The following is a 57,671-nucleotide window of genomic DNA, read 5'->3' on the forward strand; positions in this document are numbered from 1 at the left end:
TCAGGGGAAAGTACAATTTCCCTCGCCATGCTCGGCCACGCAAACGGAACGGCTGGGCGCAATAATGAGGCGAAGAGAATTCTTGAAAAACTGATGGATCGGTCAAAGAAACAATACGTGCCGTCATACTGGATCGCAATGATACACGTGGGCCTCGGAGACAAAAACAACGCATTCATGTGGCTTGAGAGGGCCTTCCAGGAGCGATCGAGTTGGCTTGTCTGGGCAAGAGTCGAACCCAGATTCGACACTTTACGAGCAGACCGTCGGTTGAGGACGATGCTCTTGAGAATGAGGCTGATACATGCTAAGGAAGACGTATTGGGAATTCGAGGATGGCTCAAAGGCCCCGGAAACTAGCCACAATCCAAGCGCTCGAGAACTTCACCCGACCTCCTCGATGAATTTCCAGGAGAGACCAGAGCTGATCTTCCGAGGGAGACGGCCGCTGCGATTATTCCTTCGAGGTCGAGCTCTTAGTATGGACATTTCTTGGTCGTTTTCTTGCAGGATCCCACCTGCGCATCACGGAAGCCAATGAGATCAGTCCAACTGCCCCAAGGCCAGCGAGGACAATATACAGAATCTTGTCCGAATTCGCTGAGGTGCTAGGAACGTGACTGGTCCCAGCGCCTTGATTGTGCGGAACGTAATTGAACACATCGTCGCCAGATGACGAACTCTTTCCGACTGAGTTGGTTACAAGAATATCGCAAAACTTCGATGAAGTCAATCCTGGATCCGACACGATCAGCGTGATCTGAGTGTCATTGACAACTGTAAATCTCGGCTGAATAATGTTGCACAGGCCTACGGCAGTGGCACCTACGAAACCGCTTCCTGAGATCTTTACGAGGGTTCCGTTGCCACCCACTGCGGGGCTTACGCTTGAAACACTTGGTAGAAACGAAAACTGATCGGCGACCGCCAAGCTATTCCCTGCACTGTTTGACAATATGATATGGCAAGTCTGGTTATTCGGAGGATCGAGCAGTTGCGGGGCAATAGTCGATATCGCAGTGTCGTTGATGATCTTGAATGGAGGCTGGGACATGCCACAGAAGCTCACAGTGGTTACGCCCAGGAAAGAAGCACCCCTAATAGTTACGGCCGACCCCACTGGTCCTTCGGCGGGAGAGATGGAGATCGAGGTGGGAAGTGCTGATTGCACAGCGTCAGCAATGAATCCCCAGCTGACTCCATTTGTCTGAGCAATAGAAACGATTGAGCTCATCTGAGTTTTTGTGACGAGTTCATACTCAGAAGCATCGGCAAAGATTCCAAGGAAAGAGCAGGGATTCACATTTAGACAGATTCCGCTAAACCCCGGCCCAGGGCTGAACATTCCACTACCCCCATATGCGAATCCGAAAATGAGGTCCTGAGGATCATTCGTGCTTATGATTGCTGACATGGAATTCGACCTTCCAGTCGCAATTGTCGGTGTTACGGCATTCGAATCGAAAGGAGAGTATGGGTCATAACCTGCTATAGCGAACTCTTGAGTTGCCACCGTAATCCCCGAGACAGTTTCTGTGATGTAGATTGATGGATTCGAGATAGTTCGAGTTGTAGTGGAATACCACTCTTCCATCCTCCCGCCTAAATCGTTCAATACTGATGCTCGCCTGAACCAATGGTCTAGGCCTTGAGTGCTAAGGACGCTCGTTATCATTCCGGTGTTGTTCAATAGTATTTGTAGAATGACTAGGTCCCCTGCCGGACAAACTCCTCCAGCGTGGTTTCCGCAGAGACCATTCGGGGGGGAGCAAGTGCTCGATTGTATGTTAACCGCATTACTACTCGAGGTCGAGCAAGCTGAACCTGTCCCGTCTAGTATAAGACCTCCACCTGCCCTAGCCAGCGGGATCCGTGGAGCGAGTTGCACTAGCATCATTATCAAGAAGAATAGAACAAAAAGATAGTGTCGCTGATAGTTTCGCATGTTCCTAACCTCTTGAACCCGAATGAGAATGAGGGGTCTGAAGAGGGTCACATGATAGTCGTTGATTGAAAACCATCAACCGGTCCTCACCTGAAGAATACGCCCATAGCCGACGCACTGGTGTCGGTTGAATTGATGCCGAGAAAGCCCCAATTATCATCAAAAGTTTTCAGAGCTGAAAAATGGTTGAAGTTCAGTGTCGACTTAAAGGCGGGCTGGGTTATTGAAGAGTTACGAGAGGCCCAAACTGTGTAGATGTTTGGCCGACCGCTATTGAAAGGATCTATTTCATCGAATGTAACGAACAGGGCGGCTCTCTTGCTCTTGAAGAGAGTACTATCTAATATTTGAGGAACTAGATGTTGAAGATAGTGGTTGCCGAGTGAGACATCCCCGCTAGAGCAGTCATGCAAATCATCGACGGTATTCGGGGTTAGAAAGGTATAGTTCGCAACATTTGTCATTGAGTTCAGATCATTTAGGAGAAGATCGTCGGTCTCAACGATCCCCGGGTCTGTTTTGCTTCCGCACGGTTGGGACTGGGAGAGAATAGTCTTGTTGGCTGGAACTATTCTCGAGCATCTGCTAGCATTATTGAGTATGTCCTGATAGTAGACGAAAGGATTGTGAATTGACGCATAGTGTCCAGAGCTTGAGGAGGACGCAATGAAGCACTTCCCTATCGGAGAGCAATTGCTACCGCAACTCGTTGGGTAGTCTTCCATGTACGCTTTCCACGTCAGATGCTTTCTTTCAATCCGGTCAACGATGTTAGCATCACCATACGGGCCGCAACCGTTTTGTCCGGGCGCAAAATTACATGTCACACTTCCATCCCCGGATGTTATGGCGATGTAATCGCCTAGACTTCCGGACACGCCTCCGGCATCGTAGTTGTCAGCGAGCCCATATGTGTCCGCGAGATAATTGAAGAAGGTACAGTTGCCAAGGCATGAACTACCGTAGGTAGTGTCTATGGCATGATTCTCAAGCATTATCACTACTACGTAGTCGAACCACATGCCGGCAAAGCCAGGTCTTGTGATCGCCACTGAATTTCTTACACTCAAGCTAGAGGCGGCTAGGGTACTCGATACCAAGATTACCGCGACAAGTATGGTTGATAGAAGTAGCGCGCGCATGCAAATTCGCCATTGTCTAAGTAGGTGAAATTACATTCGTGACACGGGGGTATCCGATTCCCATTCTGAGCCGTGCCCTTGCCCGTACGGAATGCATAGCCAATTTACCCCCGACCTAGAGAAAAAGATAGGTTTCGCCCGGATTGCACGGGCTCATCAGGAGGTTAGTCAGTTAGCTGATTGTTATGGTAAAGCTGTAGGCGTTGGCAGGAACGTTTGCACTCACTGTAAGCGTTTGGGATGAACTTGCAACACCGGAGTTCGGTATGGTCAAGGGTCCCCCTGTTATCGTTATGCTTCCTGGAGCGGGAGACGGGGTCACCGTGCCCTGAACGATCGTTACTGCTACTGGAGAATTGTTGGTGTTTTCAATGCAGAAAAGCGCTCCTTGGGTTCCTGGAGAAGAAATGCTGCCGGAGAAAGCTGTTGCCGTTGAGTTCGTTGTCCCATCAGTATAGTGGCTAGACCCGAAAGCTGGGCATGTTCCGGCGGAAGGAATTATGTCTTGGAATATGTTCTTCGCTCCGGTCGTCACCGTAATATTGTTGCTGATTGTAAGTTGGGTTGCTGCGTACGCAACGTAAGCCACTAAGACGACTGCCATGAGCAATATCGTTCCCCTCAGGATCCTGAATTTACTTGGTGAGAATGCGATCTTCATTTTTGTACTAAACACCTCCGTTTTCGTTGCAAGGCGTTTCCGCGCCATGACGTATAAGGAGTATTGGGTGCTGCTTATCCAAAATCATTCCTTTTATCGCCAACGATTTCCGGAGCTTACCGCCAAGATTGGCGCTGATCCTCAGGAAGTCCGACAATCTTGGTGAGCAGATCTAATATCGACCGTAGTAACTTGGCACGCCTCATTGGCGTCCGGGCGACCTGCGGAAAATGTGATGGAATCTGGCTGGTATTCGCGAATGTTTAGATATGTTGCTTGGAGCTGTCACTAGGTCTCTGAATGCCCGAACTCGACGAAGTAGACGCCAGGATACTGGGGATCCTTGTTGAGGATGGGCGCCGGTCTTTTCGTGAAATCGCGCGTCGGGCCGGAATTACGACCCCAACAGTTCAGACCAGAATCAAGCGTATGACGGATGAGGGTCTAATTCTAGGAGTGTCACCCATTTTCAACCCCTCGAAACTTCAGCATGGCCTAGTCTTCCAACTGTATCTACAGGTCAATCCGGCAGAGATCGAGGAGATTGCGCGCAAGCTTGGAAAACGTTCAGAAGTGCGTGGAATATACCTCACAACGGGAGAGAACAACCTCGCTCTCCGAATCGTCGCTAGCAGTCTGGATGATTTGCAACAGTTCACGGAGACCCTTGACCGGGATTTCGGGGTTAAGCAGAACTCGAGCCAGATGATCTTGAGGATTTTCAAAGACGATCAAGCGGTCGTTGTAAGACCTGGCATGGGGATCCATCTCAAATGCGAAACCTGCAACGGACCAATTCCAGCAAAACCCTTCGTTCTAAGAGTCGCGGGTCATGAGAGATTCTTCTGCTGTCCGATGTGCCTAGAGAAGTTTCGAGAGAAGTATGAACCCAAACTGAAGGGACTGCAGCTTACTGTCGAAGCTCCGGCTCGTATCTAACGCTCTTATGAACTGAAGCTCCTAGCTTTACATTTGTAAAGCCCAGCAGTTTAGAGCTGCTTCACGCCCAGGAGAAATATGGCGAAAGATCCCGTTTGCTATCAGCAATGCACTCCACACGCTCTATGGAACATAAGTTGAACCCCTCCGGGTCTTTCGGCCTTGGGGGAACGAAACGTGAGACAAGTCTACCCTGTGGATAGGTGGATTTCGCTGTACGAGGGGGGTTGCTCCCTTCCGAGGATAGCGCAGCAATACCACATCGGTGCTTCGACAGTCAGACGTTCTTTGGTCCGACGCATTTCTCTCAGAGATAGAGTCTCAGCAGCGATCGCCGCTTCGACTAAGTATACAAAGAGGCCATTCTCGGGTGATCAACGCGAGGGCGCCTTCCTAGCGGGCCTGATAGAAGATTTTCATGTCCGGAAAGTTGGAAGGCTAGTTGAACTCGGCTCGTCAACAACACATCCAGCAATGATGCAACTATTCAATAGTGTTTTCAGCGCTTATGGACACCCAACCTCTTCGCCAAGCTATGAAAAACGTAACGGGTACTACAGATATTACCTCAGCGTCTATTTGCACGACAGCTTCGAACGCGTCCTGACAAAATCAATCAAAATGCCGAGTTGGATTCCTCATTCGGATGATGATCCGATTTTCGAATCTTACCTATCTGGACTCATCGCTGCTGAGGGATGTGTAAGACTGTATGATAATCACGGCCACGCGGACGCGGTCTTGCATATTACTCTCAACAAGCGCCAGCTTCTAGAGGAATTATCGCATGTTATTGGTGGAAGCCTTTACGAAGTTACACGAGCATATCGGCTGGTTGTCTACGGAAAAGCCGCTCTCGACTTGTTGCGCCAACTAGACTTGAGGCATGATGAGAAAGTTAGGAAATTGAGGCTTATGATAGCTCATGCGGGCGAAAGATGGACAATTGTTGAGCCACTTTGGAATGAACTGGTCAATTCAATCAAGATAGGAGTGAAGGGACCCACAGCATCTGCCAGGTTGGATTATGTTGCAAAACACGGGGCGCGCCATCCAAACGAATACGTGGGAAACGAGAGGTCGTAGCTTTGCCGAAGGATCCAACCTGTGGCATGTATGTGGAAGAGGGAGGAAATGCCCTCAAAACCGCCCGTTACGGGACAACGTACTACTTTTGCAGCGAAACCTGCCTAGTGGAGTTTCAAGCTCCAGAGAAGGCCATTGCCCGCCTAAAGCGGCTCGTGGCCCTAGGGGCATTCCTCACGGTTCCTATCGCCGCCCTAACCTACCTCCCGATAATTTCCGACAGAGCTACCAACAACCTCGTCATGTTCTTCCTTTCTCTTCCAGTTCAGTTCGTTGTCGGATTCCGTTTCTATCGCGGAAGCTACGACGCGCTAAGATCGAGAATCGGCAACATGGACCTGTTGATCGGCCTGGGAACTTCAGCAGCCTGGATATACAGCATAATCGTAACTTTCATCCCTGGATTCTTTCCGGGTAGCGCGACTTACTTCGAGACCTCAGCTATCATTATCACACTGATCCAGACAGGGAACTTACTTGAGTACATTACAAAGGGTAAGGCTTCGGAGGCGGTTCACAAACTGTTGAATCTGCAACCTACACTGGCCCACGTAATAAGAGATGGAGTCGAGACCCGCATACCCATCGAAAAGGTCGAGGTCAGTGATGTTCTCGTTGTACGTCCAGGCGAAAGAGTCCCAGTTGACGGTAGGGTGGTTGACGGAAGCTCGGTCGTTGACGAGTCGATGATTACGGGGGAGAGTCTGCCAAATGAGAAGCGAATCGGTGACGAAGTAATAGGAGCAACGATCAACAAATCCGGTCTACTGAAAATTCAGGTGACAAAGGTCGGACAAGATACTGTTCTGTCCCAGATAGCCAAGCTGGTCGAAGAGGCACAGGTTGGAAAGGCCCCGCTCCAGGGATTGGCAGACAGGGTTTCAGCATTCTTCGTTCCCGTGGTCATACTAATCGCGGTGTCATCTTTCATGTTCTGGTATTTTCTAGCGAGAATAGGACTCGCGTTCTCACTTCTCGCGTTCGTCTCTGTAGTTATCATCGCCTGCCCCTGCGCGCTAGGAATTGCAACCCCCGCGGCTTTGCTCGTGGGGACAGGAAAGGGGGCGGAGAACGGAATCCTGATCAAGGGAGGAGACCAGCTGGAGATGGCTCACAAAGCGAACACGGTCATCTTCGACAAGACTGGAACCCTGACCAAGGGTAAGCCTGCCGTGACAGATGTTGTTCCGATCGGAAAACTTTCGGAGGCGCAGATCCTCCGCTACGCCGGGTCCGTGGAAAAGGGTAGCGAACATCCCCTAGCCCAAGCAGTTGTCGATGCCGCCCAGAAGATGAGTGTCGCCCTGTCCGATCCTTCAGATTTTGAGGCCTTGGCTGGACTCGGGGTCAGGGCTAGTGTGCAAGGACGAGAAGTATTGCTGGGCAACACTGATCTGATGAACAAGTTTTCCGTTCCGGTAGATGGCTATGCCGGGAAGCTGACAACTCTCCAGCTTCAAGGAAAAACAGCCACTATCCTTGCCGTGGACCGGGATCCTGTTGCGATCATCGGCCTTGCTGACACGGTTAAGGAAACGGCTGCCATAGCCGTCAAGGCGTTGAAATCGATGGGGCTGGAAGTAGTGATGCTCACGGGCGACAATGAACGAACCGCGAAAGCCATCGCCCATGACCTTGGAATTGACAATGTCATCTCCAGTGTCCGCCCAGACCAAAAGGAGGCGCGCGTCCGGAACTTCCAGGCAGAGGGCAAGAAGGTCGTAATGGTTGGAGACGGGATAAACGATGCCCCAGCGCTGGCCGCAGCGGACGTTGGGATAGCAATCGGTAGCGGGACCGACGTGGCAAAAGAGACTGGTGGAATAATCCTCATCAAAGACGACCTGACAGATGTTCCTAAAGCCCTACTCTTGAGCAAGGCAACTGTGAGCAAGATAAAACAAAACCTTCTCTGGGCCTTCGTCTACAACGTCGCCCTCATCCCAATTGCCGCCGGGATTCTGGTCCCGTTCCTAGGACCAGGAATCTACCAGGTCCTACCACTCCTAGCAGGAGGGGCAATGGCAATCAGCTCAGTAACAGTTGTCTCCAACTCGCTCCTGCTTCGAAGATTCAACCCAAAAAATCTAGGGATGGGAGCCAGCGCAAAAAGACCTAGCATAGCAGAGCTCCCGGTAGTTTCGCACTAGAGTCTCCCATAACTAACTGTCAAGAGTCGCACTGTATCAAAGACAATCTGGTAGGCCCGAGGACTTGAGGCATGTCAAAGTGGGAAGTCAGGCTGTTCGTGAATGGATTTCGCTCTACACAAACGGATCATCGACCACCAAGATAGCCAAACAGTATGGCGTGCATAGCTCCACGGTTAGCCGTAACCTAGGATGCTATATCACGCTGAGAGATCGATTGGCAGCCTTAGTAACTGCGTCAACAAAGTATCCTAAAACTCCTTTCACCGGCGACGAGGGCGAAGGAGCCTTTCTAGCCGGGCTAGTTGAGGATCTTAATGTGAGGATAGCCGGGAGACTCATTGAACTCAATTCCACGACAACACATCCAGCTATGGGGCAACTATTTCGCAAGATCTTCACGCGTTTTGGACATCCTACGTTGAGGCCGGGTTACAACCCTCGTGGGTACTATCAATACCACCTCGCCGTGTCTCTGCATCGGAGCTTCGAGCCGTTCCTAAGAAAGTTGGAAAACATGCCCGTGTGGGTGCCTCAATCAAGTGATGACCCGATATTCCAAGCATATCTGGCGGGCCTCATTGCTGCGGAAGGATGCATCAGATTGTATTGCGGGAATCGTCGCGCACATGCAGTCTTGCATATAACCCTAAACAAGCCTTCACTATTAGTTCAGTTGTCAAGGATTGTCGGAGGGAATCTGTACGAAGTTCAACGCGCTTGGCGACTTGTCATCTATGGAAAGGCGGCTGTAGAATTATTGCGTCGCCTCGATATTCGACATCAAGAAAAGGTGGATAAGGCGAAATTGGTGATGGATCATGCTGGTGAAAAATGGCCGACAGTGGAGCCCCTGTGGTTAGGGCTGGTCAATAGTATCAAGGTTCAAGTGAACAAATACAAGGCCCAAGCAAGATTCGAGTACATAGAGAAACATGGCAGTCCTCACCCGGCGGAAACTAGAATAGCAGAGGTCGCCTTATGACAAAAGATCCAGTCTGTGGAATGATGGTGGACGAGAGAAAGACCAAGTTTCAATCAATCTATGAAGGGAGGAACTACTACTTCTGTTCTAGTGCTTGCAAGACAACTTTCGACAGATCTCCACAAAAATACGCGGGCAAGTAGCCCGGATTCCATGAGCGGATGGGCTGTATGTCCAGAACAGAATTCGCCGACACCGGTCGAGGCTTCAAGTCTTTATTGTCAGCTTCTTACTTCGTATTGAAATGCTCTCCATGAAACATAAGCCAACAGGAAAGCGAACGGAAAACCCGAAAGCATGAGGATTGTCGTTCTCAGTGTCGGAGCTGAGGGGGGCAACAATCCAAAGATGTCAGGTAAAGTTGTCCCGAAGCTGATGATGCTAATTATTATTCCAAGAATGTAACCGCCCGGTCTTTTGGTAGAAATAAGGATGAAGGAGCTTACTCCAATAGCCATGGCGTAGAAGTACCATACCGGCCCAAGAAATAACGTGGAGAACTGGCTCAAAGCGTACTGTCTGTCTTCACCTATCCCTGGAAGCAACAGAATCGCCTGGACAAGAATCACGAGCAGACTTACCATGGCGTAAATCCGATACTTTGGATTAATTGGACTCCCATTCAAGCGGTGGTTACCCATACTCGGTCTCAACCGTCCTAACCAACGAATCCATCTCTCCGCCCCAACACGGTCTTTCGACCCAAACGTTCCCAGACTGGACACGAAGAATAAGACGCCCACCAGAAAGAACAATACACCTGTTACGACTTGGGCGAAAAGGCTCAGGGACATGACCGTCACAAACGCTACCGTTGGGAAACACGAGAGACAGGCGTTTCCCGTAAAACGAAGACCTGGAAAAATCAGCCACAATCCAAAAGCCCCCGACAAAGGTGCAAGAAGCAGAAGAAGAGTAGCTATCTTGTACTGTCTTGGCGTTCCAGAAGCGGGCGAGGGTAAAACCAAACTTTCTTCCCTAGAAATAGGGCTACCCGATTATTTACGAACATAGGCCATAGAACTTCCATTAAGTCTTGGTAGGCTTTCTCTGGCGAGTACAGTATAGCTCAGGTATAGCTTACAAATAACCAAATCAAATACTATTACTGGAACCGCCTCGATTGTCTCAAGTTGCATAGAATGAGAAGACTGCAAGACCGATTAGCTGGGTACAGATTCGGTCTGGTCTACGCCCGTATGCTTCTTGTCCGCTTCGAATTGATTGCATTGTCAAGAAAAAAAGATTGCTGGCGACCATGACTAAGCTCCGGAGTAGAAAGCCGCTATGGCGGCGATAACAAAAACCGCCAACGAAATTGCCAGCCCGGCTTGGACGCGATTCTTATAGGGCCCGCGGATGACGCGGCAGGGTGCGGCTAGCCCACGTCTCGCTCCTCGGGACGATTATTGGAGCAGGTTTCTGGGGCCTCTCGGGAACTGCTGCTCAAGCTCTGTTCCAAACCTACCAATTTCCTGTGATAGCGCTTGTTACAATCCGAACGCTCGTATCAGGGATGGTCCTCTTCATCATCGTGCGCCCCAGTACGCCTAGACGGCCTCTCGGCCCGCTTCTCGGTCTCTCGGTTTTCGGTTTCGCGGGTTCTCAGTTGGCCTATCTTGGCGCGATCCAGTTCTCGAACGCGGCTACCGCAACCCTGCTGCAATTTCTGTTCTTGCCGATTGTCGCTGGCTATGAAGCGGTGAAAGGGGCATTGCGCTGGTCGGTTCAATGGACTGTTTCGCTGCTATTGGCTATGGTCGGGACCCTGTTCTTGGTTGGAGGAGTGCCTGGTTGGAACTTTCGGATATTGGTAACTACTAACGGGGTGTTGTTCGGGTTGTTGGCGGCTGTCTCGGGAGCATACTACACATTGGCCTCGCGTCCTCTTGTCCAGGCTCACGGGTCTTGGTGGGTTACGACCTGGGGATTTGCGATTGGCGGATTGGTGACAGTGCCTTTTGGTGTGGAGTCAATTCTGAACTATCAAATGCCGTCGACTGCGTATGGTTTCGGAGGATTGGTCGGGCTTGTTGCTTTCGTTACTATCTTCGGGACAATTCTGGCTTACGGTCTCTATTTGGCCGGTTTGCGTCGGCTCTCGGCCACCGAGATCGGTTTAGCCTCCTCCTCTGAACCCATCGTGGCAGCTCTTGCAGCGTTCGTTTTCCTCGGCGTAATCTTGACTGGTACACAGTATCTAGGTGGGGCGTTGATCATTCTGGCAGTGGTCCTTCATGCTTCTCGAAAGGTTGACGAAGTCACTATTTCCTAATCCAGGTTGAGGAGAACTAGACCGGGGAATGCGAGCTTGGGTCCTCGCGGTTATAGGACCAAGAGATTTAGCGAGGCTAAGGGCTCTTTGATCTAGAAATCTTCGGCAGGGCAATCTGGACAATGCGTTCGGGAAGACACACCGGCTTTGTAACAGGAAAGATCCCACCCGAAACATTGTTGCGCGCAGTCTACACTAATCTGGGAAGAAGGGACAAGCGAGTTCTCGTGGGTCCGGGAATCGGTCGTGACTCGGCCGCGGTCAAGCAAGATGGCACCATCCTTGTCTTTACTGCTGATCCAATTACTGGGACGCCGAGTCATATTGGACAACATTCAGTCGAAATTAATGCAAACGACATTGCGACGACTGGAGCGAGGCCAAAATGGTACCTTTGCACAATCTTGCTTCCGGTTGGTACTAGAGAAGATTCTCTGAGAGAGATCGCAAGAGAGATCCACGAAACGGCGAAGAGACTTGGGATCACCGTTGTCGGAGGACACACCGAGGCAACTCCAGGACTCGACCGACCGATAATTTCAGGTTTCATGGTTGGCGAGACACATGGTAGAGTTCTGAGTTCAGAAGGCGGGAGACCGGGAGACAGGATACTCCTAACTAAGACAGCTGGACTCGAGGGTACTGCGATTCTGGCGCGAGACAGAGCTACCCTCTTGAAGAAGAAGGGAGTTCCAGAGAGGCTGTTGAAACTGGCCAGAAGCTATCAGGACCAGATTAGCGTCGTTGATGAGGCGCTTCTGACGGCCAAGCTGAGTGGCGTCCACGCTTTGCATGATCCCACTGAAGGCGGGGTCTTGAATGGTCTGTGGGAGCTGGCCGAAGCTTCCAATCTTGGTGTGGAGGTTTGGGGGGAGAGAATTCCTGTAGCCCCTGCAACGCAGGTCATTTGCCTCACGCTGGGGCTTGACCCGTTGAAACTGATGAGTTCTGGAACACTCCTGTTGGCAGTCGAACGATCGAAGCGCGGGACCGTTCAGAAGGCTCTGCTGAACACCTCGAGCAGGCTCACCGAAGTTGGAAAACTGACCTCTCGAAATAAGGGAAGGGTCCTGGTGAAACAAGGAAAGAGACAGGCTTTGAGAGCCGTTTCCCAAGATGAGCTCTACAAGCTATCATGATTGCCGGGAGTTTGCCTTGAATGGCTCTTGAAGAAAGAAGATGAAGAGCATCATTGCAACAGCCAACCCGCCAATAAAGAACCATCCCGTGGGAAAGCCGTAGGCTGCTGCGAAGAGACTGAACCCTATTGTCACACCGAAGCTTCCTAGAATCTGGACAGAGTTGATTATGCTGATCCCGAGAGGAGCGTATTCATGACCCACTTCTGGATATTGGCTGACGCTAGCGTACATTGTCGAGAAGACCATGGCGTCTAGGAAGCCAACTGCTGGAATGAGGAACCATAATCCGTTTGCTGGAGAGGCTCCGAACAGGGCTATTCCGATTGAGGTGAGGAGTCCGGGGACTAGGATGAAGATCTTTCGCTGCCGAAACCGGTCGGAGAGATACCCGCCTACAGGTCCTCCGAATATGCTCGCGAACATGATCAACGAGGCAAGCAACCCTGCTATGTCTGCCCGAAACGGTAATGTCGTATGGAGGTAGTATTCTAGGAATTGTGACGCGGTGAAGATGCCGCCCCATAGTCCAAGGACTCCGAACCCGATAATCCAGACATCGCGGCTCTCGAAGGCACGCCGCATCGGTTTACGTTCTTTCTTCACGCTGGTATCTCGTGGTATGACGACCTGGCCGATTCCGACCGAGACTAAGCCGAGCACTCCACCGAATATCAAACCTAGGTGCCAGTTGAGCAGGTCGATAACCATAACCCAAACGAATAGTCCTAAGCCCCCTCCTATGTTGAAGCAGCTGTTGTAGAGGCCTAGGACTAGTCCCTCTTCTTCCGGCTTAAACAGAGGCGTCAAGATGCCGATCGCCGGGGCGAAGAAAAGTGCAGCACCAACGCCTAGGAGGAACCTTGAAACAAGCAGAACCGGAAAGTTAGGTGATAGTCCCTCTCCTACTCCCGACAGCGAGAGAACGAGCATTCCAAGTTGGGAGGTGTTTTTGGGACCCCATCGTGCAGAGGCGATCCCTGCAGGAACTTGAAAGACTCCGGCGCCGATGAGGAAAGAGGCTGTTAAAATTCCAAGGTCGACGGGGCCAAGGTGGAGATCATTACTGATGAGAATGAGTGCGGGTGCTATATTGAACCAGTTGATGGTGTAGATGACTCGAGATGTTAGGACTGACGATAGGACGAGCCATCTTCTCTCCAAGGGAATCGTTGGTCCGTTTCGAACGCTTTGTTCGGGATTATTTGAGGGTCCGGGTACATTGTTGCATGGATATCGAAGGGTCCTCTCTCATTCTCGCCCGGCTACCGCCGAGTCTCAAGATCCACTTCATCTAGTCCCAAAGGACATGTCCGTTGGGCCAGAGCTTTCATCCACGACATCCGAAGATGACTTTGGTATCGGGTCAACATTCTTGCCCGGCTTCTAGGGGAGTAGAAAGAGGACGCGGGGGTTATGTTGTTCGTTATTACTTATGGATTTCGGAAAAGGGTACTGTTTCAGCCAGGCCATTCAACCGTCAACCGCGGGCTGCAAATTTCCGACGGCATATATTCAGATCTCCACTTTCGTTGAATGTCCTTCCGAGCTGTCTTATTGGGTCAGAAATTTTGCACTGGAAGCCGCATGATAAACTCTTAACTCGCCAAACTCGCCAAGCCATCCCTCGACCAGTACACGGGGTAGCCGACTTAGCAAAGTCACGATACGAACAGAGTCGACCGTAGAGTCCTACTCGGGATCGGGATTAAGTAGAGGTTCCAGAGGCGGCGGTCAAGCTCCGGTTAGGGAGTCGGCATGGGGAGTGACCTAGCGGCGTTTGCTTCTTCACGGATTCTGTCGATTAGCTTCTGTTTACCGGGGTCCGCAGATTCAGTAAATTGGCGTGCGAGGAAGGCTAGTATGAGCTTCTGTTGCTCTCTGAGTTGCATTATTTCGAGGCCCTTCTTGTTCAACTTGTCTTCCAGGTCAGCGACCCTTGTCGGGCTCGTCGCCAGGTCGCCTGCTTGGTTCCAAAGATTCAGATATGGTAACGCTCTCGACCACTTCTCCTGTATGTTCTTCATCAGCCCGTACTTTTCGGCGTCTCTCAGCTTCTCATAGTCGAGCGGGTCGATCTGGTGCCCGGAAAAGAAGGCCACGAGAGTACGATCTACCCCGGCCATGTTTGGAATCATTGTCTTAACCGTGTCTCGCATCTCGTGTAAGTTCTTGCCGGATCGGTACTTCCTGAACTGGTCTAGGTATTGTGAGGCCGGTTCAATGTTGCCGCAGACGCATTCGTATCGCTTTTCTCCCCCTGCCTTAGCACTCAGATACCTTCGCATCTTTCGCATCCGTAGCCCGCACTTGTTGCAGATCGGTCGAGGACGCTCAACCACCCCGGCCCGAGTCCCAGCCGTGATCCACGCATGTTTCAGATTGTCCTTGTTAAAGGGCTGTTTTTGTCGGTTGAGAAATATAGCCTCGTATATCGGGTACCCGCTAGAATCGGTTCCGACCAGCTTGGGGGTTCCACGCTCCTTCAGATACCCTTTCAAGAACCGGATGGCGTCGCCATCCCGGTGCCACATGGTAAAGTAGGGGTGCTCGTTCTTCTTGCGGTATTCGAAGCGGAACGTGATCCATTCCCGCCCGTCTTTCAATTGGGGCTCCAGGACGCGCCATCGGTGATTGATTATCGTAAATCTCTCTTGGTCCATGATTCCCTGAAATATGAGACTGAAGATAGCCTTCTCCCGGAGGTTACAAGCATCTACTACTCGTCGAATTTCGTCCATCGAGAGGTTAGCCTCCACAGGGGGAGTGTCCGCCTTGATCTCCGAAATGTCAGAGTTGGGCAACTGAACCTTGTGATACTGCATCAGCCCATGAAGCACGTTGTAAAACTTCAGCTTGTAGTTCTTGGTTCCTTGAATCTCCTGGTTGCAAAAATCCAACAGAAGGTTTTCCAGTTCCGCCCGTTTGTGGTCTGTCGACATTGACCCCTGCTTCCATAATACATACTCAACCTCGCCCATGGCGTTGTCCGAGGACCACCCGGGCTGATTCACCAACCACTTGAAAACGCGAAATAACGCTCTGGGGGCCGCGTAATTGGCATCCCCACTGAGATGCTGAACATAGAGAGCTACGCGTGGGTTCTTCTTCACCCATGTCATAACAGCAAACTTAGCCGCAGCTACGCCTGAAGACTCGGAGTAGTAGGCAGACCTCACGCGTCTGCCCCCGCCGATGGAGCGCCAAATCTCAGATTTACCAATTTCATCTACAAATCTACCTCAGCGATCTGGAAGAATACCCGTCGTCTGGACTAAAGGGTAGAGAGGAAGAGCAAAGTCATCGGACCCAAGACTGATCGAAGAAACGCGAACGGATAAAGCCTTATGCACAAAGAAAGGCTGGCGAGTAAAGCCCGAGTTAACCCAGAATTAGCGTTAGGTTCCGCATGAAGGGCAGATAACAGGGACAGGATTCTTCAGAATGAAGATTCTCAGTTGCAGGGTTCTAGGCGGTGGCTTTGTTGCTGAACCACCGAGTAGGTCATTGTCATAGCTAATCTGAATTTGAGACGAACGACGAATGAGAATTCATCGTACAGCACTGTCTAAAGTGGTAGACTCATTAGTCATGTCCTCTTCTCTTAGGGCCAAAATGATTAAGCCAAAATACTAGGCCGTTCATAGCTACCCAATCCCTGAGAACTTGTCGACTCTAGTGCCAAAGACACCTCTAGAACACTTACTTGAGTCAGCAGGTGAAAAAGCGCGCAAGTATGAATGGATGCGTGCCGCCGAACTGTACACCCAAGTCTTAGACAGATTACCAGACAGCTACGGCCTGTTTGAGAAGGGAAAAATTGTCGAGCAAATCGCAAACTCGTATTCACGGGCCGCAAATCAGGCGCCTGAACGTGACGAGTTCGTACGTAGGATGAAGCTTGCTGAGTCATATTATCGAGAAGCAGGCAGAATCCTCGAGGCGGCCGGAGATATTGCGTTGTCTAAACTGTCCATGGGTCGAGGCATGTTTGCCACATTCTACCTGAAGGAGAGTGCTAGAGAACGAAGAGAGGTCGTGGAAGGCAGCGCCAAATTCTGTGAGCAAGCCTGTCAATTACTGGAATCGCCAGCGAACATTCACGTGCTAGCGGAAGCTCACATGGACATGATCAATTATCTCAGCGAAGACTTAGGGTTGTCAACAAGTCTCCAGTCGACCAAGGAAATGTTCGCGAGAGCGGTTCAGGTCGGCGACAGCATAGTTGTCCAGCTTGACAACCTATTGAAAAACGAGCAGCTCCTAGAGGCTTTGCAATCATTTGTGACAATCCTCACCAACACGGCAACGGAGCCCGACCAGTACGAAGCACTAGCAGAGAAAAGGCAACGGCTCGTCCAGCTAGCTGGAGACATAGCCACAAAAATTGGCACTGTTGGAGCACTGGCCAGGAAGAGCGCGTTGGAGTTGTCGCTAGCAGAGTCTGAGAACAACGTGGGGAAAATGTTGGAGCTGTCCCAGTCTGCAACTGAATATGCCAGAGGCACCAGTGATTCAAGCTTCATCGGCGACCTATTGGCGAGGTCGGCACAGGCCGCGCATTTCCAAGGAGGGCTATTGGAAGACACTGGACAAGCGAGGAGTTTCTATGAGAAGACTTTGGCCTATGCTAAGGAGGCGATCAAATGGCTGAAGATTCCACTGTGGGGAATGTCCCTCGACTACGTGCACCACCTGTACGCGGAAACGTACACTTACCTAGCCTTGGACATTGAGACCAACAGGGCCGAGAAGATTAGGCTTCTTCAACAAGCCGTCGAAATCGCCAAGACTGGACAAGCATACAGTCAATACACAGAAACCTCGTCGTCAGACCACGCGCTAAGTAAAGCGCTCTATTTTCAGTCCTTACTGATTGACGACGACCAGGTAAAGCAGGGGCTTCTGCTTGAAGCACTATCTGTGAGAGCAGAATTGGTGAAGGCTCAGGACCGTGTAGCGCCAAACTCATGGTATGGCGGCGTAATCAAGAACTACCTTGCATTAATCCAGGCCGAACTTGCGAAGACTCAATCCAGCTCGGAAGCTAGGACCAAATTGTTACGAGAGGCGACCGTTACTATGCGCGACTGCATAGGCATCTGTGGCAAATGGGTAAGTAAAATGGAAAGTCCATCTACCTACAGAACGGTTGCCACTTACAATGAATTGTTCGGAGACACACTCCTCGACCTCTACGCATTGACGAGCGAGAAATCGCTCGTCGAAGAGGCCCTAAAGGCATATTCTGATGCTAGATCACAATTGGAGAAAGCAAAAGTCATAGGCCCGATCGGTGTTGTTAGTTGGAAGATTGCAAGAGCCCATGCGAACATTGGAGACCATAAGCATGCGTCGACAGCATTTGAAAATGCTGCCGAAAATTATCAACAAACACTAGCAAAAATTCCTGGTTCCGCCTCTCTACTGAACGGACTATGTTCCTACATGCGGGCAATGTCATTTGTAGAACTAGCCCGTCTATACCATGCTGATGAAAACTATTCTATGGCCATGGACAGGTATGCGGCAGCAGCCGAACTCCTCGTTTCGGCTCATGATTGGAGCTTCCTGTCCCCCCATTATTCTGCATGTAACACAATGGAAAAGGCAGAAATGCTCAGCAGGCAAGACAATCAAGAATCAGCAATTGACACATTTAAAACTGCTCTAAAGACGCTGAAACAAGCAGAAATCGTTATCGCACAGAGGATCAACGAGAAGCCCAGTGAACGACTCGAACTCAAGAATCTTCTCGTCATCAACCAAGCCCAAGACAAATACTGCGAGGCCCGGATACAACTTGAAGAAGCAAAAGTCCTAGACCAGAACGGCAATGAAGCCGAGAGCGCTACTCGTTATGATTCAGCCGCTGAAACATTCAGAAAACTCACAGTAGACACCGCACAGAAAGATATGCATACAGAGTTTGAAGTTCTCGCCCTATTCTGTGACGCTTGGGCAAAGATGAATCGTGCCGAATTGGAAGCGTCCAGCGATCACTACCTGGAAGCCGCAGAACATTTCAGGTCCGCCGCTGGAAAACTAAGCAAGGGAAAAAATAGGATTCTGGCATTGGCGAACGTTTCTATCTGTGAAGCGCTTCGCACTGGCATCCAGTTTCAGTTTAGCCATGATTCCAATCTCTACTCCGAATTGAAAAGACATCTTGAAGTTGCAGCGTCCAACTATGAAAAAATTGGATCTGAGAGAATGGCATCTTGGACAAGGGCTACTCAGAGACTCTATGACGCAGCAGTATGTTCCTCCGATGCAGAATCCGAGAGGGACTCTAAGAAGAAGAAGGAGTATTACCATCTGGCAGAAAAAAACTTGGAAATGGCTGCGAGACTTTACGGTGATGCTGGATACAAACAGAAACAGGAAGAGGCGTTGAAGCAGATGAAGAGGGCCTATGACCAGAAAGAGTTGTTGCTCACACCTGGGCAGACGCTTGCTGAAACCACTTCACTCTTACAAGTGCCCGTTGCAAATATTACAATGGCCCGTGACCAGACGCTAGGTCTGGAAAGGTTACAGTCAGCACATGTCGTTGGAAGGATGATCATTGGGAATCATCAAGTGGCCGCCGGTTCCCAGGTTGACTGCGAACTGGAAATGACTAATTGTGGAAAAACCGTGGCCACACTGTTGCAGGTTGAAAACCTAGAAGGACTCACCGTTGACAAGGAAAAGAGTCATCACATGGTCCGGAACGGGTTTGTGGATCTGAAAAAGAAGAGGGTTGCCTCATTCGAGAGCTTCAAAATGACAATTCCACTGAAAATGTTGCATAAGGGTACTGTCAAGTTGTCTCCTAGGATCTCGTACACTGACGATATGGGACACGCAATGAACTATGAATTTGAGCCAGAGGTTCTCACGGTCAGCGAGCTTGGGATATCTGGCTGGCTGAAGGGTCCCAAATGAAACCAATTATTCAGTAGAAGAAGATAAGACAAATTCTGTTCTGATTCATTCTGCTGCCGTTATACATAAGGGAGATTCAATTGCCGAAAGCTTGCGACAAAAGCCTTACTCCCAGGACGGACGATTAGAGTCTGCTAGAGGCTTGGCCGGGATCAAAGTAACACCTCTTGCCTTCGAGAGCTTGGGGGTCCGTTCAATGTGCACTCTAGTCGAGACCAAAGACGTGACGGTCTTGTTGGACGCTGGAGTTGCGTTGGGACCCAGGTTCAGGTTGATGCCTCATCCGAGAGAATTCCGGGCACGGGATGAGGCCCGAAAAAGGATCGAGGACGCGGCAGACAAAGCAACAGTCGTGACGATTTCCCACTACCACCATGATCACCACACGCCGAATTTCGTGGATCCGGTGTGGCTTGGAAGTAGTCTAGAATCCTTCGAGCGAATCTACAAGGGAAAAATCATACTCGCGAAAGATAGTCGTAGAAAGATCAACACAGCGCAGAGAAGGCGTGGATGGATGTTTCGGCAAGCTACGGAAAAGTTGGCGGAAAAATTCGAGGCAGCGGATGAAAAGAGCTTCGAGTTCGGCAGAACCAAGCTTAGGTTTCCAGCCCCAGTCCCCCATGGAGAGGGCGAATCCGAGCTAGGCTGGATCCTGCCTTGCATCGTAGAGAAGGCGAAAGAGAAGGTGTTTTTCGCGCCCGATGTTCAAGGACCCGTCGTGGAGGAAACTGTTGATCTGATTCTCGGAGAGAGACCTAGCTTGCTGGTAATGGGAGGACCGCCAACCTATCTGCAAGGATATCGTATTAGTGACGAGTTCTTTCGCACGGCCACCCGTAACATGGAGAAGATTCTCAGCAGTATTCCAAAGGTGGTAATAGACCACCATCTACTACGAGATGAAGGATGGAACAAATTCCTCGAACCAGTGAGAAAATCCGCTGAGAAGGCCGGCCACCAGCTTCTAACTGCGTCCGAGCTGGTCCACCAGACGCCTGAACCTCTAGAGTGTAAGCGTCAAAGCCTCTACGAAGATGAAAAGCCTAGCAAAGAATTCTTGGAGTGGGCTAAGCTTCCAGACGAGAAGCGGAGTGACAAGCCTCCTCCTCTAGCATCATAGATGACGCGATTCGATTCCTACGAAGAAAAGTCGACGATTCTAGCTGCGTCTACCATAGTTACTCACTACGATCTGCCTCGTTTCTATGCCCGGAGCAATCTTGTGATCTGTCTCTTTGCCTGTTCCAAGGCCTCGTTGACCTTGTCAAGCTCAACCACAACTTCCTCTTGGATAGTTAGCTCCCTGATCTTCTTCGCTTCCTTGAGGGCTTCGCTTATGTCATCAGAAATCTGCTTCAGTCTAGGCGGAAGCGTCTTCCTACGCTCTTTCACAGTAACCTAGCCCGGACATCTCCGCTAATATTCTCTCTGGCTGTCATAATATCAATAGAGGATCTTGCAGGGCCAATCTCAGGGCCAACGGACACAAGTCGGAATTCAGACACCGATCTCCCCATCGAACAAAGTTCTGGTCACACCGTGGACACCGCCCTCAAGCAGAGGCCAGGTTCTGTTCGCACTGTGCCCACGCAGCCCCCAGTTAGTGGGGTCGTATTGAAGGAGCAGAAAAGAAGCCGAGTCAAGGGACCTCTATCGCGAATCTCTCTTTCTGTACCTAGTTTTCTTCTGTAACTTTTCTTTTCGCTAACTATTGTCTAAGCATTCTTTTTCTAGCCACCGCCCGGGGGGGGTCGATTCTCGCGCGTCCCGCCCTTCGTGAAACCGTGCTAGAACCAGCCCGGTTTGCGTGTTCGCTAGCTTTAAACCGAGAGGAGTCTAGGCGGCGGCCGTCCTTTCTTATGAGTAGAGAGCCCTACATTCCAGGTGCGACTACCATTGGCATGGTTTGCAAAGATGGAGTTCTACTGGCATCTGAACGTCGGTACGCATATGGAAGCTTCGTAATGAGCAAATCCGCGAAGAAGTTGTTCCGCATTACGGACAAGATAGGCGTCGCGTGCGCGGGCATCGTTGGTGATATGCAGGTCCTGACCAGGGAAGCTCGGGCCTGGATGAGCATCTACCAGTACGAGAGGGGTAGACAGGCGACGGTGAAGAACACGGCCAAGCTTATCTCCAATCTTCTCTCCAGCCGTCGCATGTTTCCCTACCTTGCAGAGACGATCATCGCTGGCTTCAGCGATGGAAAACCCGAACTCTACGTGTTAGACCCCATAGGATCTCTTCTCCCCGACAAGTTCTCGGTAGTGGGAACGGGCGCTCAAATCGCAATAGGAGTTCTCGAACTAGATTACAATGAGGAACTGTCCGTTGACGAGGGAGAGGCTCTGCTCCTTAGAGCTGTAAAATCGGCGATAGCCAGAGACATATCCAGCGGGGACGGTGTGGACTTGATGGTCATAACTGAACAAGGAATCAGAGAAGGATCCCCGCGATTCTCCTGAGAGCGACCCGCGGCACTCTACCGCTTCATTAACAGTTTGTTCTGGGTCGTCTTACTCAGGGTTGCCATTCAGATTGGTCTCTAGCCGATTCTGGATCTTCCTGTCAGCTCGACTTGTCTCTTACCCTTCGTAAGCCTTGAGACCCGCAGAATCCCCGCCAGCTCAAGTTTCATCAGTTCCCGGTTGAGCTCTCTAAAACTGACGTCTCCGAGATCTGACTTGAGCTGCTTTAGCAAATCAATGTCTGTCATTGAACCCTTCCTTTCCAGAATTTCCACTATGGATAGGGACATGGGCCTAGGACTCCATATCTTGCTCAACGCCAGTGTCACTAGGAAAGATTCTGTCCGAAGCCGTCTACGTTACGGCGAGCGCGGCTCTTTCCTTCTTGGACCTCTTGCGGAAGCCCTGGTACCAGTTCTCCATGTCCGGAGTCACTGAAGGCTTGACGCGGTAAAACGCATCACGAAAGTCCTCTATGGTCACGCTCTTGGTTTCGAAGTCCCGCCTTAATGCGATAAGACCTGCCTCTCTGCAAACAGCCTCTAGATCTGCCCCCGAGTAGCCTGCGGCTTGACTGGCGATCTGGTCCAGGTCAACATCCTGGGCCAATGGCATGTTTCGAGCATGGATCTTGAGGGTCTGCAGGCGGGTGGCGCGGTCTGGTGTTGGGACGTAGATGAGCCTGTCGAACCTGCCAGGTCGTAGAATCGCGGGATCGATCATGTCCGGCCGGTTGCTTGCGCCTATAACGACCACATTCACAAGGGACTCGATGCCATCCATCTCAGTGAGCAACTGACTTATCACGCGTTCTGAGGCGTCGCCGTCGCCAGAGCCCGTTCCTCTCCTTGAGGCAACCGAGTCCAGTTCGTCGAAGAAGATAATGGAAGGGGCCGCGGTACGGCCTCTCCTGAAGACCTCGCGTATGGCCTTCTCTGATTCCCCGACCCACTTGCTGAAGACCTCAGGACCTTTGATGGAGATGAAGTTAGCTTCACTCTCAGTAGCAACAGCTCTTGCCAGCATGGTCTTACCGCACCCAGGCGGCCCGAAGAGCAAAATGCCCTTTGGAGGCCTGATCCCAACTCTCGTGAAGACCTCGGGCTTCTTGATGGGCCATTCGACGGCTTCCTGAAGCTCCTGCTTGACATCCGTCAGTCCGCCGACGTCGGCCCAGTTGACCGTGGGCACTTCGATGTAGACCTCCCGCATGGCAGTGGCCGTTATTTCCCGGTAGGCGTCCATGAAGTCCCCCAAGTTCACTTCCATCTTCTCAAGCATCGCACTCGGGATTCTCTCCTCCGCCAGGTTGATCCCTGGAAGGTAGCGTCGCAGTGCCTTCATCGCGGCCTCTCTGCAGAGTGCTGATATGTCCGCGCCAGTGTAGCCGTGACAAATGTCCGACAACCGGTGAAGGTTCACGTCCGAGGTCAGTGGCATCGCTCGCGTGTGAATCTGCAGAACTTCGTGCCTGCCCAACTTGTCCGGGATTCCGATCTCTATTTCCCGGTCGAAGCGTCCAGGGCGTCGAAGCGCAGGGTCGATGGCGTTGGGCCTGTTGGTAGCGCCTATCACGATGACGTTTCCCCTGGCGCCCATGCCGTCCATTAGGGAGAGCAGTTGCGCCACAACTCTACGCTCCACTTCGCCTGTCACTTCTTCTCTCTTGGGGGCGATGGCGTCCAGCTCGTCGATGAAGATGATGCTGGGAGCCGTTTCTTGAGCTTTCTGAAAAATCTCCCTCAACCGGGCTTCCGAGTCTCCGTAGAACTTGGAGATGATTTCCGGTCCGGAGATGACGTAGAAGTTGGCGTCTGATTCGCTGGCAACGGCCTTCGCCACTAGTGTTTTGCCGCAGCCCGGCGGTCCGTATATGAAGACCCCTCTAGGGGGCTCGATGCCCAGCCGTTGGAAAAGCTCTGGGTGTCGAAGTGGAAGTTCCACCATTTCTCTGATTCTTTGAATCTCAACGTGGAGCCCGCCTATGTCCTCATAGGTGACGATGGGTAAGCCTTTCTTGTCAGGGACAGGCTCGCTCATCACTTGTACGAGGGTAGAGTCTGTGATCTTGACCGGACCGCGGGGCCGGGTTCGTGTCGTTATGAGCGGTACCGCACTTCCGAATATGTTGAGGAGGGTCATGTCTCCTTCGACGAAGGGCATGTCCATGAATCGACGCTTGACAAAGCCAAGGAACTCGTCGTCCACGCTCAGGCGGACGTCTGAGGGTGCAAAGACAATTGTCTGGGAGTCTTTTACCTCCGCCTTCTTGATACTGACAAACTCGTTTATTGCTACCCCTGCGTTCTTCCGAAGAACCCCATCAATCAGGATGATCTCCTGATCCTGGTCCTCGGCATAAGCGGGCCAGGCAATGGCGACCGTGGTCCGTTTTCCGCGAACATCTATGAAGTCGCCGGCCGTTATAGCGAGTTTCTGCATGGTCTCATTATCGATGCGGGCTTTACCATGCCCCACGTCTCGCTGCTTAGCATCAGCTACCTTCAACTGTACTTCTTTGACCATCATTATTGATTCAACTCGCTAATTGTGATGCGAAGCCAGGGTTCAGGAGAAGGCTGTCGATTAATGTTCCAGATGCTCCCCACCTTATGGTTCATCCGTCCTATTTCATCCCAGCGTTCAGGAAGCGGCTTGCTGATCAGCGGAGCGGATCCTCCGTAACTCCGACTTCCTCTAGAATCGACATTGACCATTTCCAGTACGGAGGCATCTTAAGCAACGTTGGGAGAGTTCGATTGGGTGAAAGAAGTAGATGCCGGCGAAGAAGAAGAGTAAGAAGAAATCCTCAAAGTAAAGCGGCATGTAGCCAGAGATTTCGAGCAGGACCGGGTAGAGAGGCCGGGCGGGAATACGGGTCTTTGGGAATAAATCTGGCCAAGGTATCTGAAAACCGGAGGGGGATTCAAACTTGCCAACGATGATTAATATGGATGCGTGGGCAAGGGGATCGGACGAGACGGCGCGTTTGGAATGGCTCACTAGGCGAGGGGTCGAAAAAGGCCCATTTCCCCTCTATCTTACTTGTGAAGCAAACGAAATCTTTGACATGATATCGGCATACTTGTCGAGGGTTCCAGACTGACTTTGCAGCATACTTCCGAATAATAGTCCCACATAGCCAGTTACTCAAGATGGCACCCTCAATTCTGTGGTCCTCGCTATTGAGAGCAACGGGCTCAGTTGCTTCGATGAGATCCTCCTGCCAGAGAATCGTTTCTTCTTAGTAGCACACCATTTACAGTCACATGTACAACGTTCATTGTGACCCGCAATTGTAATGGCAACACGACTCGTGCCTCGACCAACCTTTATCCCAATACTCATGTCATGCTCAAAGGGACACTTCGACATTCGCGTTTCCCCTATCCCTTGCTAGATTTTGGACTCACAAAGCAACTCTATGTTCGAGGCTAATGATTTGTCCAGAAGGTTGAATTCCCAACTACGCAACTAACCCCCGTTTCTCCTATACAAGGGTCTTCTTTTCTGTAACTGTTTTTTCTGCTAACTATTAAGTGACCCCCCCCCGGGTGGTCGATTTTCGCGCGTCCCGCCCTTCGTGAAACGCTGTCAAAGCTACGTTCAGCCGCCAGAGCTGGGCCTTTCTTCCTTCGTGGCCGCAAGACCAAACGCTCCAGTTCTCCGCACGATAACCGTGCTCTCGTTCAGGTTGTCGCATAGAGTGGGACTATTGCTGCAATCGTTCTTCGTTGATTTGACGCGGTGAAGCCACCATTCTTATATCGAGTGTTCGCGGCTGGCGGGTTTGGGCGGTGGTGGGGGGCTGGGAAGCCGGTCGTTTCCTGTTACCCGAAATCGACCTATGCGGGAGCCCGTTAACTTTGGCGAGCGGCAACCTCGACCAGGCAGAAGACCCAGTTGTCTACTGTGACATCCTGCCCCACCAGGTCGGCGGCGTGGGAGCGCTCTCTGAAGGGAGGGTTGCTACCTGCTCACGGTCGAATCCGGCGAGGCCCGGAAGGGAGCAGTCGTAAGGTCGACGTTCGACGCAGGTGGGATCCCAGGGTGGAGAAAACAGCTAGGACACCGTGCCTGGAAGAGATGCCCATCACCAGAGGACGCCATCACCGCCTTTGGGGATTCTACGACTAGCCCCAGAACTCCAATCTGAAGTGGTCAACCTGCATCTCTGGATGAAGAGAGAAGGCTACAGCCTGGCAACAATCAAAGATCGCACCAAGACAGTCAAACGGCTCTTTCTTCACTTAGGGAGTTTGCTAGATGGAGAGGCAGTAGCAAGACCAGATGGAACATGGTTGCAGTTTGAAAAGCTGCCATCAGTTGTGGTATAGGGCTGGATTTGGAATCTGTCGTCTAGTAGCACAGTGAGAAAATTGCCATTCTCGGACACTATATGGAGATCCGTGTATGCAAACCTACTGAGGACCTTCCAGGTAATGTTCAGCAAAGTTGTGGGTTCTGCAGTCGTCAGAGTGTGATCGGAGAAGTATGCGAAACCGACTATGAAGTCGCCATGATTGGTAACAATGAAAGTGCAGTTGGAGGGGTCGTAGCCACACCGATAGTAGCCATTAGAGTTCCTTGTTCTGTTGGCGATAAAATAGGGAGAGGTTGTCCAATCACTGCCGAGGGAATAATCAACAACGGCGACTGCTTGGGCATTAAATGTTATGTGGAATTGCCAAGCCATTATTCCCGGAACATAGCTAGCATTCAGGGCCGTTGTGAACAGATCGCCTTCCCTTAGGTGGATGTCCTTCATGCTAGGTAGGCTCAGGTTGGGGGGAGAAGTGGTGGCATGTACAGGAAAAACTGGCAAGAGAATCAAAACCAAAGTGGCCAGAGCAAGAATTGCAGCTTTCATGGAAGATTAGCCAAAGCGAACCAACAGAGGTTCAATTATTTAACAATGGCAACATCAGGGTTCAGTTTACTCTTCCAAAGAGGACCTGGGTTACGTGTCTACATCGAGGAATGTGTGGCCTGATGACTTGTGACTAAACAATTGTCCATGACTCCTACCAACCTGTCTGGAAGAGATACCCATCACCAGAGGACGCCACCACCACGGCCTTTTACGGTCTGATCAAAGCCGTCGGCGTAGATCGGCTACCTACCTAGGGGCTGAGCCTAGACCACTATCACGGTCGTAGAGCCCATCGCGGATGAGCCAACCAGATCCATTACGGTGCAGGTCGCGACCTTTGTGCCAACGGAAGTGTAGGCGTGAGTCGGGTTCGGTCCCGTGCCAGTACCTCCGTCACCAAATGTCCAAGAATAAGAATACGGTTGAATTCCCCCCGTTGCCATACATGAGAATGAGACCTGTTGACCTACAATTGCAGTCATAGGATTTGCGCTAGCTGAAGCGGCGAGAGGAGCGGGAGGGCTAACCCTGCTAGTGTTCTGGAAGGAGACAGAGCTTGCACCAAGTACATTCGTTATCAATAGAAGAAAAAGAAAAGGGGAAATTAGGGCGATCGATAGACGCATCTTCCGCACTACGTGACCGAAACGGTAAACGTAGGTCCCGGATTTGCTAGGGGAGCAAATGCCCCGGCGCACACGCCGATAGAAACTGGCGAGGTCGTTGCTGTGTTAGCTGCGAGGGTCGGTGGAACGCCGGAGGGGGACTGGAAAACCAAGCCGCTGCCCGTCGAGGGACAAGCGCCGGCTCCCCCAAGACTACTGGTAACAGTAGGGTTGTCAGACGTCGACCCTTGGTTGTCGATGCAGAAGTACTCGATCTGCGGAGCTCCTCCCTGCGTTAGGTTCCAGAATACGGAAGAGGGGGCGTTTGTGTAAGCTCCGTTGAGATGCGCGGGACAACTTCCAGGATTGGTGTTGGAGAGCTGCGTGATGAATATGTTCAAGCCAGTGTTTATCCTTGAAGTGTTTTGGATGGTGACTTGGGTCGCCGCAAAGCCGGCGGCCACGATTATTACTGGGATCACGAAGGCGAGTAGTTTCAGGTGTCGAGTGTTCATTGTTGAAGAAAGGGGTTACATTCGGTCTATTTAGACTGTGCATAGAGAAGTACTCCTAACGATATCTAATTATGACTAAGGATAAACTGATATGCAATTTAGCCATTAACCCTGGTCGCCAGTTTCCACGCGGGGCCTTTCGACGCTCGAATCTGCCCATGGGTCTATTTCGAAGGGTCGGACATCCATCCCGGAGATGGAGTACCCGTAGCTTCGAAGCTTCTTCAGGAAAGCGTTGCCTCTTCCTCTGAGTTCTGACAGGTTCGTTGCGAAATTCTTGAAGATCTCTCTCGCTTTCGTAGAATGGACTAGTTCTTGCTTACTGACGAGGCTCAAGGTCCCTTCAGCGATCTTGTCGAGGTAGCCGTTGTAGAACTCGACAAAATCATTGGCTAGCTCGACCAGATCGTAGTCGAGCAGAACCCCTGCCTTCCGCATCATTATCCTGACCTTATCTCGCATTGAGAAATACCAGAACTGGAATACAAGAAATAAGTCCTTGACTCCAGGGATCTTTGCCGACGCGATCTCAGGTCTCAGCGCGTCTGACTCAGGAGGGACGATCTCCAACAGCCTGACTATCCTCTTGTCCTCCCCTTCACCACCCTGCTCAAAATTTATCCGGCCAAAGTCTTCCAGCAATACTTCGAACTGTGACAGAAGCTCTAGGGCGGTGCGGTGCGTTTTCTTTGTGTAATCAAACCATCCCCAAATTGCCCCAAGAACAACGATGATTGGAGCAATGTAAAGAATCGATACATATCGAAGAAAAGTCAAGGCAAGCAAGACTAGTTGGGGAGCAAACAGCCAGACTTGCCCTTTCGAAAGACTTCCGAAATACTCCCTCATAGCGGGTCTCTTCTACCTGAGTCTTCTCGCAATTGGGAGGGCAACCTCGACAATCAACCCAATGGTAACGAAGCTCCAGCCGCTTTGAGTGAAATCGATCCCTTCCCCGAAGCTTCCTAGGATGACAAGAATGAATCCTAGGAGCAGAGCCAGAGCTGGTGATGCGGACGTCAGGACTCGGGTGCGTGACCCCAATGATTTCACTCAGGAGTGTCGGTGGGACCCGTCTGTATTCCCGAGGTATTCTCGGCTCAGCGGTAGAAAACGGCTTAGTAACCCATCTTGAGAGATGCGCGGTGAAAGCTCGCGCGCTTGCCGGGGCTATGAAGCACTCTCACTTGTCAAGTGTTCATGGCCTGGACTAATTCTCAATTACGCAAAAAAAGTGGGCGGGAGGCTTGATCCCTCCCATGGTTAGTCTCTGCCTTTCGCCTTGGCCTTGGTCTGATCGTTGACTTCGGTGTCATGCGTGCCAGTCGCGACATGCCATCTCAGAGAATAGTTCAGCGGAGTGGGTGGAAAAGTAGCCTTTCCTTCGAACGCCCCGTGTCCTCGCACTCCCGCGAGCTGGCCAGTACCGCCGAAGATCTCAAAGTGGCCACGTATGAAGGTGCCATTGTTTCGACCTTCATAACGGATCACAAGAGTCCCTGACTTATCGCCTAGTGTACCCGTGAAGTTTGCTAGTCCACGGTCTATTGATACACCGGTTTGGTTGTGAATCAAGTCTCTTTCGATAGCCACTGCCTTTCCTGCAAGAGCTCCCGAGGTGACAAAGGTGTTTTTGAACACGACCAGGGTATTATGGCCGATGACCTGATGGGACAGTCTCACGCTGTCGGTTAGGGATACATGACCGGTTCCGAAATTGGGTTGAGTCGCATTCACTGTGGATACGCTAAGCAGTAAGAAAAGTGGGACCAGTAGCAGCCCGACGATTGTTTTTTTCAAGTCTTTTTCCATCTCCTAAATTGTTTGGGAATTTCTGTCACGGCGCCCCTCCTCGGCGCTCCTGGGTTCTTAGCGACACTGGTGTCCCTGGAATTGAAAAGTGGGACGCGATGTTTTACTGATACGAGTATTTGCCCGGCTCGTTTGGACTTGGTATTTTAGGCACTAGTGGCCCGAACCAACAATATTCAATCCACGTAATTCTCTGGATATGCACGGATATCGAAGCATTCGTTTGCTCAGATGGGCTTATGAGATTCGTAACTTCTGAGGATCTCTGCCTTCAATTTCGGAGTCGAGTTAGTGATGCGTTTCCTACAACGAGCCGACCCCTTCGTCCTACTTGGCTCAGCCGTCGCTCTGTTTCTAGCGGTTGCTAACGATCCGTGGTGGACGATTACTGGCGCACATTCAGACAATCTTCTAGCGATAAGGGTCTCGCCCTTCTACCTTCAGACGATTGCAACTGGAATAGTCTCTAGCAGTCCCTTTGCTACAACGCTAGGATCATTCACTCGGGTGCTGTCAGTCCTCGGTTTTGTCGCCTTGGCCGCGGCTAGCGTTCAGAAGACTGCGTGGTGGCGGCCTCTGATGATTTGTTTTGGATTGTGTGCACTCATCGAGCTCTACCTCAGTTTTCTTCTGTTACATATTGTAGCCGATGCCGCTTTCCTAGGAGCATACGGCATTCTACCGCCTTACATCGGTACGGGCTATCTTCCGGCCACCTTTCTTGGGCTCGATCTCAACAACTATTCGAACCCCCTTGTGATTGCAAGTTTCAGGTATCCCTTCTATTCCGGCTTTGTTGGCATCGGACTAGTTGCCGGCAGTTTTATTTTCAGAGCTCTAAGAGAGAGACGAAAACGACTGGAGCAGAAGGGAGTCCAAGCAATATTCACCTCATAGCCAAAACGCGCACTTCGAATTGTCGAACGCTTAAACCGAAGTAAGAGATCCAGGCACCGTTGGGCTAGAATGCAATACACTCGACTTGGTTCCACTGGTCTACAGGTCTCCCAGATCTGTCTTGGCACGATGTCGTTCGGTAACTTGGAAGAGTGGATGATCGAGATCGATAAGGCGAGACCTATCGTAAAGCGAGCGATCGACTTGGGAGTAAATTTCTTTGACACTGCAAACCTGTATTCCAACGGACGCTCCGAAGAGATAGTCGGTGAGCTGCTGAAAGACTATCGCGATGATGTCGTTATCGCGACAAAGGTGAGATTGAAGGTCGGCGAGGGTCCGAACAAGGAGGGCCTCTCGCGATATCATATTCTGCAGCAGGTGAGAAAATCCCTCAAGAGACTTCAAACCGATAGGATCGACCTCTACCAGACACATCGGTGGGACTACGCGACACCAATCGAAGAGACGCTTCTTGCGCTGAATGATCTTGTCCGACAGGGAACCGTCGGATACATAGGCGCGTCTAGCATGTGGGCCTGGCAGTTCGCCAAGGCGCTCTTCATCAGTGACCAATTCGGGATCGCGCGGTTTGTCTCGATGCAGAACCACTACAACCTCTGCTACCGAGAAGAAGAACGCGAAATGATCCCATTATGCAACGATCAGGGAATAGGCTTGATCCCATGGAGCCCTTTAGCAAGAGGATTCCTGACGGGAAGATACAAGCGGGGAAAGACCCCCAGCACTTCGAGATACAAGACTGACAAGTATTTCGCGGAGAGGTTCTTCCGTCCCGAAGACTTTGACGTGGTGGAACGAGCAGAAGAGGTTGCAAAGGAGAAGGGAGCGACGACAGCCCAGATCGCACTTGCATGGCTGCGGTACAAGGGAGTAAACGCCCCAATCATCGGCGCTACCAGGGTCGAGCACATTGACGAGGCGATTGGGTCGCTTGACATTCAGTTGTCAAGTGATGAATTGAATCGGCTAGAGGAACCATACAAGACCCACAGGATCCTTGGTCATTCATAGCCAACCCTTCAGTCCCAACTCCTTTCTCATCAGCCACCAATGCCATCTCTCATCCAAGCACTTAGTCTCTACCCGCTCAACAACGAGGGAATGGGGCTCAACGATCTAGGCCTACTTTCTTCAGCAGTGCCCTATATCGAGGCTCTCCATGTAGCCTCGAAAAGGCTGGCCATGACTTGAGATGAGTCATGGCGGGGGAATGCTCATCGAAGACTTTCTCCAGCAAGTCAAGTGCAAGCTGATTATTGCCAAGTCCAATGTGGACAAGTGCGATACGAAGCCAGCGACGATCTGGGGGGTCTGTCGGGCGCTGGTCTCGGTCGTTCTTGAGCTGTTCCAGAATCCCGCTTGCTTCCGATGTCCTCCCTGAGATTGCGAGCACGTATCCAATATTACCCAGGAGTACTGGGAAACCCACCAGTTTGTCCGCCTCTCGAAAATCAGCGATGGCCTGCTCGTACATTCCCTTCTCAACCTCAGCATCTCCGCGCCATCCGTATCCAGCTGGGAAGGAAGAGTCGATTTCGATCGCCCTTTCAGCGGCCTCTATCGCCAGGTCGTACTGGTGAGCGAACAAGTACTCCTCGGAAGCATTCGTATGTATTCTCGGGGAGAAAGGGTCAAGTTCCTGTGCGCGTTTAGTCGACTCAATGGCTTCGTCGTACCTTCCTACATGCCCTAGGAACAGACCGTACCCGCTGTGTGCCCACGCGTAGCTAGGGTTCAACTCTCTTGCCTGCTTGAACTCTCTCTCGGCTTCTTCCCACTTCCATTCGTATTCCTGGCGGGCCGCGGCGAGTGTGGCGTGAGGCTCAGCGATTGACGCGTCGATGGCAATTGCCTTCGCGGCGATCTCTATCGCTTTCGGATAGAGAAGTTTTGGCAAATCAGTGCCAATTCGGCCCAGCAAGAGGTAAGTGTCCGCGAGACCAGAATATCCGAGAGCGAAGTTAGGGTCCTTCTTGACGGCCAGCTCGAACTGGACTAGGGCCTTCTTCAGAGAGTCAGCTGTTCCTCTATTCCAGAAATATCTTCCTTTGAGGTAGATCGAATATGCTTCTGTGTTCTTTGTCGGTTCGTTCTGAAACCTTGTTCCGTGGCTCGCGTGAAGCTGAACTTTGAGACCTTCAGCCACGTTTCGAGCTATGTCGCTCTGGATGTTGAATACATCGCCCAATTTCCTATCATACGTTTGCGACCAGAGGTTTTCCTCGCTTTCCGGGTCGACTAGTTGCGCTGTGACTCGTAGTCTGTTCCCAGCTTTTCTTACGGTTCCTTCAAGAACACTGCCTGTCCGCAACTCTTGGCTGATCTCTGAAACTCCCTTACCTGAGCCTTTGTACCTCATTGAGGAAGTACGCGCGACTACGCGTAGACCCTGAATCCTTGAAATTGTGGAGATTAATTCGTCCGTCATTCCTTCAGCGAAATAGTCATCCTGAGGGTCGGGGCTGATGTTTGTCATTGGGAGCACTGCAATCCGATGCTTGTTCAAGGGTACAAGCTTCTCGACGTTGACCGGATCAATCGGAGTCTTGGGTCTCGGCCCTGATAGCCAGCCCTTGAGTCCGACCCCTTTTTCATCTGCCACCGAAGCTATCTCATCTAGGACTGAAGATCCCACAAATTTAAAGAAAAATATGATGGAGTGTCGCCGTCAAGGGTAAGTTTGGTTCCCTGCTTGGGCGGAAGAACCCACGTAGGGAGCCTACCGGGACGCCCATCAAGTATGGCTCGAGGAACCTATCGATTCTATCGTTTTGATGTGCGTCGAGAAAAAAATTCAACTAGTAAACAGAGGGGTCGGGTCCATGAGCCTTTCTCCCCTTCAAGAGTGAGTCGCCGAACACTTCGTCGTCTGACCGATGACCATTCATAGACTGCGAAGCGACAAAATCTCTAGCGAGACGAAGAACTCTGGCTCCCTTGCCACGCGTCAATCGGTGATAAGACTCGTTGAGTTTTTTGGCTCTAGCCGAAGGTGTACGTGTAAAGACGCAGGTCGTCAGCATTCGTAATGAGCTTCAACTCATGAGTCTCGAAGGCCTTCGTTCGAACGATGTCGTAAAGTCTGTTCTCCGTAACCAAGAGGAAACTACCCGTCGAATCCCACCGGACATCAGCGCCTGCCTTTCCTTTTTCTATCGGCTTCCCATCAAGCTCAACGTCGACCCTCACCGGTTTCGCGTCTGACGCTCCGAGAACCGCGTTCGCGTTGCGAGCACCATACTTCAGGAGGGCATAGCCAGCCTCAGAGGATGCGTGTATCACATACTCCGGGAGCTGAGCCCAATCTCCGCTCAAGTACGGGATGTCTCGCGAGTGTTTCCCAGGGTCCGTGTACCGCGTGCGGCTTCCAGACGCCTTAACTTGTCCGTTTCCGAAACCCTGAGACCTCAATGCCCCGGCGTAGATTTCGGGAGTCGTGTTCGGCATAAACCCGAACTTTTCCATCTTAACCCCGGCATCATTCTTGCCTCCCATAGGCTTCCCTGTTTCTTTTAGCAAATCTCGAATTCTCTCTTCCATCTTGTCGTAATCGCCTTCGCCCGCGTGTTCCCATCGAATTGTTCCCTTGGAATCTACTAGGGTCTGGCGTGGCCAGTACTGGTTTCCGTACAGTTTCCACGTGGTGTTTTCACTGTCGATTGCGACGGGGTATTCTATTCCAAACCTTTTCACTGCACTTGCGACATTTTCCGGTAGTTTTTCGAACTCGAACTCTGGAGTATGGACCCCTACCAAGACGAATGGAGCTCCTGCAAATTCGTTGTGGAGTAATTTCATGTGAGGCAGGGATCTGACACAATTCACACAGCTGTAGGTCCAGAAATCAAGAAGAACGACCTTTCCCTTCAAACCGGCCATTGTCAGTGGAGAGGTGTTTAGCCACCCGCGGAGACCCGAGAACTCCGGCGCCGACTTTCCCGTAAGAGACTCTGCAAGCATACAATCTATCCTCGTGTTCCCGGCTATAACCTCATCAGCAAATCGAGGAGGCTTCCCCCGAGTCGCTAGATCAGTGATTTCTTGACACGTCGGGTTGTTACGGGTTTCATGTCAGAATTACGGAATTGGTCTATTCAATTCTAGGTCCTATTTTCTCGGGTCCAAACCAGTTAGTTCAGCCCTGTGACAATTGACGGTGGGAGATGCCAGCAAGCGTTGAGAGCAGCAGAACATGGAACCCCAGAACATTCGAGCAGAATAATACAAACCGTTCTGATTCCCACACTTCTCGTATCGGGTCTAATCGGAGTGTGGATTGCCGCAAACGACGGATGGCTTCGAGCCGTCGCCCCAAGCCACGCCTACGGTCTCCTCGCGTTTGCAGTTATCGACATACTCCTCGCCCTTGTCGTCCTAGTTGCACCGAAACCGGCATACTTAGGAGCCCTTCTTGTCTCAATGATTCAGATCTTCGCGATGGCCGAGGATGCTTTGACGTTCACCCCCGCGGGGACTCTGCAAGCGGTGTTCAGAGCGTATCTGTTGAGTGACGTAGCATTTGTAGCGCTACTAGGAATCCAGCTCGCTGTCGCAGGAATCACTGCGACTGTCATCACTCTGCCTCACGGAACAGGGCACCGATTCCATTCCAATCAATCAAAACATCACAAGATGTTGCGATAAGGCAAGACTGGAGAATAGAGAAGATGTTGGCGACATCCTGACCTAATCAGGCAGCCTCGACCTCGCCCTGACGAAACAGCGGTCCTCTACGACTTCGTCAACGCGAGCCATACAATCGAAGGATTCCGCGCACACCCCGACAGAAGCCTTTACTCTGATCGATACAATAACCGGAATTCCAGCGGGAGCTTTGGGCAAGTAGTCAACCAAGACTCCCCTCTTTCTTTCCACTATTCGTTATCGGTAGCAAGAAATCGCCGCGCCAATAGAATCGCTTCGCTCGGACTACAACTTGACAATTCTGCAACGTCAAGATAGTGACGTCGTTCAGGAGCCAAAGCGAAAATAGGACCGAGAACTTATTCTCTGTATACCATCAAGGGCCAGGTGCGGTTGCGATGAGTATGGAAGAAGATGACATGAGCGAAGATCGGGACTTGGAGGAAGAAACCGATGAAGAATCGGAGGAACATGTCTCTGAGGAAGTTGAGGAGCGGGAGGAAGAAAGGGAGTCAGAGACAAAACGAGAATCCGTACTCCAAGCTAGCGAGCGGGATAAGAAGAGATCTCAGAAGACTCCGCGTGGAAGAAAGCCTGTGCGGACGAGAAAATAGGCATCCGGGGGTTTCATTCGGAAAGGAGGATTCGGTTAATCCTCTTCGCGAGCCGGTTTCTTTTTGTAACCTTCAACCGGCTTTTCAGTTGTCTTCTCCTTCATCTCCTCCACCTGTGAAACAGCAGGCGTGGTAGTTTCAGAGGGTTTCGTATCCGGGATTGAACCGTCGGGCTTGTCGATGATAATCGGTGTACTAACGGGCTTCGGATCCAGAGCACTAGAAGCTGGAGGCTGTTCTTTGATTGAGGGTTTGCTCGGAAACGTTGGACGAACGATTGGACGTGGTGCTTGTCTGCCTGGGGACGATGGCTTCTGGTTCATCGGGCCAACGATCACGCTTGGAGGAGGCATCCTTGGTGCTGGGACTGGAATGTATGGCTGCTTGAGCCCTTGATCAGGAGAAATGCGGGCAGTCTTCTTCGAACCTGATGACGGATTTAGAATACCCGTGGATTCTCCAACATACTTTGGACTATCCTCCCAAGAGGAAGCGGAGGAAACAATGGTTGGTTTCTCAGAGAACTTGTCATCAGTATCCGAGCTGGACACAGGTGATCTTTCTGAGATTACTAATGGCTGGTTAACAGGCGCTGGCATCGGAGTCTTAGCTTCTATTCTCAGCGGTGGAATGCCTGTTTCACTCCGGAATGGAGCTTCGGAGACGGTCCTACTCCGAATCTTCGGCGCTGGCGGTCCCGCCTCTAGCGGCGTTCTGAACGCTTTCTCCCATGACCCAGGATTAGGATCTCCAGGCGGTGCAGCCATAGCGGCTGAGAAACTGGGCGATGGAAGACCAGGAACCGAGACGCTAGATGTGGAAGATGATCTCGGCATAGGAATTTTATCCACTCTTAATTCCGCGACTTGTGCTTCGAGAACCAGGTTTCGTTTCATCAAGTTCTCCAGCATCTGCAACGCTCTCTCAAGCCTGATGCCAGGTCTCAGGCCACGATGGAACTTGAAGGCGAGAGTGATCGCGAACGCCGCGATAATTACCATGACCGCGATGTCCACGGTGGTGAAAGCAAGTTGTGGAAACCTAGTCAGTGATTCGCCAAGCCCTGCGCTCACAGCTGGGTTGTTGGCGTAGAGGAGGAAGATCCAGTAGGAAAGCCAGCCGACCAGCATTGTCTCGATCGCGACGAGCTTGATGAGTAACCTTCTCATCTAGACACTTCCCATGCCCGAGACGATTGGGATACCCGTATTCTCGAACAGCCTAATCCTTGCTGTAACTTCCCCGATACTCCTCAAGGGTCTCTACGTCCTTTCTCCGACTCCCCGATCTTTCTTCAGAGTCTTCAGTATCGTATCAAGTGCAGTGTCCCAATCCATCTCTCCACCAGAGCCTTCCTCAGCAGGTTTGTTGTCCGCCTGTCGCGATCCTTCCGAGGGCCCCGCCTGAGACGAGCGAGGCGGCGGAGACCCAAAGAGATCCCTGTCAGAGGAACCACTACCAACATCACCCTTCTCAGCTGGCTTCGGCGGACTCCAAGGCTGAGGCAACGGCCCACCTGGAGATTGCGATGGCCTGGGCGGAAGAGGCGGAGCAGCAGGACGAGGCTGATCTGATCTGAATGGAGGTGCAACACCAACAGGACCCGGCTGTCCAGGTCGACCCGGAGGGTAGCCAAGGGGCCGTGGACCACCTTGCCCGGGCGGAAACGGTGGACGCTGCCCTGCAGGCCCGGGAACGGGACCGGAGCCAGGTCGAGGCGGGCCTCCTTGAGGAATAGGACGAGGCGCAACACCTTGACCTGGCGGAGGACCCCACTTCTGAGGAGCGGCAAGCCCCGGCTTCGGAACTGGATCGGTCCACTGGCCGCCTCCTCTCTGCTCTGGCGGCACCCACTTCGAAACGGGGAACGGAGTCTGCGATGCCTGGGGAGGTTTCGGAACCTGACCAACGGGGCCACCGAACCCGGGGGGTTCAGGCTTCTGTTCGATAGGGCTGGGTCTTGAAAAAACATTTCCGGAATCCGGACGCCTATCGCTTAGCTGGCCAGTTTCAGGCTTCCATTGCGCTGGGAAACTCAACCGCGACGGTTCGGAAGGAATCCGGTTTATCGGAGCACTGCTCTCTCCGCGAGCAGGCGCCGGTGGCGGAGGAGCGGGGGGCGCGGGCCTTGCAGTTTGCTCCGGCCTGTATTCGCCCCTGAGGGTTGAGTTTAAGATGGAAGTCGATGGCTGAGTCAACTGTTCGAGCCTTTGGGAGACTGAAGGCGAAGGAGGAGCACTCTTTGAAGCGCCGATGGTCGCGGACGGGATTGAACCACGCGAACCGCCGCCTGTAGATGGCGTGCTCTTAGGTAGAGGTGGAACAGCGTAAGCCGTGTGACGAGAAACCTGACCTGGAGGCGGTCCAGTTGGCATGATCTTTCCTTGTGGAGAAGCAAGGCTTCCAGGGGTCTGAACTGGTCCACCTGACTTGAACAGTTTAGCCTTCTCTAGTCTTCCGGTCTGGTCGCCTCCGTGTCTTCTCTTCAGGAGAAGATATCCAAGGCTTGAACCGCCGCCGAGCCCGGCCGTCAAAACTATGAACGGATAGACCGGTCCAAGAGTAGCGTCAACGTACGCGTGGAAATAGGCATCGTAGAAGTACTGGTTGACGAGCCAGAGACTCAAGATAACGTTTAGCGCAAACGACGCGATCGTGGTTACGCTTAGCTTCCTCATCAATAATCATCCTCGATCTTCTTTTTCTTCACATACCTTGGCCTCAAACCGGTCCTCACGCTGGAGACCAGTCTCATGAACCCGTACGCTGACGCCGCCATCAGTACAGCCACTAAGAAGACTGGGTTGAACGAGCCAAAGTATTGCTGCTCGTAGACATTGTAGAAGTACTCCACTATCAGCCATGTACCGAAGAAGAGCACGATGAAGTACTCGAGCAGAGAGGTGAGGAGAGCGGTCTCGTATATCCCAACTCCACTAGACTCCTCGCTAGGCCAGCCCAACAAATTTTCTATGTACCTCCTGCTATTGCTCTTCCTGGGTTGGGCCTCCTCTCCCTCAACCCCCAATAATCCTCAACGCAACAGCACAACCAACAGGACTCACATTAAGGGTGTTGTAACCTGCGAAACCAGAAACCAAGTACATTCGACCCTCCGATCATGATTAGCTTCGGAACCATCTCAGCGCTAAATCAGGCGCGTCAGAATTGCAGTTTAAATAATCTCGAAACAGATTCCAAGATCATCCGAATCAAGTGAGACATAAAGTGACTCAGGAAGCCGTCCGAAAATACGAGGTCGTAGAAGACCTACCGGGCGTCGGACCCTCGACATCGGAAAAACTGAAAGAACTCGGCTTCCACACAATCGAGAGCCTCGCAACAGCCACCGTTAGAGAACTCGTACCCGCTGGAATAGGAGAGAAGCAAGCCGCAAAGATCATCGCAGAAGCCAGAGACAGCATCTCACTCTCCTTCATCAGAGCCGACGAGCTCATGAAGATGAAAGCTAGCGTACGCCGTCTTACGACCGGAAGCAAAGCCTTCGACGGACTAATCGGCGGAGGACTCGAGTCACAGACCATCACAGAATTCTATGGAGAATATGGCGTCGGCAAGTCAATCCTCTGCCACCAGCTCGCGATCAACGTCCAGCTACCAGTCGACAAAGGCGGGCTGGACGGAGGAGCATTGTACCTTGACACAGAACAAACCTTCCGTCCAGAATGGATCGTCCGGATGGCAAAGACAGCAGGGCTAGAGCCCACAAACGTCGCTCAGAGGATTATCTATTCGGAAGCGTACAACTCCGACCATCAGATTCTCCTCTTGGAGAAGGCGGACCAGATAATCAAAGAAAACAACATCCGCCTAATCATCATCGACTCCCTAACATCACACTTCCGAAGCGAATACATCGGCAGAGAAATGCTCGCCGAGAGACAACAACGCCTCAACAACCACATGCACCGTCTGATCCGGCTCGCACGAGGCTTCAACGCCGTCGCCATGGTCACCAACCAGGTCATGGCGAAACCCGACCAGTTCTTCGCCAACACCGTTGACGCTGTCGGCGGACACATAGTAGCCCATACGAGCCATACGCGAGTGTTCCTCCGCAGAGCCGCCAACGGCCCCATACGTATAGCCCGACTCGTCTCAAGCCCGTACCTGCCAGAGGGCGAGAGAATATTCAAGGTCACAGAGGGAGGAATAGTTGATGTCGCGGAAGAAGACGAGGTCAAACGACGTCGATAAAGGAGACCGGAAAGTGATCCCGCAAATCCCAGTAAACAAGTTCCTGGAACATGTAGAAGCTAGGGCCTGGACGGATGCTGAGAAAGAACTCGATGTCATACGACAGAAATCAGACAACTCTCAGTGGTCAAGAGGTTACGTGAAAGCTCTTGAAGGATTGATGCTGACCTACCGGAACAACGATGACAAGTACATATTCCTACCAAAAATCCTAGCAAACAGAACACAAGAAACGATCAACAATCTCAAGAAAGAATTCTCCGAATTCACCTCAAACGAGCTGCACGGCGAATATGATCGAGGATACTTCAAAGCCCTCGACGACTACTTCGCACTGCTAAGCAGCATGAAAAACCAGCAGAGCCCAGCCGAAACGCCCCCGCCAGAACAGGCGACTCTTGACCAACCGGCAGCTAGTACGGACCCGGGTAAATGATCGTGTTGATCAGTATCGTTGTAAACAAGAACCAGATAATGTAACTACCGATTCCCAACGTAATGTGTTTGTTTGGACCCTTCAACTCTGCTGGGCCGTAGCCGAAGACGTACTTGACGAGGAAGACGGAGATTGCGTAGATTCCGACCGCCATACTGATCGCCGAGGCTGTTCCCTGGTAAACATCTGGTCCATGTAGACCCAGTAGATTGTACAGCACGCCGGCGAGTACGGCAAAGCCCAGACGGGTCCAGTAGACTAGCGTCGTCGGCGCGATGAGGCGAGTTTTCGGAGGCTCAGAAGGTTCAAGAGTCAAGTTTGACCCTGGACCCGCAACCAACAACGATCGAGCACAAGTCAATCGCGCCGCAGATAATGTTTGCTAGGCTCGCTCACCATTGCATGAAGATTTTATAGAAGGCGAAGCGAGACAATCTTGCATTGTCGGTTCACGAGACAGAGCCAGACATTCTAGTACGCGACATAATGTCACGGCCACCCATCACGGCCAAAGAGAACGAGACCGTGGCGGGAGTATCCAAGATTATGGGCAAACACGACATCGGCTGCGTTATCATAGTTGACAAATCCGGAAACCCGACCGGAATAATCACCGAACGAGACATCGTCCAAAGAGTCGCCGCGAGAAATGTTCTCCCGTCAGAATTGAAGGTCGGCGAGACAATGTCGAAGCCTGTGGCCACCATCAAACCGGGGGCCACTGTTAACGAAGCCGCAAAGGTCATGAATAGTCGAAAGATTCGGCGACTCGCAGTAATGGATGACGGAAAACTTGTAGGAATTGTGACTATGAAAGACATCCTGCAGGTAACCCCGGCCATAATCGACTTGGCCTCCGAAAAGAGTCGCGCTGGACTCACGAGCCCGCGGACTCGAGCGACACTCGGCGGATACTGCGATGAGTGCGAGACGTGGTCGGAGAATCTCGTCCAGAAAGATGGGACGTTCCTATGCGCAGATTGCTCAAGGGAATTTGAACCACCTGAAGAGCCCTAAAACCGAAAAGACATCAGGTCCGCCTAGCCTACTCATTCGAGACGCGCACATCTGGACTAACAATGAGACCACTAGAGGCTCAATCCTCATAGAAGACGGCAGGATTCAGAGGATAGCACGAAAGATTACGGAACCAGTTGAAGAAAGGATTCTAGCCAACAGGTTGCTCGTACTACCTGGACTAGTTGACGCGCACGTCCACCTGCGAGACATGAAGCTATCGTACAAAGAAGATTTCACAACCGGAACCGCCGCCGCTGCCGCAGGTGGATTTACCACTGTCTTAGACATGCCAAATTCTCAGCCGCCAACAGACTCTGTCGAACATCTCAAAGAGAGAGCAGCAAGGGCTTCGCGAAGAATATTTGTGAACGTAGGTTTCCACGCAGCCGCACTCGACGACCAGCAAGCAGCGAAAGCGATGAAGTCTGCTGGAGCTTTCTCGATGAAACTCTACATGCCCAGCCCTATCGCCCCCTTAGACGTCAACGATGACGCCGTAGTTGTCCGGGTCATGAGGGCCGCGAAGCAAGCCTCGCTCCCCCTAACAGTACACGCTGAGGACGCGACCATACTTCCAAGCACTGGAGAGATCAATAGTTTCAGAGAACTGGTCCGATCGAGACGAGGGAATGCGGAAACAAGCGCTGTGAGAAGGATCTTGAGACTGCAGCAACGAATTGGTTGTCGCGTACATTTCTGCCATGTTAGTCTCCCGTCTAGCTTGTCTGCAATCGCGAATCGATCTTCAAGCCGATTATCTTCTGAAGTCACTCCTCATCACACTCTTCTCTCAGAGAACAATGTGAAGACATTGGGCTGGAAGGCGTGGATGGTACCACCGTTAAGATCTCGCAAAGACATGGGAAGTCTGTTTCGAGCGATGGCCACGGGCACTTCGACGATCATCGCCACGGATCATGCACCCCACACTATCAAAGAAAAGACCCGGACGCCTCGAAAAAGCCCGCCTGGAATACCAGGTCTTGAGACTGCTTTGCCTTTGATGTTGACCATGGTCAATAAGGGAAAGCTGTCCCTCGGACGATTAGTCTCGCTACTCTCCACTAATCCTGTAAAGGTCTTCGGTCTTGGTTCCAAGGAAAGGCTCGAAAATGGAGCAGATGCCGACCTAGTTTTGGTCGATCTGAAAAAGAGAGGAAAGATTGATCCAGGGAAGTTCTTCTCTAAGGCTCGTTACTCTCCATTTGAGGACTGGAAGACGCAGGGTGCCGTCCATACCACCGTTGTGAACGGGTCGATTATCTACAGTAATGAAGAGATCATAGGAAAAGCTGGCGCCGGGAAGGTTCTGAGAAGCGGAAGGCACGAATGAGATTTCTTGTTGATGGAATGCTTGGCGGGCTTGCCAGATGGTTGCGAATACTAGGCCACGACGTACGATACGGTACGACAGCGATAGACAACGATTTGCTCAAAATTGCCCGTGAAGAGAACATGATCCTCCTCACTCGAGACAAGGAACTGTACCAGCGAGCCATCGCAAAGGAAATTGTGTCCTTGCTTGTGCTAGGAGAAACCGAGGAAGAGAGGCTAGCTCAGATGAGAAAGACTTTCGGAATAAGCTTGGATCCCATCACGGCCAATACGAAATGTCCGGAATGCGGAACCAACCTAGTAGAAGCATCGAAGAGTGATGTAGCCGATAGGGTCCCTCAGGCGAGCCTCAAGTTATACGACCAATTCTGGAAATGCGCCAGCCAGAATTGCAGAAAAGTGTATTGGATCGGAAGCCACTGGAAACAAATACGCCAGACTCTCGGAGAGGCCGAGAAGCTGTCAGAGCTGGAACAGTGATGAACGGGTTATCGCTGGAAGACGGGAGGAAGATAGTAGAGACTGCACGGCAGGCAATTCTAGGTCATTTGGAAGGAAGAGATTTCAAGCCCAAGTCGAATACAAGTTCGGACCTCAGTCTCCCGCGAGGAGTGTTCGTTACGCTACTTGACGAGAGAACGAGCAAAGCACTGCGAGGATGCATTGGCAACCCATTCCCGAAGGCGAGTTTGCTTGTTGAGACGGCTCGTTGTGCGGTCGAAGCGGCCACAATGGATGCTAGATTTGACCCCGTATCTCCAAACGAGTTCCAGGAGAGGACTGTCTTGGAGGTGACAATTCTTTCGCCGCTCGAACATGTCGTGGTCAGGAGCCCGCTGGACTTACCTCTCAACATCGAAGTCGGACGCGACGGTTTGCTGGTAGAAGGGGTTGGAACAAGAGGGCTTCTATTGCCGCAGGTCGCCGTTGACGAGGGCTTCGACGAAGAAGAATTTCTCAACCAGTGTTGTATGAAGGCGGGGCTTACGCCTGATGCATGGATAACTCGTGCTGTGAAGGTTGCTCGGTTTCAAGGGCAGATCTTTTCAGAGGAAAGACCGGGAGGGCAAGTGTTCGAGAGGAAGCTGAGAGGGAAAGGACGCAAAGGTTGAGACTGTACATCGGCCCTTGCGGGCTCGGCCTCGGACACATTACCCGTTGCGACGCGATAGCGCGAGAGTTCTCAAGCGAAGGCGTGGACGTATTGTTCTCCTCCTATCTTGACGCCCTTGATTATCTCAAGCGATCCGGTTTCACATACTTTAGCGCAATTCCTCTCTCGTTTCGAACCAGGGAAGATGGTACGATTGACCCTAAGATGACGATGAGCCAGAACGGCGTGACCGTCGGACTCTGGGGATTCATACGCCAACTGATAGGAGAAGTCCGGCAGATCACCGCGTTCAAGCCTGACGTGGTGATATCAGACACAAGGATCTCAACTCTCATAGCCGCCTTCATTCTGAGAAAACCCAGAATTCTGATCCTCAACCAATACTCTGTCCAAATGCCGAAGGATAATAGAAAACATAGGCTGGCGGACAGACCGATCCTTTTCGCGGGAAAGATCATCTGGAGATACATTTCCGCAATGCTTGAGCTAGCATGGGGTGTAAGCGACCTGATCATTGTTCCGGATCTGGAAGCGCCTCATACTATCTCAAGATACAATCTGGCAATCCCATCAGGGATCAGAAGAAAGGTCAGGCTGGTCGGGCCCTTAGCACCACCAAAGTCCAACCATCCGAACGGCAAGCGACCTACCGGTTCAGTTAGGCCTCTGGTCTTTGCATGCGTCAGCGGACCTGCGACCGACCGGAAGTATCTTGTGAACAAGCTAACAGAAATCCTTAGAGAGTTTCCCAGAGACTACGAGATGATTTTGAGTTGTGGTGATCCAAACGGATCGTTCGGCGAAAAGAAAATTGGGAACCTCACAGTTCACGAGTGGATGACTGAACAGTCGTATTGGAAGACGTTCGAGCGCGCAGACGTGATTGTCTCAAGAGCAGGACATGAAACGATCATGAAAGCCGTATCGGAGGGAAAGCCTCTGGTGCTGATTCCTCCCCCAAACCACACTGAACAGGCGAACAATGCAAAGCGGGCAGAGGAACTGGGGGTAGCAGTCGTAGTGGAGCAATCTAGGCTGGATACTGATGAGCTGGCTGAAGCGATCTCGAGGAGTCTGAAGGATAACAGGGAGAATGCTCGAAGATTGAGCGAGACGTTAGGCGCTGAAAGCGGGATTCGAGCCGTGGTTGAGGCTGTTTCCCAGCTTGTGTCATTCAAGTAGGGCCGTTCGTAATCCTTTTGCCGCGGGGGCGGGTTACAATACGGGTAAGAGAGATTTTCGTGTCTCAACAGGAGGATTTGAGCAACCTCAGGAACCTGGTCGGAGCGGAGAGCGTTCTGGCTGAGTGTGCAGGGGTCAACTATACGGTCTACGTGACGGACTCGAGGTTGCTGGTGGGAAAGAGGTTCTCGATTGGCGAGAAATACGTGAACGTTCCGCATGCTGAGGTCAGCACGCTTGAGCTGATAACTAAGAGTCTGATTCCACCGTTAACCTATGCGGTTCTGGGGGCAATAGCAGTCTTTCTTGTTTGGTGGTTTCCAGGCCAAGCCAGGCTAGGTCTGCCTCAGGCTCCGTTCGACCTGTTGCTTATCGGTACTTTTCTGGTGTTCATGGCTGCGGTCGTGGCGACCTGGTGGAGGAGAAGGGTGGCAGTTCTGAAGATCGGGATCTCAGGCAACAAAGATCCGATCACCGTGAAGCTTGTGGCTGCCTCGAAGGCCGAGAACGTGTTCAAGGCCTTGAAAGGGTAACACACCGGCGTCACAAAGGAAGAAGGGTCCGGCAACAGCGGCTGAACGTGAGATCCTATGCATTTCACGAAGGGTGCGGCGCGGGAAGAACAGACCCCCAGGGGGGTCACACTTTAGTTAACAAGAAAAAATAGTTAGCAGAAAAGAAAAGTCAGCGAAAAGAACAGTTACCAAGAAAGAACCCTTGAAGACACGGGGGCTTTCCTAAGAAAAGGACAAAGAATGCTTAATGGCTCTCGATCTCGGAACCGTCCGGTGTCTTGACCCGGGAGATCAAGCTAGGTGACAGAGTCCTGCTTTACCAGGACGCGAGGCGCAAGTGGATTGCAAAAGTGGAGCCGGGAAGGTTTCACACCCACCGAGGCTACTTCGAGCTAGCAGAGCTCGTGGGCAAGGAGTACGGCGGATCTGTTCGGACAAGCATGGGACAAAACCTCGCTGTTTTCAGGCCGCGAGCACTCGATATCGTCGAATCATTTGATCGCCCAACCCAGATCCTTTATCCAAAAGACATCGGGTACGCGCTCTTTCAGCTCGGAATCGGAAACGGAGATAGAGTCCTAGAGGTTGGGACCGGGAGCGGAGCTCTAACGTCGGCTCTAGCGAGAGGTGTCGCGCCCGATGGCCAAGTGTTCACCTATGAATTGAGGCCCGAGTTCCTCCGAGCCGCAAAAGCGAACGTCGACAAAGCCGGATTCGGCTCGCTCGTTACCTTTCACAACAAAGACCCGACCGAGGGATTCGAAGAGACCAATGCGGACGCGGTTGTCGTTGACCTCGGAGATCCATGGAGAATGGTGGGAGCAGCGTGGAAATCGCTCCTTGGAGGTGGAATCCTCGCAGGGTTCACTCCCACAATAAACCAGCTAGAGAAGCTTGCAGTAGCACTCCGTGATGGAGGCTTCGCCATCCTTGAGGCTGTGGAACTGCTCATGCGCGAGTTCAAGACAGAGGCAGGAAAAGTGAGGCCCGAGACGAGGATGATAGGGCACACAGCATATGTGACGATTGCCCGGAAACTTCTTCCGGCCCATAACGTGTGAATCATCTATATACGGGACCGTTCCAGGATGTAACCCAGTAGCCGGTGCAATATCAACGGGCACTAAGACAACGATAGCGGGAACAGAAATACACGACATTCTAAGGGGAATAGTGGTAGTGATAGCAGGCGCTTTGATGATCCTACCGGCCTACATCAACTACGAGCTGTACCACCGTTTCTATTTCGAGCTAACCGTCTCAATGGCTCTCAGCCTCGTGTCGTTCGCCCTTGGAATACTCATCTTCATACTCGTCGTGGGCAAGGAAAGAATCGAAGGAACAAAGAAACCATAGTCGCACCCGCAAAACTCGAAACATCAATTCTCGCTCAAATATCCTTATCTTAGCTCCGAACTCGGGACGCTCATCATGAAACAGTACGACCTGATCACGATCGGTACGGGATCGGTGATGAACATTGTCGACGCGATGATCCAGGAGAATCCCAACATTCGAATCGCGGTCATAGACAAGGACGAACCCGGGGGCATCTGCCTCACCCGCGGTTGCATTCCTTCCAAAATACTGTTGTACCCTGCGGAACTGGTCAGAACGATTGAGAAAGCACGGGAGCTTGGCGTTGACGCGACCATCGCCCGGATCAACTTCCAGATGGTGATGGAGCGGATGCGGACTCTAATCAACCGGGATATTGACCAGATACGAGAGGGCTTGTCAAGTTCAAAGAATATTGACTACTACCATGCTCAAGCGGAGTTCGTCGCGCCCTACACGCTAAAGGTCAACGGAACCGAGATAACATCCAAGATGATATTTCTTGGCATAGGATCCAAGATCATTATCCCACCTATCAAGGGTCTTGACAAGATCAAGTACCACACAAGCGACACCGTTTTCAAGCTGACAAAGCTTCCGGAGAGCCTAGCAATAATCGGGGGCGGCTACATCGCTGCGGAGTTTGGCCACTTCTTCGCCAGCATGGGATCGAAAGTCACAATCGTTGGAAGAAACCCGCAATTCTTGCCTGACGAGGAGCCCGAAGTCTCGACGTTGGCGAAAAAGGATCTGGGACGACATATGACAATTCTAACAGACCAGGAAGTTAGAGAAGTCAGAGAAATTGGAGATAGGAGGGAGCTAGTTGCCGTGGATCGGAAGTCAGGAAAAACCACCGTCATCACAGCCAAAGAGATCATGGTAGCGACAGGAAGGGGACCTCTCACGGACATTCTCCACCCAGAGAAGGCAGACATACGGCTCACCAAGGAAGGATGGGTCGACGTGAACGAGTACCTCGAAACGTCTCAACCGAACATATGGGCACTCGGAGATGCGGATGGAAAATATCCATTCAAGCACGTTGCAAATTATGAGTCAAAAATAGTCTATTACAACGCGATACTGAAAAAACAGGTCAAAGTAGACTATCACGCGATTCCACACGCGGTATTCACCTACCCAGAGATCGCAAGCGTTGGGATGGGAGAGAAAGAAGCGATAGAGAAGCTAGGGCAAGATAAGGTCCAGATCGGATTCCAGAAGTACGAAGATACCGCCAAGGGCGAGGCGATGAACGTGAAAGACTACTTCGTCAAAGTCATAGTTGAAGCAGAGACCACGAAGATTCTCGGAGCTCACGTCATTGGACCATACGCATCAATCCTCATACACGAGATCATACCGATGATGTATGCCGGTAATGGCTCTTACGAACCGATTAATGATTCGATTCATATCCACCCGGCACTTAGCGAGGTAGTGGATAGAGCGTTCCAATCCCTCGTGCCAGCAGAACACTACCAGCACATGAAACAGCACTCACAGGAACTCGTCGCAGCATAGCTCTCTGATTCTACAAACTTGGACTTGCCGCTCAGGCAAGACAAGATGGTCCAAACGTCCTCCCTTTCGTCCCGAAAGCTTGCGAATTCCTTGATTGAATATGACTTAGAAGCGCGGCCACAAACCAGAATATACCTGTCCAGGGCTCGTCTCGTGAGACATACTTGCGAATAAGCGCGGTAGTACCGGTCTACAACGAGGCCGAAGTCATAGACGAATTCTCCTCCAGACTGGTCTCCGCCCTCGAAAAAATCGACCCCGACTATGAGGCAATATTCATCGTAGAGGGAACAGACGCAACTCTTGAGAAGTTGACCGCGCTTTCAAAAGAAAACCCCCGGATAAAGGTCCACTACAGCCAAGAAAGACTCGGGCTGGGAAAAGCTATGAAAAAAGGCTTCGGACTGATCGACGAGGACGCCGAATATGTGGTCACGATGGACGCGGACCTAAACCACCAACCGGAAGAAATACAGAACTTGATGACTGCAACCAAAAACGCAGATATCGTGGTAGGAAGCCGGAACACTAACAAGGGAATGGTCGAAGAACTACCATTAATCAAGAGGATGATAAGCGCCACTACCAACTGGACTATGAGGAAGATCTTCCATATCCCATCAAACGATGTCACTTCAGGATTCAGAATCTACTCATGCAAAGCAGTCGAAACGTTGCGGGACCAGATCGTAGCCAAGAACTTTGAGATACAACCTGAACTACTTATTCGAGCCAGAAAGGAAGGCCTGCCAATCACCGATGTTCCTATCACATTCCTGCCGAGACCACGAGGAACTAGCAAGCTCAGCTTTGTCAAGAGCGGAATCGGATACGCGATGCTGATCGTAAGGCTCGGATTCTAGAGCCAACTCTTCAACGCCTGCTGATCAGACCTCGCATGCTTTTGCAATATCTCAACAGCCTTCTGAAGAGTCAGCTGCTTGAACTCAATCCCTGACTTTGCGAGCGTAGACTGAGACCCCTTCGCGACACTGGGTGCAACTATGATTGGACGTAGCCTCTTGCCCAGGGGTGCTTGAAGATATTTGAGATACTCCAACAACTGCTTGATTGCAGGAAAGCCCGCGGGGTCTTTCTTGATCTCGATTACAATCGTATTGCCATCAGCATCAATTCCATAGACGTCCACAAATCCTGGGGGTACCTTCTTTTCGTGATCCAGGATCTTGAAACCTTGCTCAATTATGTCAGGCTGGAGAATGATCGCTCGCTGCATCTCCTCCTCGCTGGCATGCAAGACGAATTCCGCCTCGTCGTGAAGGAGAAACGTGCCGAGAAACTGGATCGTTCTCACGACCAGAGTTAGACTTTCAAGCGGGTTCGGACGAACTGCCTTCAGAACCAGAGTCTCATTGTTGAGATGGGCCTGAATGATGCACCCTGACGGTTGCCAGTTAACAGGTTGATAGTCGCGTCCGCGGTGGACCAATATGCAACCATCTCCTTTCACAATTACCAACCGTTCGCCCTCCCCCAGATGACTACCGGTCCGACCCGAGTACTCAACGCAGCAAGATGCGACCATAACCACCAGTTGCCGAGCCTCAAGACCGCTGACCATTTCGGCTCGAGCCTCATCGAGACTTGGCGATATCAGGATTGGCAGGTTGAACGACCCGAAAGGTTCAATGCATCAATGGAGCAATATATCGACATAGCTTTGCCTGCGAAGGACGCCGAAACTATTGCGAAATGGTACGATGCCCTATCCAAGAATTATGACGAGCTATATGGCGAAGAACAGAACAAGAAGCATGCACAAGTGTTGCAACTCCTGGGAAACAGAGAGTTCAAGATAATCGTCGACGTTGGATGCGGAACGGGTAAGCTCCTCGGACTCATTTCTTCAAAAGGCCAAATTTCCTTAGGAATCGACCTTTCCATTCAAATGCTAAAATTGGCAAAGCCTAGAACAACAGACACTAGCATCCAGTTCGTCCGAGCCGACGCCTCGCATCTCCCCCTGCAAGATCGTGTTGCAGACGGAGTTACATCTGTCTCAATGACAGAGTCGGGTCCCCTGTCTGAAGAACACCTCAATGAACTCTCAAGAATCGCAACCAAAGACGCCACGCTAATTATGACGATTTTTGACGACAAGCACCAGACACCTTGGAGACAACTGAACGAAACGAATATTGAACTTATTACTTCTTTCGCAAACAGAGAACGACTTTACTTGTTGGACAGGGCCAAACATCCGGCCAGGGCATCGCCCGAATCCTCGGCTCTAGTTTAAGAATAACCTGCACCCTCTTTCCTGATGACAATAATGGCAGGATGTTCCCACCAATGGCGGGGAAGAGGCCCGATGACTCGTTGTATCAGATGTGGAAAGCTCAAGTCTGATTTTCGGAAAGAACAACACACTCAAAAGATGATGGCTAGAGAGAACTCCGAATCAGAAGAATAAGGCAACCAAAGCGCAATCTCTTCTAATCTGTCCTGATCATCTATCTTTATCCAAGAGTTTTTATGCCCTGCAATGACTCGTCTGCATAAGGCGCCAATTGGAACCTTCAAGAAAGCCTCTGAACCTGCTCGTTCGAAAGCTACAAGCCGACGTCTCAGTCAGGCTGAAAAATGACGCGGAGTACCGAGGCAAAATGATCGACTGCGACAGCCACATGAACATCATCCTCGACGGAGCTCGAGAATACCGAGGAGGAGACCCATCCACGAACTTTGGCAGCTTGATTGTTCGAGGCAGCAACGTCCTTTACATCTGCGTGAGCGAGCCTACACAGTAGAGCCATCAGACCCCGAGTCGCTAGGAAGTTTCAGACGCTTCAGATCGCGTCTCCGGTCTTAGGCATCGGTGTGAGGATGAGAAGCACTACGCTACTTTATTGAAGATCCGGCAGATTTTCATTCTACCTCCGTTGTTAACATTGGATACTTCAGTTGTGAACGGACCCGGTCTTCGATGGGACATTGCCAATCCCTGAATAAGGGAGCGCGTTCCTGAGATATCGAGAAATCGGCCTCGCTATGACGCCCCCTGCAAGGACTTGAGCCAGATCGAATGGAACCTCCAAAAGAGCTCCAAATGGCCCTGGGTTGAGATCGGAGTTGACCCCGACCAACAGTCCAATGAACAGCGCGTTGGTCAAAAAGTACCCGCCGACCATAACAGAACTCGCAAATAGCCAGGACAGCTTCAGCCCCCAGCGTTGACCTCGTTGAAGTACGAGCCCTGCAATGTACCCTTCCAGACCTTTGATGACTAAAGTAAACGGCCAATAAGGAGCACCTCCCACCAGCGCGTCGGAAAGCGAGGATCCGACTCCCCCAGCGAAACCGCCGATTTCTGGACCGAACGTCCAGGCAGAGATGAATATGATAATGTCTCCGGCGTCGAATCTTTGACCCGGCACGGCCGAGATTGGAACCCAAAAGTATTGGGTGACTACGAAGACGAGAGCAGTAAACACCGCCATGATCGCGATCGTTCGGACAGGCGTTGTTTTTCCTTTCTCGGCCCATTCATCCTTTTCCGATATTGAGAATGTCGACATGCCCCTACTCCGAACGGTGGGTGATTACCTGCTGTGGCATCTTCAACGCCGGAACATTCCGACCTAGCGTTGCCCGTATAAATCCAAAATAGGGTGGAGATGGTCTTCCGGGTCGAGATTTGAATTCTGCATGGAACTGTGTTGCAAAGTGGAATCTGTTAGATGGAACTTCAAGAATCTCCATCCTTCGATTGGCATCGCTTCTTCCAGAGAATTTCAACCCTTTAGATGTCAACTCAGGAATGTACTTCGGATTCACCTCGTATCTATGACGATGACGTTCCCAAACTTTCCCCTTCCCGTAAAGGGAATAAGCCGCGGTTCCTGCCTCCACGGCGACTTCATGAGCTCCTAACCTCATCGTGCCACCCTTTTCCAACACTCCATTCTGCTCCGGCATGAGATCAATGACAGGATTCTTTGATTTCGGGTTGAGCTCGGAGCTTCCGGCGTCTACAATGCCGATATGTCTCGCATACTCAACGACAGCTAGCTGGAACCCGTAGCATATTCCAAGGAATGGAATGTCATGAGATCGAGAGTATTCAATGGCCAGAATCTTCCCTTCTGCACCTCTTTGACCGAATCCCCCCGGCACTAAGACTCCGTCGAACCGAGAAAGGAGCCGGACCTTTTCTGGCTGTTTCTCAAACTCATCAGTCTCAATCCATTCAAGGTTGACCTTTGCACCCGCGGATGCTCCTGCATCCTTCAATGCGTCATTGACGCTTACGTAACAGTCAGCGAGTTCTGCGTACTTCCCGCAAATTGCTATGTTTACCGGTTTGGCCTGCGTTAGATGATCTTCAAGCATCTTCTTCCACAAGCCCCATTGGGTCGGATTCTCAGGTAGTCTAAGACGGCGTGTGATGAAAGCGCCGAGCCCTTGCTGATCTAGGAGAAGAGGGGATTGATAGATACTGTCCATGTCTTGCGACGTGAATACGGCGGATTCCTCTACGTTGCAGAATAGGGCGATCTTTCGCCTCGGTTCCTCTTTGAGAGGTGCTTTGCTTCTCGCGACGATGATGTCAGGCTGCACTCCGATTCTGCGGAGCTCTTGAACACTGTGTTGAGTCGGTTTGGTCTTCTGCTCCCCCACTACATCTAATACAGGAACAAGGGTAACGTGGACATTGAGAACGTTCTCGCTACCCTCTTCAAGGCGCAGCTGACGTGCAGCTTCGAGATAAGGCAGAGATTCGATGTCACCAACAGTTCCGCCTATTTCTACCAACACTAAGTCTACTCCCTCTTCCTGAGGAATCCGACGAAGTCTATCCTTGATCTCATCAGTTATGTGCGGTATGATTTGAACGCATTTTCCGAGAAAGTCGCCCTTCCGTTCTCTCTCGATGACCGAGAAGTACACCTGGCCAGTGGTTATGTTGTGATTCTTTGGGATATTGATATCCAGGAACCTTTCGTATGTCCCTACATCCATGTCTGTCTCTCCTCCGTCTTCTGTGACGAAAACCTCGCCGTGAATGTAGGGATTCATTGTACCTGCGTCGTAGTTGAGATAAGGATCAATCTTAACAGCGGTGACTTTCAGACCGCGGACCTGAAGTATTTTCCCGATAGAAGCGGCGATAACCCCCTTGCCTATTCCGGACATTACGCCGCCCGTGACAAAAACGAACTTGGTCAAAGGGTAACAGTGAGAGCAATCACCGGTTCCTCAAAAGGCTAACGCTGACCGCCATTCTCGAAATTGTGCGTAAGGATTGGCGGACGGAAGTATTGAGGCCCTTATGCGCGCTGAACTATGGGTCTCGTCTTAGCAGCGAGAGTTCCTCGTTCAGGGAGTTTCAAGCCAGCCTTCTGCCAGTCATCAAGAAAACGCTTGAGACCGATGTCTGTCAGTGGATGTTTCACCATTTTTTCCAAGACATCAGGTGGCATTGTCGCAACATGAGCTCCCAGCTTCGCGGCATCAACTACATGAACAGGGTGACGAATACTTGCTACTAGAACCTGGGTTTCGATCTCGTAATTTCGGTATATCTGCAACGTATCCTCAATCACCTTCATCCCCTCATGTCCCGCATCGTCCAAACGACCAATGAACGGGCTGACGTAGGTCGCTCCTGCCTTTGCAGCAAGCAGAGCTTGATTTGGAGAGAAGACGAGCGTGACGTTCGTATTGATTCCCTCTTTGCTCAAGCCCTTGACGGCGACCAAACCATCACTGGTCATCGGACACTTGACAACGACGTTCGGGCTCAGTGACGCTAGGTTGTGAGCCTCCCGGAGCATGCCGTCCGTGTTCTGGCTCACCACCTCAAGGTTTACGGGGCCCTGTACGATCTGGAGAATTTCTGACACAAGTTCCAGAAAATCTCTGTTCTCCTTGGCGATGAGGGTTGGATTGGTGGTGATTCCGTCAAGAACTCCCATATCCACGAAGGTTTTGATCGAAGAGATATTGGCAGTATCAAGGAATATCTTCAACATCGATTACCTAGACTTGATCAGCTGTTTCGCGGCCCGCGCAATTTCCTTTGACGTCAGACCGTACTTAACCATAAGTTCTTGATGCTCACCTGACTCTCCAAATGTATCCCTAACCCCAACTCTAGAGATATGAACTGGGTATGATTCAGTGATGGCTTCTGCGACCGCTCCCCCCAAGCCACCGATCACATTCTGCTCTTCAGCGGTCACGAGGGCGCCAGTCTTCCTGGCAACTCGAACAATCGTTTCAGAATCCAGGGGCTTCACCGTGTGAGAGTCAACGACCTCCGCTGAGAGCCCCGTCCTGGAGAGTGCCTCAGCAGCCTCCATTGCCTCATGGACCATTATTCCACAGGCTACGATCCCGATGTCAGAGCCCTCTCTCAGTATCTTGGCCTTCCCAACCTCCAAGCCCTTCGACACCGAATAGATCGTGGGGACACTGGGTCTGCTAAGACGAATGTAAAAAGGACCCAAGGTTCTGCAAGCTTGAGCAACCAGGGACTTAGTGGATGGAGCGTCAGCCGGGACGATAACATGCATCTTGGGTACCGCTCTCATTGCGGCAACATCTTCAATCGTCTGATGCGATGCGCCGTCTGGTCCCACTGTCAATCCGCCATGTGAGGAGACGATCTTCACATTGAGATTGGGATAGGCGATCGCATTGCGAATCTGATCGAGGCACTTGCCAGGAACGAAGGCTGAGTAAGTGCTAACAAAGGGAATTTTCCCAGCGAGTGCGAGTCCCGCCGCTATGCCCATCATGTTGGCCTCCGCGATCCCGACATTGAAAAACCGATCCGGGTAGCGGTCTCCAAACATGCTCGTCTTGATAGATACTGATGTGTCAGCGCCGAGTACGACAACTCTCGGGTCTTCCTGACCCAGCTCCAAAAGAACCTCAGCGTAGGCGTCCCGCATCGACGCTACCTGGACGAGCACTAGACCGGAAGCTCCCGCGTACTTCTTTGAACGATGGCCCTGATGTTTTGGAGAGCAGATTTAACATCACCTCTCCGAAAGATAGAGGCTCCCGCGACCAACACTGAAGCCCCTGCCTCTACGATCCTCGATGCATTCTCCTGGTCCACTCCTCCGTCAACCTCAACATCCATAGCTTCAGAGCGACCAAGCTTTGCAACCTTCTCAATTTTGGGCAGAACTGTTGGCATGAAAGCTTGACCTGGGAATCCGGGGTTGACTGAGAGAACAAGAATGACGTCAAAAGGATTCGTTTCCCTCTTTAGCCAAGATGGAACGGGAGTAGTAGGCTTCAGAGCAAGGCCTAGCCTCTTTTCTTTTTGATGAAGCTCTCTTGTCAAACTGTTGAGCAACGACCGACTGGCAACCTCTGCATGCACTGTTATGATATCGCCTCCTGCAGAGAGAAAGGGCTCGTAGAATTTCTCAGGGTTTGTTATCATCAGATGTATATCGAGCGGGAGTCGTGTCACTTTGCGAATCGCTCTGACGGTGTCAGGTCCTAGACTTATGTTGGGAGCGAAGTGTCCGTCCGCTACGTCCACGTGAATCATATCGGCACCAGCTTCCTCAACTCTGCTGATCTCTCCCCTCAGGTCAGCATGGTCAGCCGCAAGAATGGACGGCGCAATCTTGACCCCTCTCATTCTTCCAGCATCGTCTTTACGAGCTTGCGGACGGTGTCCTTGTCAGGTGCCTTGCCGTGGTATGCGGGATCCCATTCCATGAATGAAACGCCCTTTCCTTTCACGGTGTGGGCTATGATTACTGTCGGTCTGTTTCTCATGCTCTCCGCCTTTTCTAAAGCATCGATTACCTGACGAAAGTCAAAGCCGTCAACTTCCAAGACATGCCAATTGAACGCCTTCCATTTGTATCCCACAGGCTCCATCGGCATGATTTGTTCGGTTAGCCCATCTTGCTGAATCCCGTTCCTGTCAACGATCGCTGTCAGATTGTCAAGCTTGAATTTGGGAGCAGCCATCGCAGCCTCCCATGTCTCCCCCTCATCGAGCTCACCGTCGCCGAGAAGCGCGTATACTCGAAAGTCCTTCTTGTCCACCTTGCCGGCAAGGGCCATACCAATGGCGGCCGAAAGACCGATTCCTAGAGAACCGCCAGGAAACTCTACGCCCGGGACCCTATGGTCGGGGTGGCCTTGCAGCCGACTGTTGATCTTCCGTAGAGTCTTGAGTTCGCTCGTTGGAAGATAGCCCGCTTCTGCGAGGGTCGAAAACAAAACTGGCGCAGCGTGCCCCTTGGACAGAACAAATCTGTCCCGGTCTGGCCAATCTGGACGCTTAGGATCGTGCCGCATTTTGTAAAAGAAAAGGGAAACAAGTATCTCAACAGCTGAGAGGCTTCCGCCTGGATGACCTGACTTTGCTTCGGCCACCATTTCAAGAATGTGGGCTCGGATCTTAGCTGCTTTCTGGAGAAGCATCCCGATAGGAATGGATTGCTCTTCCATGGTCAGTGGACCGGAACCTGAACTATCTGCTCTGCAAGCTCAAGTGTTGTGCTAGCTTGAGATCGAAGATCGTTCAGGTCTACAACGACAGTGCCAAGGTTGTCTGCGTGCTGTGACGCCGCAAGTCCAGCGAGCAAGACGGCCTCTCCTATAGGAGCCTCGCTGACAATGGACATGGCTAGAACTGCTGTCATGCAGTCTCTTACGCCGACTGCGTTGAATCCGGGCTTGGGGCCCTTAAACGGCGGAAAACTCGTGATGTTCTTCTTCTCGAAGAGAATCATGCCCTGTTCGCTTCGAGTTAGGAGGAGGCTCTCACATTCCAACCGCGTCATGAGGTTGTGCCCCATATTCCTGAGCGAGGTATCGTTGACCATAGAGACACCAGTTGCGATTGTTGCTTCGCGCACGTTTGACTTCACCATAGAAACCCCCACGTAGTCCAAGTAGTGCCTGACCTTCGGCTGAGCAACGACTCTCTTCTCTTGAACACGGGACTCTTCGACGACATTGCTTATGAGCTCGGGGGTGATAACGCCCTTGTCGTAGTCAGAGAATACTACCCCGTCCGCGTCCTCAAGAAGATCATCCAAGGAGTAGAGAAATTGCTTTGTGACGTGGGACTCCACGTCTTTCCGCGACTCTTTGTCAATCCTGAGGTATTGGCGGTGGTTTAGTATGAATCGGGTTTTCAGACTTGTGGGGCGACTATTCACCACAGTGGCTGAGATGTCTACCCCTTTCTTCTCAAGCTCCTCTTGAATCCATTTTCCCGGCTCATCGTTTCCTACGACACCTAATACGCGGACTTTCGCCCCAAGTGCGACC

At 51.5% G+C, this 57,671-nt stretch carries 58 protein-coding genes and 1 other RNA gene (2 of these 59 running past the window's edge); 30 read left to right on the top strand and 29 right to left on the bottom strand.

Going from position 1 to position 57,671, the window contains the following annotated elements; genetic code table 11:
* On the top strand, window positions 1-360 hold the end of the coding sequence (locus VGS11_05595) for a tetratricopeptide repeat protein (GenBank protein HEV2119560.1). 1,095 nt of this gene lie to the left of the window's left edge; only the last 360 of its 1,455 coding nucleotides appear in the window; its start codon lies beyond the left edge, outside the window; its stop codon occupies window positions 358-360.
* Window positions 361-454: 94 nt separating this feature from the next.
* On the opposite strand, the gene VGS11_05600 is transcribed toward VGS11_05595, so the two are convergent.
* The 3 genes from VGS11_05600 to VGS11_05610 all read right to left on the bottom strand — a co-directional run bounded on the left by VGS11_05600 (window position 455) and on the right by VGS11_05610 (window position 3,748).
* The gene (locus VGS11_05600; GenBank protein ID HEV2119561.1) at window positions 455-1,945 is read right to left on the bottom strand and encodes an IPT/TIG domain-containing protein; all 1,491 of its coding nucleotides are present in this window, start codon (window positions 1,943-1,945) and stop codon (window positions 455-457) included.
* Window positions 1,946-2,031: 86 nt separating this feature from the next.
* Complete coding sequence (locus VGS11_05605; protein HEV2119562.1) at window positions 2,032-3,087, bottom strand: alkaline phosphatase family protein; 1,056 nt, start codon at window positions 3,085-3,087, stop codon at window positions 2,032-2,034.
* A 172-nt stretch (window positions 3,088-3,259) separates the two neighbouring features.
* Window positions 3,260-3,748: a hypothetical protein gene (locus VGS11_05610; GenBank protein ID HEV2119563.1), complete on the bottom strand. Its 489-nt coding sequence runs from the start codon at window positions 3,746-3,748 to the stop codon at window positions 3,260-3,262.
* A 300-nt stretch (window positions 3,749-4,048) separates the two neighbouring features.
* Here VGS11_05610 and VGS11_05615 point away from each other — a divergent pair, with 300 nt between their 5' ends.
* The 5 genes from VGS11_05615 (at window position 4,049) to VGS11_05635 (ending at window position 9,051) form a co-directional block, all read left to right on the top strand.
* Entirely contained in the window at window positions 4,049-4,687 is a 639-nt protein-coding gene (locus VGS11_05615) for an AsnC family transcriptional regulator (protein HEV2119564.1), read from the top strand.
* Window positions 4,688-4,864: 177 nt separating this feature from the next.
* Complete coding sequence (locus VGS11_05620; GenBank protein ID HEV2119565.1) at window positions 4,865-5,773, top strand: hypothetical protein; 909 nt, start codon at window positions 4,865-4,867, stop codon at window positions 5,771-5,773.
* Between the two features lie 2 nt (window positions 5,774-5,775).
* The gene (locus VGS11_05625) at window positions 5,776-7,923 is read left to right on the top strand and encodes a heavy metal translocating P-type ATPase (GenBank protein ID HEV2119566.1); all 2,148 of its coding nucleotides are present in this window, start codon (window positions 5,776-5,778) and stop codon (window positions 7,921-7,923) included.
* Between the two features lie 64 nt (window positions 7,924-7,987).
* Window positions 7,988-8,908: a hypothetical protein gene (locus VGS11_05630; protein HEV2119567.1), complete on the top strand. Its 921-nt coding sequence runs from the start codon at window positions 7,988-7,990 to the stop codon at window positions 8,906-8,908.
* Window positions 8,905-9,051, top strand: coding sequence for a YHS domain-containing protein (locus VGS11_05635; GenBank protein ID HEV2119568.1), 147 nt, complete (start codon window positions 8,905-8,907; stop codon window positions 9,049-9,051). The genes VGS11_05630 and VGS11_05635 overlap by 4 nt, the downstream gene beginning before the upstream one ends.
* Before the next feature lie 78 nt (window positions 9,052-9,129).
* Here VGS11_05635 and VGS11_05640 read toward each other — a convergent pair whose 3' ends face one another.
* On the bottom strand, window positions 9,130-9,702 hold the full coding sequence (locus VGS11_05640; GenBank protein ID HEV2119569.1) for a hypothetical protein: 573 nt from the start codon (window positions 9,700-9,702) through the stop codon (window positions 9,130-9,132).
* A 578-nt stretch (window positions 9,703-10,280) separates the two neighbouring features.
* Here VGS11_05640 and VGS11_05645 point away from each other — a divergent pair.
* Both VGS11_05645 and VGS11_05650 read left to right on the top strand, forming a co-directional pair.
* The gene (locus VGS11_05645; protein ID HEV2119570.1) at window positions 10,281-11,183 is read left to right on the top strand and encodes a DMT family transporter; all 903 of its coding nucleotides are present in this window, start codon (window positions 10,281-10,283) and stop codon (window positions 11,181-11,183) included.
* A gap of 122 nt (window positions 11,184-11,305) precedes the next feature.
* Window positions 11,306-12,322, top strand: a complete 1,017-nt coding sequence (locus tag VGS11_05650; protein HEV2119571.1) for an AIR synthase family protein — start codon at window positions 11,306-11,308, stop codon at window positions 12,320-12,322.
* On the opposite strand, the gene VGS11_05655 is transcribed toward VGS11_05650, so the two are convergent.
* Both VGS11_05655 and VGS11_05660 read right to left on the bottom strand, forming a co-directional pair.
* Window positions 12,317-13,486, bottom strand: coding sequence for an MFS transporter (locus tag VGS11_05655; GenBank protein HEV2119572.1), 1,170 nt, complete (start codon window positions 13,484-13,486; stop codon window positions 12,317-12,319). The genes VGS11_05650 and VGS11_05655 overlap by 6 nt on opposite strands.
* 581 nt (window positions 13,487-14,067) lie before the next feature.
* Window positions 14,068-15,501, bottom strand: a complete 1,434-nt coding sequence (locus tag VGS11_05660) for a hypothetical protein (GenBank protein HEV2119573.1) — start codon at window positions 15,499-15,501, stop codon at window positions 14,068-14,070.
* 499 nt (window positions 15,502-16,000) lie between these two features.
* Here VGS11_05660 and VGS11_05665 point away from each other — a divergent pair, with 499 nt between their 5' ends.
* Window positions 16,001-19,252, top strand: a complete 3,252-nt coding sequence (locus VGS11_05665; GenBank protein HEV2119574.1) for a hypothetical protein — start codon at window positions 16,001-16,003, stop codon at window positions 19,250-19,252.
* A 91-nt stretch (window positions 19,253-19,343) separates the two neighbouring features.
* Window positions 19,344-20,375 carry a hypothetical protein gene (locus tag VGS11_05670; GenBank protein ID HEV2119575.1) on the top strand — a complete coding sequence of 344 codons (1,032 nt, stop codon included), beginning with the start codon at window positions 19,344-19,346 and terminating at the stop codon, window positions 20,373-20,375.
* An 83-nt stretch (window positions 20,376-20,458) separates the two neighbouring features.
* On the opposite strand, the gene VGS11_05675 is transcribed toward VGS11_05670, so the two are convergent.
* Complete coding sequence (locus VGS11_05675) at window positions 20,459-20,647, bottom strand: hypothetical protein (GenBank protein ID HEV2119576.1); 189 nt, start codon at window positions 20,645-20,647, stop codon at window positions 20,459-20,461.
* A gap of 467 nt (window positions 20,648-21,114) precedes the next feature.
* On the opposite strand from VGS11_05675, the gene psmB reads away from it, so the two are divergent.
* Window positions 21,115-21,720 (top strand): archaeal proteasome endopeptidase complex subunit beta, encoded by a 606-nt coding sequence (gene psmB / locus VGS11_05680; protein HEV2119577.1) that lies wholly within the window; start codon window positions 21,115-21,117, stop codon window positions 21,718-21,720.
* An 80-nt stretch (window positions 21,721-21,800) separates the two neighbouring features.
* Here the strand turns inward: psmB and VGS11_05685 are convergent, their stop codons facing one another.
* Window positions 21,801-21,971, bottom strand: a complete 171-nt coding sequence (locus VGS11_05685) for a hypothetical protein (GenBank protein ID HEV2119578.1) — start codon at window positions 21,969-21,971, stop codon at window positions 21,801-21,803.
* Window positions 21,972-22,077: 106 nt separating this feature from the next.
* Window positions 22,078-24,252, bottom strand: coding sequence for a CDC48 family AAA ATPase (locus VGS11_05690; GenBank protein ID HEV2119579.1), 2,175 nt, complete (start codon window positions 24,250-24,252; stop codon window positions 22,078-22,080).
* A 1,266-nt stretch (window positions 24,253-25,518) separates the two neighbouring features.
* Here VGS11_05690 and ffs point away from each other — a divergent pair.
* Window positions 25,519-25,835, top strand: an RNA gene (gene ffs, locus VGS11_05695) — signal recognition particle sRNA.
* A 134-nt stretch (window positions 25,836-25,969) separates the two neighbouring features.
* On the opposite strand, the gene VGS11_05700 is transcribed toward ffs, so the two are convergent.
* The 6 genes from VGS11_05700 to VGS11_05725 all read right to left on the bottom strand — a co-directional run bounded on the left by VGS11_05700 (window position 25,970) and on the right by VGS11_05725 (window position 29,516).
* Entirely contained in the window at window positions 25,970-26,593 is a 624-nt protein-coding gene (locus tag VGS11_05700; GenBank protein HEV2119580.1) for a hypothetical protein, read from the bottom strand.
* A 266-nt stretch (window positions 26,594-26,859) separates the two neighbouring features.
* The gene (locus VGS11_05705; GenBank protein ID HEV2119581.1) at window positions 26,860-27,222 is read right to left on the bottom strand and encodes a PKD domain-containing protein; all 363 of its coding nucleotides are present in this window, start codon (window positions 27,220-27,222) and stop codon (window positions 26,860-26,862) included.
* A gap of 8 nt (window positions 27,223-27,230) precedes the next feature.
* Window positions 27,231-27,716: a hypothetical protein gene (locus tag VGS11_05710; GenBank protein ID HEV2119582.1), complete on the bottom strand. Its 486-nt coding sequence runs from the start codon at window positions 27,714-27,716 to the stop codon at window positions 27,231-27,233.
* A 105-nt stretch (window positions 27,717-27,821) separates the two neighbouring features.
* Complete coding sequence (locus VGS11_05715) at window positions 27,822-28,565, bottom strand: hypothetical protein (protein HEV2119583.1); 744 nt, start codon at window positions 28,563-28,565, stop codon at window positions 27,822-27,824.
* Window positions 28,566-28,577: 12 nt separating this feature from the next.
* Window positions 28,578-28,760: a hypothetical protein gene (locus VGS11_05720; protein HEV2119584.1), complete on the bottom strand. Its 183-nt coding sequence runs from the start codon at window positions 28,758-28,760 to the stop codon at window positions 28,578-28,580.
* Between the two features lie 219 nt (window positions 28,761-28,979).
* Complete coding sequence (locus VGS11_05725; protein HEV2119585.1) at window positions 28,980-29,516, bottom strand: DUF3224 domain-containing protein; 537 nt, start codon at window positions 29,514-29,516, stop codon at window positions 28,980-28,982.
* A gap of 303 nt (window positions 29,517-29,819) precedes the next feature.
* Between VGS11_05725 and VGS11_05730 the strand changes: the two genes are divergently transcribed.
* Window positions 29,820-30,425 carry a hypothetical protein gene (locus VGS11_05730; protein ID HEV2119586.1) on the top strand — a complete coding sequence of 202 codons (606 nt, stop codon included), beginning with the start codon at window positions 29,820-29,822 and terminating at the stop codon, window positions 30,423-30,425.
* 69 nt (window positions 30,426-30,494) lie between these two features.
* On the top strand, window positions 30,495-31,460 hold the full coding sequence (locus VGS11_05735) for an aldo/keto reductase (protein HEV2119587.1): 966 nt from the start codon (window positions 30,495-30,497) through the stop codon (window positions 31,458-31,460).
* 97 nt (window positions 31,461-31,557) lie between these two features.
* Here the strand turns inward: VGS11_05735 and VGS11_05740 are convergent, their stop codons facing one another.
* Together VGS11_05740 and VGS11_05745 are read right to left on the bottom strand one after the other, a co-directional pair.
* On the bottom strand, window positions 31,558-33,051 hold the full coding sequence (locus VGS11_05740; GenBank protein HEV2119588.1) for a tetratricopeptide repeat protein: 1,494 nt from the start codon (window positions 33,049-33,051) through the stop codon (window positions 31,558-31,560).
* 380 nt (window positions 33,052-33,431) lie between these two features.
* The gene (locus tag VGS11_05745; protein ID HEV2119589.1) at window positions 33,432-34,409 is read right to left on the bottom strand and encodes a redoxin family protein; all 978 of its coding nucleotides are present in this window, start codon (window positions 34,407-34,409) and stop codon (window positions 33,432-33,434) included.
* 216 nt (window positions 34,410-34,625) lie between these two features.
* On the opposite strand from VGS11_05745, the gene VGS11_05750 reads away from it, so the two are divergent.
* Together VGS11_05750 and VGS11_05755 are read left to right on the top strand one after the other, a co-directional pair.
* Window positions 34,626-35,093, top strand: coding sequence for a hypothetical protein (locus tag VGS11_05750; protein ID HEV2119590.1), 468 nt, complete (start codon window positions 34,626-34,628; stop codon window positions 35,091-35,093).
* A 398-nt stretch (window positions 35,094-35,491) separates the two neighbouring features.
* Window positions 35,492-35,707, top strand: coding sequence for a hypothetical protein (locus VGS11_05755; GenBank protein ID HEV2119591.1), 216 nt, complete (start codon window positions 35,492-35,494; stop codon window positions 35,705-35,707).
* A gap of 35 nt (window positions 35,708-35,742) precedes the next feature.
* On the opposite strand, the gene VGS11_05760 is transcribed toward VGS11_05755, so the two are convergent.
* The 3 genes from VGS11_05760 to VGS11_05770 form a co-directional block, all read right to left on the bottom strand.
* Entirely contained in the window at window positions 35,743-36,876 is a 1,134-nt protein-coding gene (locus tag VGS11_05760; GenBank protein HEV2119592.1) for a hypothetical protein, read from the bottom strand.
* A 93-nt stretch (window positions 36,877-36,969) separates the two neighbouring features.
* Window positions 36,970-38,385, bottom strand: a complete 1,416-nt coding sequence (locus VGS11_05765; GenBank protein ID HEV2119593.1) for a hypothetical protein — start codon at window positions 38,383-38,385, stop codon at window positions 36,970-36,972.
* Window positions 38,385-38,735, bottom strand: a complete 351-nt coding sequence (locus VGS11_05770; protein HEV2119594.1) for a hypothetical protein — start codon at window positions 38,733-38,735, stop codon at window positions 38,385-38,387. Before VGS11_05770 ends, VGS11_05765 begins: the two co-directional genes overlap by 1 nt.
* 200 nt (window positions 38,736-38,935) lie before the next feature.
* Here VGS11_05770 and radA point away from each other — a divergent pair, with 200 nt between their 5' ends.
* Window positions 38,936-39,925, top strand: coding sequence for a DNA repair and recombination protein RadA (gene radA, locus VGS11_05775; GenBank protein HEV2119595.1), 990 nt, complete (start codon window positions 38,936-38,938; stop codon window positions 39,923-39,925).
* The gene (locus VGS11_05780; GenBank protein ID HEV2119596.1) at window positions 39,888-40,361 is read left to right on the top strand and encodes a hypothetical protein; all 474 of its coding nucleotides are present in this window, start codon (window positions 39,888-39,890) and stop codon (window positions 40,359-40,361) included. The genes radA and VGS11_05780 overlap by 38 nt, the downstream gene beginning before the upstream one ends.
* Here the strand turns inward: VGS11_05780 and VGS11_05785 are convergent.
* On the bottom strand, window positions 40,339-40,677 hold the full coding sequence (locus tag VGS11_05785) for a hypothetical protein (GenBank protein HEV2119597.1): 339 nt from the start codon (window positions 40,675-40,677) through the stop codon (window positions 40,339-40,341). The genes VGS11_05780 and VGS11_05785 overlap by 23 nt on opposite strands.
* 125 nt (window positions 40,678-40,802) lie before the next feature.
* On the opposite strand from VGS11_05785, the gene VGS11_05790 reads away from it, so the two are divergent.
* From VGS11_05790 to VGS11_05835, 10 genes are all read left to right on the top strand, one after another.
* Window positions 40,803-41,378: a CBS domain-containing protein gene (locus VGS11_05790; protein ID HEV2119598.1), complete on the top strand. Its 576-nt coding sequence runs from the start codon at window positions 40,803-40,805 to the stop codon at window positions 41,376-41,378.
* Entirely contained in the window at window positions 41,356-42,714 is a 1,359-nt protein-coding gene (locus VGS11_05795) for a dihydroorotase family protein (GenBank protein HEV2119599.1), read from the top strand. The genes VGS11_05790 and VGS11_05795 overlap by 23 nt, the downstream gene beginning before the upstream one ends.
* Window positions 42,711-43,196: a Mut7-C RNAse domain-containing protein gene (locus VGS11_05800; protein HEV2119600.1), complete on the top strand. Its 486-nt coding sequence runs from the start codon at window positions 42,711-42,713 to the stop codon at window positions 43,194-43,196. The genes VGS11_05795 and VGS11_05800 overlap by 4 nt, the downstream gene beginning before the upstream one ends.
* Window positions 43,106-43,828, top strand: coding sequence for a TIGR00296 family protein (locus tag VGS11_05805; GenBank protein ID HEV2119601.1), 723 nt, complete (start codon window positions 43,106-43,108; stop codon window positions 43,826-43,828). Before VGS11_05800 ends, VGS11_05805 begins: the two co-directional genes overlap by 91 nt.
* Window positions 43,825-45,012, top strand: a complete 1,188-nt coding sequence (locus tag VGS11_05810; GenBank protein ID HEV2119602.1) for a glycosyltransferase — start codon at window positions 43,825-43,827, stop codon at window positions 45,010-45,012. Before VGS11_05805 ends, VGS11_05810 begins: the two co-directional genes overlap by 4 nt.
* Before the next feature lie 59 nt (window positions 45,013-45,071).
* Window positions 45,072-45,545, top strand: a complete 474-nt coding sequence (locus tag VGS11_05815) for a hypothetical protein (GenBank protein ID HEV2119603.1) — start codon at window positions 45,072-45,074, stop codon at window positions 45,543-45,545.
* 260 nt (window positions 45,546-45,805) lie between these two features.
* Window positions 45,806-46,588: a tRNA (adenine-N1)-methyltransferase gene (locus VGS11_05820; protein HEV2119604.1), complete on the top strand. Its 783-nt coding sequence runs from the start codon at window positions 45,806-45,808 to the stop codon at window positions 46,586-46,588.
* Window positions 46,554-46,883 carry a hypothetical protein gene (locus VGS11_05825; protein HEV2119605.1) on the top strand — a complete coding sequence of 110 codons (330 nt, stop codon included), beginning with the start codon at window positions 46,554-46,556 and terminating at the stop codon, window positions 46,881-46,883. The genes VGS11_05820 and VGS11_05825 overlap by 35 nt, the downstream gene beginning before the upstream one ends.
* Window positions 46,884-46,958: 75 nt before the next feature.
* On the top strand, window positions 46,959-48,392 hold the full coding sequence (locus tag VGS11_05830) for a dihydrolipoyl dehydrogenase (protein HEV2119606.1): 1,434 nt from the start codon (window positions 46,959-46,961) through the stop codon (window positions 48,390-48,392).
* A gap of 164 nt (window positions 48,393-48,556) precedes the next feature.
* Complete coding sequence (locus tag VGS11_05835) at window positions 48,557-49,255, top strand: glycosyltransferase (GenBank protein ID HEV2119607.1); 699 nt, start codon at window positions 48,557-48,559, stop codon at window positions 49,253-49,255.
* On the opposite strand, the gene nucS is transcribed toward VGS11_05835, so the two are convergent.
* Entirely contained in the window at window positions 49,252-49,974 is a 723-nt protein-coding gene (nucS, locus tag VGS11_05840; GenBank protein HEV2119608.1) for an endonuclease NucS, read from the bottom strand. The genes VGS11_05835 and nucS overlap by 4 nt on opposite strands.
* Between nucS and VGS11_05845 the strand changes: the two genes are divergently transcribed.
* Together VGS11_05845 and VGS11_05850 are read left to right on the top strand one after the other, a co-directional pair.
* The gene (locus tag VGS11_05845; protein ID HEV2119609.1) at window positions 49,891-50,652 is read left to right on the top strand and encodes a class I SAM-dependent methyltransferase; all 762 of its coding nucleotides are present in this window, start codon (window positions 49,891-49,893) and stop codon (window positions 50,650-50,652) included. The two genes, nucS and VGS11_05845, sit on opposite strands and share 84 nt — an antisense overlap.
* A gap of 271 nt (window positions 50,653-50,923) precedes the next feature.
* Entirely contained in the window at window positions 50,924-51,163 is a 240-nt protein-coding gene (locus VGS11_05850) for an LSM domain-containing protein (protein ID HEV2119610.1), read from the top strand.
* A gap of 150 nt (window positions 51,164-51,313) precedes the next feature.
* Here VGS11_05850 and VGS11_05855 read toward each other — a convergent pair whose 3' ends face one another.
* The 7 genes from VGS11_05855 to VGS11_05885 all read right to left on the bottom strand — a co-directional run.
* Window positions 51,314-51,931 carry an ECF transporter S component gene (locus VGS11_05855; GenBank protein ID HEV2119611.1) on the bottom strand — a complete coding sequence of 206 codons (618 nt, stop codon included), beginning with the start codon at window positions 51,929-51,931 and terminating at the stop codon, window positions 51,314-51,316.
* A gap of 4 nt (window positions 51,932-51,935) precedes the next feature.
* On the bottom strand, window positions 51,936-53,582 hold the full coding sequence (gene pyrG / locus VGS11_05860) for a CTP synthase (glutamine hydrolyzing) (protein HEV2119612.1): 1,647 nt from the start codon (window positions 53,580-53,582) through the stop codon (window positions 51,936-51,938).
* A gap of 101 nt (window positions 53,583-53,683) precedes the next feature.
* Window positions 53,684-54,385 (bottom strand): fructose-6-phosphate aldolase, encoded by a 702-nt coding sequence (gene fsa / locus VGS11_05865; GenBank protein ID HEV2119613.1) that lies wholly within the window; start codon window positions 54,383-54,385, stop codon window positions 53,684-53,686.
* A 6-nt stretch (window positions 54,386-54,391) separates the two neighbouring features.
* Window positions 54,392-55,333 carry a transketolase family protein gene (locus VGS11_05870; protein HEV2119614.1) on the bottom strand — a complete coding sequence of 314 codons (942 nt, stop codon included), beginning with the start codon at window positions 55,331-55,333 and terminating at the stop codon, window positions 54,392-54,394.
* On the bottom strand, window positions 55,333-56,019 hold the full coding sequence (rpe, locus tag VGS11_05875) for a ribulose-phosphate 3-epimerase (protein HEV2119615.1): 687 nt from the start codon (window positions 56,017-56,019) through the stop codon (window positions 55,333-55,335). The genes VGS11_05870 and rpe overlap by 1 nt, the downstream gene beginning before the upstream one ends.
* A complete protein-coding gene (locus tag VGS11_05880) occupies window positions 56,016-56,843 on the bottom strand; it encodes a transketolase (protein HEV2119616.1) in 828 nt (275 codons plus the stop codon). The genes rpe and VGS11_05880 overlap by 4 nt, the downstream gene beginning before the upstream one ends.
* Before the next feature lie 2 nt (window positions 56,844-56,845).
* Window positions 56,846-57,671, bottom strand: the 3' portion of a protein-coding gene (locus tag VGS11_05885) for a bifunctional ADP-heptose synthase (protein ID HEV2119617.1). Its footprint extends 200 nt past the window's final position; 826 of the gene's 1,026 nt are visible here — the last part of the coding sequence; the start codon falls outside the window, past its right edge — the gene reads right to left on this strand; the stop codon is at window positions 56,846-56,848.

Source organism: Candidatus Bathyarchaeia archaeon, from assembly GCA_035935655.1.
In the GTDB taxonomy this organism is placed as follows: domain Archaea; phylum Thermoproteota; class Bathyarchaeia; order 40CM-2-53-6; family 40CM-2-53-6; genus 40CM-2-53-6.

Coding starts and splice junctions, on each gene's coding strand:
- VGS11_05600 (HEV2119561.1), bottom strand. CDS start 1,945: ATGCGAAACTATCAGCGACACTATCTTTTTGTTCTATTCTTCTTGATA.
- VGS11_05605 (HEV2119562.1), bottom strand. CDS start 3,087: ATGCGCGCGCTACTTCTATCAACCATACTTGTCGCGGTAATCTTGGTA.
- VGS11_05610 (HEV2119563.1), bottom strand. CDS start 3,748: ATGAAGATCGCATTCTCACCAAGTAAATTCAGGATCCTGAGGGGAACG.
- VGS11_05615 (HEV2119564.1), top strand. CDS start 4,049: ATGCCCGAACTCGACGAAGTAGACGCCAGGATACTGGGGATCCTTGTT.
- VGS11_05635 (HEV2119568.1), top strand. CDS start 8,905: ATGACAAAAGATCCAGTCTGTGGAATGATGGTGGACGAGAGAAAGACC.
- VGS11_05640 (HEV2119569.1), bottom strand. CDS start 9,702: ATGTCCCTGAGCCTTTTCGCCCAAGTCGTAACAGGTGTATTGTTCTTT.
- VGS11_05650 (HEV2119571.1), top strand. CDS start 11,306: ATGCGTTCGGGAAGACACACCGGCTTTGTAACAGGAAAGATCCCACCC.
- psmB (HEV2119577.1), top strand. CDS start 21,115: ATGAGTAGAGAGCCCTACATTCCAGGTGCGACTACCATTGGCATGGTT.
- VGS11_05685 (HEV2119578.1), bottom strand. CDS start 21,971: ATGACAGACATTGATTTGCTAAAGCAGCTCAAGTCAGATCTCGGAGAC.
- VGS11_05690 (HEV2119579.1), bottom strand. CDS start 24,252: ATGATGGTCAAAGAAGTACAGTTGAAGGTAGCTGATGCTAAGCAGCGA.
- VGS11_05700 (HEV2119580.1), bottom strand. CDS start 26,593: ATGAAAGCTGCAATTCTTGCTCTGGCCACTTTGGTTTTGATTCTCTTG.
- VGS11_05705 (HEV2119581.1), bottom strand. CDS start 27,222: ATGCGTCTATCGATCGCCCTAATTTCCCCTTTTCTTTTTCTTCTATTG.
- VGS11_05710 (HEV2119582.1), bottom strand. CDS start 27,716: ATGAACACTCGACACCTGAAACTACTCGCCTTCGTGATCCCAGTAATA.
- VGS11_05715 (HEV2119583.1), bottom strand. CDS start 28,565: ATGAGGGAGTATTTCGGAAGTCTTTCGAAAGGGCAAGTCTGGCTGTTT.
- VGS11_05735 (HEV2119587.1), top strand. CDS start 30,495: ATGCAATACACTCGACTTGGTTCCACTGGTCTACAGGTCTCCCAGATC.
- VGS11_05745 (HEV2119589.1), bottom strand. CDS start 34,409: ATGCTTGCAGAGTCTCTTACGGGAAAGTCGGCGCCGGAGTTCTCGGGT.
- VGS11_05755 (HEV2119591.1), top strand. CDS start 35,492: ATGAGTATGGAAGAAGATGACATGAGCGAAGATCGGGACTTGGAGGAA.
- VGS11_05760 (HEV2119592.1), bottom strand. CDS start 36,876: ATGAGAAGGTTACTCATCAAGCTCGTCGCGATCGAGACAATGCTGGTC.
- VGS11_05765 (HEV2119593.1), bottom strand. CDS start 38,385: ATGAGGAAGCTAAGCGTAACCACGATCGCGTCGTTTGCGCTAAACGTT.
- VGS11_05780 (HEV2119596.1), top strand. CDS start 39,888: ATGTCGCGGAAGAAGACGAGGTCAAACGACGTCGATAAAGGAGACCGG.
- VGS11_05800 (HEV2119600.1), top strand. CDS start 42,711: ATGAGATTTCTTGTTGATGGAATGCTTGGCGGGCTTGCCAGATGGTTG.
- VGS11_05830 (HEV2119606.1), top strand. CDS start 46,959: ATGAAACAGTACGACCTGATCACGATCGGTACGGGATCGGTGATGAAC.
- VGS11_05845 (HEV2119609.1), top strand. CDS start 49,891: ATGACTACCGGTCCGACCCGAGTACTCAACGCAGCAAGATGCGACCAT.
- nucS (HEV2119608.1), bottom strand. CDS start 49,974: ATGGTCAGCGGTCTTGAGGCTCGGCAACTGGTGGTTATGGTCGCATCT.
- VGS11_05855 (HEV2119611.1), bottom strand. CDS start 51,931: ATGTCGACATTCTCAATATCGGAAAAGGATGAATGGGCCGAGAAAGGA.
- rpe (HEV2119615.1), bottom strand. CDS start 56,019: ATGAGAGGGGTCAAGATTGCGCCGTCCATTCTTGCGGCTGACCATGCT.
- VGS11_05880 (HEV2119616.1), bottom strand. CDS start 56,843: ATGGAAGAGCAATCCATTCCTATCGGGATGCTTCTCCAGAAAGCAGCT.